Here is a 52835-nt window from a genome sequence, read left to right on the forward strand (position 1 = left end):
GCCGCCGCCCTTGACATGCATTCCGTTCCCGCTTATACTGCAAGAAAGGGAGGCCGGAATAATCCGCCCTCCCGCAATATATTATTTTTGCTCTGTTTTACACCATGCTTCGGACTTTACACAAATTTTGGGACAGACCCTACCGGTACGCAGTTATTCAAAAAAGTCCGAGCTTAACCGCGAGAGCAACCGAATACTTTCCTTGACGGCACGCCGCTTTTTCGGTCGTGTCTGTTGTGCTTTGATATTTTTACTGCGTTTTCAACAGAATACACGTTCTTCTCAAACTACCTTACATATTTTGAGGGGCTGTAGCGATTTTTTATTTCGCTACAGCCCCTTTCGCTAGGTCTATGTTTTCTGCGTATCAGCATTTTGCAGTATATTGTTCAAACTGTCCGAAAGCAAGTTGCTCTTTTTTTCTTGAATCGTTTCTATCACTCCATGTCACAAATAGGAACTTATCAAATTCATAAAAATCCGTTTCTCTGTAAGGATATTGTCGTGCATAATTCCCGATATTCGTTATAAGTCCTGTATTTACAGATCTTAATTCATAATCTTTATATTTCAAAGATGGATTTAAGCGTTTATAAACCGCAAAGTTAAATGCATCATCCATTTTAATATGATTTAAAATGGATGGCTTTTTGTTCGCGTAATCTACAAATAACGCAAGATTGATGGCACAAAGTGCAAACGCTTCATCATGGACTCTTTTTGAATAATAAGCGACGCCGTCATATCCCAATTTTTTGCATGCCATCATAATTGATTGAGAAATAACATATTCAGATTTAAATGTTCTTTCTGCTTCTGTTACTCTGTAAGAAGTTGCAATTGACAGCATGATTAGCTTTAGCCAACAATGAACCCTATTTTCTTCAAATTCATTGAGCCTCGTAAAATCTCGTATCATAACAGCTAAATTAAGTATTTTCTGTTGGCCTTCAAGAACAACGGGAGACACATTGAAACTTGTTTCTGCCGGAAATCCAGTTTCGATCCAACATCCATAAGATGAATTTGCCAAATAAAAACTTGGATTACCTGGGATGCTGAACCTGTAATTTCCAGTCTTTGCGCGCATCTCTTCCGGAAGGAATAGCATTTCTTTTGCAGAATATGTTTGGGACGGATTCCCCAATCTACATCTAAATAGTTGAAGTTCTTTATTATGAGGTCCGTAAAATGCAAAACTTTGGTTAAGCTTACTGACCGCGAATGGATTTTCACCTACATCTTTTATCAAGTTTTTTATAATAATATTGCATTTTGCTATGTCTGCTCTGTAATAGCAATTAATCGCTTCAATTATTTTATCTTTGTATTTTTTTATTATTCTAATGCTTTCTTCATCTGCTCCGGCTTTAATGGCCTGGTTCAATACAATAGAATACTTTTTAGATAACTCTTCTTTGTACTCAATATCTTTTGCAATTACAAATGGGCCATATAATTCTTTGCAGATAAAACCGTTGTTTAGCCAAAAAAGGCTCATTACCTACATCCCTTTTCCTAAAATATGTTCTTTGCATTTATTGCTCTTTTTCAGTCCATCGGCTTTTCCAAGAGATCCTCCACCGTACAGCCGACCACACGCGAGAGCTTATATATCGTCTGCGCTTGGGCTTTATCGATGTCGTTTACGCGCTGCTCGTACATTTGGATAGATCGGAGGCTGACGCCGGATATCTTCGCAAGCTCTGACTGTGACAGTCCTCGACTTTCCCGCAGCTTTTTCAATCTGCATTCCGGCAATGCCATCGCACACTTCTCATCCATCGTCTCGATGAACTTGGAGATGTCCATCTCGTGATACACCGAGTACATAGAGATAATATCGGACAGTTTCACATGCTCAAAGATATCCTTGAAGCGCTTCCCACTGTGCCACTGATACTCCGCCAGCGCCCAGCCTGACCAATACTCAGGAGAAAGCCCTTCGGCATATTTCGGCTCCGGCAGCTTTTTCTTTTTGTAGGTTGCCTCCACGACTACCCTCGCAAGTTCAATGCCGGACATTCCTGCAAGGATTGCTGGGTTACCCCGCTCGAACTGTTCAGCATACCCGGAGGAGAGAAAGATGGATGCGACCCAATCCGCTTTCAAGCCACAGTCGTTGATCAGATAATCGAAGAACTGAGACAGACGATCCTTGGCGTCACTCAAATAAGATTCTCTGTATGCGCGGGTCATCATTTGCCATCTCCTCTCTCAAAATATCCAGCACAAATATGTCGTTCCGATAGGATCTGCTTTTAGCGATCTCGGTTACATATGTCTGTCTTGCATTCGCGTCCCGTTCAAAGAACTTTGGGTAATAAACTGTTTTAGCTACCGGCTCTGCGTCAATGAAATGGATCTGCCCGAATGCCTTTTCAGACACAATAACGGTTTGCAGACTCAGTTTGCCCAGCGTCAAGGCACGGTTCAGGCTGCGCAGCGGCAAGGTGTTTTCCACGAAGGATTCTGCATACTGGAAATAGGAATCGTTTGCACGGTAACCTACGATGACGTCGTAAGCCGCGGTGTCGATTGCGAAATGCTCGATCAAATACTCTCTGGCGTCAATGGCAATCGGAGAGCGAAGGCGGAAGGTTCTGTTTTTCAGCAGAATGGCGATCCAGTTCAGAACAGTATGGTTACCGTCGGACAGATTCAAGACACGGAGCCCATCCATATCTAACTCATAACGATTTACAAAACCGTCCTTTTGATTCTTACATGCCCATTCCTTTGCCATATCCTCGATCCGGGTGCAATAGAAACCCAGCCCGTAGTCATTATGAGTATTCCCCTGTGACAGTTCCGGAGTTTCAACGATTTGATTACTTCCATGAAACAACATGATCTTCTCCAAAGCAGACCACTCCTATCATTGGGATGATACGTCTGAATTATATCATTCCAATGATAGTTTGTCAACTGCCGCCGGAAAAACGTAATTGTTTTTCTTCGCTGCTATGGCGCAGGCTTTGAGGCTACAACATTTCGATGTCGTTCCCTCGCCTTTTTTCAGACGGTTTCGGATAAGGAGCAAATCTGCTTGTTTTCATCGTTTCTTTCTGAACTGATCGCTTGATTTGAAATTATAAATCGGTTTGATTTGCTTTTCAATTTTCACAGTTTCACCGATCGCGTTGATAATACTGTCAGGATCCTTATACGCCATAGGGCATTCGTCCAGAGTGTCGGAATCAACAGATGTTGTGAATATACCTTCCATCTCCTTTTTGAAGGCAGACACGGTGAAACGTTCCTCGGCTTCTTTTCTGCTGAAAAGGCGACCTGCTCCGTGCGGCGCGCTTTGATTCCATTCGTCATTTCCAAGCCCGGTGCAGATAAGCGACCCGTCGCGCATATTGAGCGGGATCAGGAGCCTTTCGCCCGCCTTTGCAGATACGGCCCCCTTACGCAAGATCATATTGTCCATATCGATATAATTGTGTACTGTCGTAAAGAAATCCTCTTCATGCAGCTTCATTTTGTCAATGATCTCTTCGCGGATGATCCGTCTGTTCAAAGCGGCGAAACGCTGCATAAATTCCATATCGTGCAGATAATCATCCCGCTCCTTATCCGCAAGGTATGCTAATTCATAAGGTACTTCCGTCTGACTTTTTCCGCCGAGTGAACAGTACGCCCTTTTCTGATAGTGTTGGGCAACTTGGAGTCCGGGATTCCGGCTGCCGGTGTGGATCACAAGATACAAGTTTTCTTCCGTGTCACGGTCAATTTCAATGAAATGATTGCCTCCTCCAAGCGTGCCTAGACTTTCTTTTATGCGACGTTTGTCCAGTTTCGGAAGACACAACAATTCTTCAAGATCTATCCGCCCGTGTCCTCGATGCGGCCTTGCCCGAACGTCTCTGCCGTGAGGAATGTTTTGCCGGATAAATGAATCAAGTTTTGGAAGATCGATGCGCTTTTCTTCCAGCTTTACAACATCCATCCCGCAGCCAATATCAACGCCGACGATATTCGGCACTACGTATTCTCCTACAGTCATCGTCGTGCCGATGGTGCACCCTGCCCCGGCATGAACATCTGGCATGACCCGTATCTTTGCGCCTTTGACGAACGGCTGATCGCACATGGCCTTTATCTGACCTTCCGCTGAGGATTCAATTTCTTCTGTAAATACTTTTGCAGTTGCATACGCTCCCTGTATTTCAAACATAGTATTCCTCCGTGATCTGAAACATTGGCTCAGTTTATATAGTTTTACGCTCTCGGTTATCGTGTAAAATCAAATATCTGCGTCCCTACTTATCGCTTCATTTATAATTGTGACAGTTTTTTCATCATCCCGATCATTTCCGTATATCGAAAGGTACGTTTTATAGTATTCTTTCGGGTAATGAAGCTTGTACCAAGCGAGTCGTATGTCGTTGATCATATATGCAGCTGCGTGAGCTTTCGGAAACATATATCGGATCATTCTCAAACTCTCGATATACCATTCGTGCACTCCATGCTCGAGCATATCGTTTATAATCTCCTCTGTTAAGATTTGATTTGCTCTGCCCTTGCGGGTAGCCTCCATTATTTTGAACGAAGTTTCTTTATCAAGTCCTTTCTTCATCAGATAATTCATAATGTCGTCCCGTACGGCGGCGACGTCCGATAGCGAGCAGATTCCGTTGCTTATCAATTCCTGCGCATTGTCAAGCCATACGCCCGTTCCGTGAGAGAGACCGGAAATTTTGGTAAGATCGGAAAAGTTTCTTGGTTCGCATAATTTTAACATCTGTCGAACAAACGGATCATCCGTTTCCGGAAGAGACAGCGTTCCCGTGTTGCATTCGAATTCTGCAGATGTTGCACCAAGCGCATCAAAAGAAGTATACAGGCTGTAGACGATCGGATCGTTCATTGGAATATCGCTGACTTTTACACCGGTGGTCTCCTCTAAATGATGGATCATATCAAAAACGGAATGCCCTAATATATCCATCGTAAGACAGCTGTCAAAAAGCCCATAAGCATGAAAATGTGTGGAAACTTTTTCATGTTCACTATCGCTGGCGGGATACTGAAGCGGGGTAAAATCCTCGGCGTCGAACCCGTCCGGGATTATTATTAGTGCTCCCGGGTGGCGTCCGGTGTTGCGTTTTATACCGATCAGACCTTGTGCCAACAAAGCGACTTCTTCTTCATTTATTGTTAAGTTGTGGTCTTTTATATAGAGATCGACATATTGTGTAGCGGTTTTTTCTGACATAGTAGAAATCGTACCCGCAAAAAAGACGTGGTCTCTTCCAAACATAGTGCGCAGACAGTTTTGCGCAAACGATTGATATTCTCCCGCAAAATTCAAATCGATATCCGGGACCTTATCTCCATTTAATCCTGCAAAAGTTTCAAAAGGAACGTTATGCCCGTCGCCGTTCATTTTTGAAGAGCAAATCGGGCAGGCTTTATCAGACAGATCAAAGCCCGATCCTATTGTACCGTCTGCAAAAAACTCAGTATGCTTACAGGAAGGACAAACGTAATGCGGCGCCAGAGGATTGACCTCGGTTATCCCGGCAAGAAAAGCGACAAGTGAAGAGCCGACAGAACCGCGAAATCCGACATGCCAGCCGTGCGCTTCGGAATCTTCAACCAGGCGTTTGGCAATAACATAGATAACCGAGAATCCGTTTTCAATGATTGTTTTAAGCTCATATCCAAGACGGTCGCTCACAACACCAGGTAACGGATCTCCGTAGATCCTTTTTGCACGAGAACGAACGCACGCTTGCAGTTCATCATCCGAACCGTCAATATGAGGGAGAAACATACTATTTGGAATCGGCTGTAAAACTTCTATACTATCGGCGATGCGGCTCGGATTGATCACGACTACTTCGTGTGCTTTTTTCTCCCCCAGATAAGAAAACTCGTCAAGCATCTCATCAGTTGTCCTCAAATACAACGGTGCCTGATCATCGGCGTTCTTCGCACCGCGTCCATGCATAAGAATGCGGCGATAGACTTCGTCTTCGGGGTCGCAGAAGTACACGTTTCCAGCGGCGCAAACAGGAATGTTTAATTCCTCTCCCAAGCCAACTGCAACTCGGTTGTATTCCATAAGTTGCTCTTGCGTTATCGTTCTGTCGTTTTCAAACACAGAACGGTATGTATCGATCGGTTGTATCTCTAAATAGTCGTAGTATTCTGCAATTCTGCGAAGTTCTTCCCGCGGTTTCTCATCAATCACGGCTCGAAACAGTTCTCCAGACGTGCAACACCCGATAAACAAACCGTCACGCAATTCGTTCAATTTTTCCTTTGTAACGCAGGGCGTGTTCTTGTAAAGGTTTTTAATATGCGACCACGACACCAGTTTATACAGATTCTTCAGTCCTTTTTGACTCTTAGCCAAAAGAACTGCGCAAGACTGAAAACCCGTTTCGGCGTCACGTATAATCGCTTCCATGCCGTAAATCACTTTGATTGGCGTTCCCTTATTCGCAAGCTGTTCGGCAATTCGAAATGCCTCGGGAAACGCCTGTACCACATAATTATCTGTGATGGCGACCGCTTTATGTCCAAACTCAACTGCACGACAGATCAACGCTTCGGGAGAGGATACTCCATCCATGGCTGACATTTTGGTGTGCAGATGCAGCTCGACTCTTTTTGTGTCAGCATTATCTTTTCGTTCAGTTCGGGCTTTGTAAAGACTATATTTCATTGAGGTTTCCTCCCATATCATTTTCTTGTTCCAAAATTCATAAAAACGGTCCCGGTATTACCATGACGATCCCGGCAATTATGGTTTAGCTGCTTTTTTATAACATTTCCCAATAGAAGATCCGATAAATACAAACATACCTTATTTTCGCAGCTTTTTATGATCCGGCATCACGTATTCCATCGCTTTTATGCTCCTGATTTGCGGCTAAATATATAATACCATATAAAATGCACCATTTTTGGTTCCTGATATAAGCTTTAATATTGATAAAGCTCATATTGTCATGTTAAAATGAAAGCAGCGCCGCAGTGGAGGTTATTATGCTTAATTTTTCCAAATCCAAATATTGCGGTCTTTGGCAATGCCCGAAGATCGCATGGCTCCAAAAGTATAAGCCGGAAGAAATGCACATAGAAAGTGACGTTACGGCACGTCTTGCGGCAGGCAACGAAGTCGGCGATCTTGCTATGGGGATTTTCGGTGATTATGTTGATGTCACATCATATGAGGGAGAAAAGATCGATCTTTCCAAGATGATCGATAACACACGCATTGAAATGTTGAAAGAAACGCCTGTAATATGCGAAGCATCGTTTGCTTATGAGGGATTATACTGCGCCGTTGATATATTACGGCGGGAAAACGGCGGCTGGGCTATCTATGAAGTAAAAAGCTCTACTCATGATGACAAAGAAGTCTATTACGCCGACGTATCTTATCAAAAATATGTGTTGGAGCACTGCGGCGTAAAGGTGACCGGAACATATTTAGTATATTTGAACGGAGCGTATGTTTTTGACGGAGAACTTAGGCTTGACGAGTTGTTTCGTATAACTGACATATCTGATAATATTAAGAGCGAATGGGCTCAGATAGAAGCGAATATCAAAACCGCTCAGGTAATGTTGGAAAGTGCCGAAGAGCCTGCTCTCGATTTGTCTGTTCGCTGTAAGTCGCCTTACATGTGCAATTTCTGGGGATATTGCACACGCGATTTGCCTAAACCGTCTGTTTTCGATCTGTATAACTTATTCTTTGCAAAAAAACTTGCCTGCTACAAAGCAGGGCTCATTTCCTTTGAATCGCTGGAACGCTCCGGACGGATCAGTAATGACAAGCAAATGAGGCAAATTGATTTTGCGCTTCATAAAAGGGAAACTCATATAGACAAGCAAAACATCAAACGCTTCTTGAACGGTCTGTCATATCCCCTGTACTTTCTCGATTTTGAGACGATGCAGCCGGTCATTCCCAAATATATAGGAACGAAGCCGTATGCTCAAATTCCTTTTCAGTATTCTCTGCATTACATTGAACATGACGGCGGCGAGCTTCTGCACAAAGAGTTCCTCGCCGAGCCTGGGACCGATCCAAGGCGAGCTCTTGCAGAAAGGCTATGCGAAGATATCCCGATGAACGTATGTATCACGGCGTATAACAAAACTTTTGAATGCACACGCATCAAAGAACTTGCCGAGATCTTCCCGGATCTTTCCGAGCACTTGCTGAATATATGTGATCATATAGTCGATCTGCTTGTTCCGTTCCGGTCCGGCTGGTATTATAACCGTGCAATGGGCGGAAGTTTTTCGATCAAGAGTGTGCTTCCGGCGATTTTTCCCGATGATCCGTCGCTTGATTATCATAACCTTGAAGGCATTCATAACGGCGGTGAAGCGATGAACGCTTTCCCGGCGATGGAAGAAATGACGGCCAAAGAGCAAAAAATAACGCGCCGAAATCTGCTCAAATACTGTGAACTCGACACCTATGCAATGGTCAAGGTGTGGAAGGAATTGAGACGGGCAGCAGAATAATAAAAGTCATTACTGCTTTGATTTTGCATATCTTTGCCGCATATCCCACCTAACGATCCATTCCGCGATCCCGATCCTTCGCGATATGTAAGGACAGAGAAGAAGAGCATTTTCCTCCTTATATTTTTCAACGAGGCTATTAACGGCGGCGTTGATCCCTTTACATGAAACGCCGCCGTTTTCCTGCAATACGGATTCAAATTCATAAATCATAGTTTTCATTTAGCAATCCTTATTTGATGCATGATCAACAACTTTTGCCGATCGATTTTATGATAGTATTTTTTGATCAAGTTGACATTATCCGGCGACGGATCTTTCACTAACAACGGCTTCCCCTCATAATGCAGATCACGCATTTTCCCGAAATCATCCCAAAAGCAAACCGTATCGATAAAACGTATTGCACAGTTATCCTCGTCTGCTGCTGCGGCGGATCTTCGATTCAAATGATCCTTTAGGCACCTTTTAAACGAGCTTGTAGCTCCCATTCCATCGGTAGCACGAGCAAGCTCACTTGTGCGGTTGCATTCCTCTTTTGCTTCATACCGCTCCAAACCGTAATTCGCCCCGCTTTTTGATCCATCAAAAAAGGATATCTTATTTTCCTCCTCGCAGCGTCTCATAACTGAAGAGTAGTCGTAAGCCGCTTCTTCTACTGTCCCGTCTTTATTGACTCGAACTGCTGATATCTTTGTCGAAACGACGTTCGATTTGACCTGATATTTCAAATTATCAACGATCACTTCGGCATACAGTTTTGTACATTGACCCGCCGCGACCGGCGGGTCAATGTCATCTGTTGAGGCGTACAGCAAAAGGATCCTAACAGCTGAAGCTAACGCGTGTGAGTCACATGTTTCGATCAGCGCAACTGTTTTAGGAAGCTGCATATCAAAATGCGTGATCGATCCGAAATTATCGATCGTGAGCCGTTTGATATACATGGTCCCGGATCAGATTACGACTGGGATGACCCGGCAGCTGTGCTTGATGCGGCCGATATCTGCCGCGGTGAGGATCCCTTTTTCAGACAGTTCGGACGCAATGGATTCAAACAAATCATGGTTGACAGACAGGATCTCTTTTGTTTTTCTGTACCATCGTTCCAATTCGGACGATACCGCCTGTTCCTGTTTCGATCTGAGTTCCGAAGAATCGTCGAAACCGTTGCTGTGTAAACTGAAGCCGCATACACAGTTCTCTGTAACAAGATCCCAAACAGAACCGAATGCATGATCAAGATCGTTCGAAGACCCGACGTCAACGATCCCGTATTTCTGCTCCAATGCCGCTATGCCTCCAAGCGATCCGCAAATATGTGCATATCTGGTTTCTGTAGAATGCCTTGCATTGCTTCGATAGTATGAAGTAAATCCGCTGGACTGCCCTTCGCTGCTGTAAGCCGAGATAAGCGTCACGGTACCGGGATCCAATACTTCTGCAACGGTTGCATGGCCCGCTTCATGATACACGATACGCGCTCTTTTATCTTTTCCATTTGAAAGATCTGTTTTAGGTGCGGCAACGTTCATCACTTCATTAGGCACATCATAAACAGTATGCAGGCACGCTTTCATAAAATGCTCCATCGTTATTGCATCTGAGCGTTCAAAGCCTGCGTAAAGCCCGGCTTCATTGATGACAGTCTCCAGTTCTGCACAGGAACGGTCGTCCATGATTTTTGCAACTACGGCGGCGTCAATGTCGCCGACAAATTTCTTATTTTTTATGTAATGGTTGATGATCTTCACCGCATCTTCACCGCGAGGATTATTAACTTCGATCACACGATCAAACCGTCCGGCGCGAAGAAGCGAACGCGGCAGAGCGCGAAGACTGTTTGCAGTAGCGAGGACAAATACTTCCTTTCCCTTGATATCGTCAATACACGACTGAACGGTAACGTATTCTTCCGCATCGGGGTGACGATCGTCTCCGTTTGTGAACTTATCCATATCGTCAAGAAACACAATGGAAGGCGCTGCGGCTTTTGCATCCGTAAACGTCTTTTTAATTGCCTTGATGAAATCACCGTTGGGCTTATCTTTACGGCAGATGAAAGCCTTACGTCCGCTTTCGGCGATCACAGCGCTTGACATCAGCGTTTTTCCGACTCCGGGATCTCCGTGAAGCAGAAGTCCGCGCGGAGAAGTTACGCCCAGCTTTTTATACACTTCGTTATTTGCAAGAACGTCGCTTATCTGTATAAGTTCCCGTTTGATCGCTTCGTAGCCGATGATCTTTTCAAACTCTTTCACTTTCAAAACCTCTCTTATCATTCTTATTTCGTAGATATATTATCGTTTGTAGCGCACCTGATTTGGTGCTTAAGAAGCAAATCCTATAGTACGTTTCTTTAACTCGCTTTTTACAGCCGGGATCTCTATATCTTCATCTTTAAGGGACATAAGCGTTTTTGCGTCTACGAGATCCGGATCCATTGCGAGAATTCGGTTTGCCTGATTCATTTTAGATATTTCAAGCAGATTTCTGACGAATCTTCCGTTGCCGAAATCCGTCCTTGTTCTTGCGCTTTCAAACACGACCGACAACTTTTCAATCGCCTTGTCTGTTAAAGTAATTCCTTTTGATCTTCCTATCATCTTTGCTATCTCGCACAGTTCTTCTGTAGTGTAATCCGCGAAGGGCACATGGAAGGCAATGCGTGAACGCAAACCGGGATTCTTATTCAGAAACGACTCCATTTCATCGGGATAACCTGCAAAGATCACAACAAGATCCTCCCTGCGGTTTTCCATTTCCTGAACGATGGTATTGATCGCTTCATCACCGAACAATCCGGCGCGGCCATCCACAAGCGAATACGCCTCGTCAATAAACAGTACGCCGCCCATCGCCGCTTTGAATTTGTCTTTTACGATCTGTGCCGTCCAGCCGACGTATTTTCCGACGAGATCGCTTCTGCCCACCTCAACGAGCTGACCTTTGGAAAGCAATCCGTTTTCCTTCATGATACGGGCAAAAAGCCGCGCGACAGTCGTTTTGGCAGTCCCGGGATTCCCGGTGAACACCATATGCATTGACGGACGATCCTGCTTGACGCCTTTATCCTTATATATCCGTTGAAGCTTGTAATAATTCAACGCTTTGCCTATGACGGCTTTTGCGTCTGCAAGGCCGATCATCTCGTTAAGGTCGTCATACGCTGTACCGCGAGCGACTTCCTTTATCGTTTCTTTACGGCAAACCTGAATATCTTTATACTGCGGGAAAACGGACGTCTTCATTTTATCGTTGTACCATTCGTTGAACATGGCGCGAAGTTCATCAGGCAAATACTGTTTTTCGGGTTCCAAATCTTTATACAGCTTCTTGTCAGGTCTTATGTGGTTATCCCCGCAAAGCATTTTCAAATATTCTGTTGATTTTTCAATGTCGGCAAGATCCTCTTTGATCTCCACGATTCCAATGGAACCGAGGTTTTCACAGAATAGTTTTTTTACCTTTTCGCAGGTGCGCGGCAAGCAGAATATTGTCAACACCTGATTGCGGTATTTCATCATTGTTTCGCAAAGAGCCAAGATTGTTTCCATCTCGCTGTTTGCGTAATCGTCGTCATCGGAATCATCTTTTGCCATATAACGAACCAGGATCGCACCTCCAATACAGCTCTTATACAGAGCATCATATACGATGTGCGAAAAATTCCGCCCCGGAAAAAAATCAATGAAGCAATAACGGCGACTCTTGATACGATCATTGTCATACAGTGCCTGAAGAAGTGTGTGCGATAACTCTTTGCGAGTATCCCGGTCGTCGGTTTCAATCATATAATGCACAGGATGACCAAAAGCTTTAGTATTTGTCTTTTTGGAGTAGATCCTGTCAAGCTCCGGGCGCAATGTTTCTTCCGCAAGGAGCTTTCTTGAAGATTCATACAACGAGGATCTATCCGTTACCTCGCCGAGCAGGTTTTCACCATATTCGATTCCATAATTATATCCGCTGATCTTATCAAGATCAAAACGCTCAAGAACATCATCATCGTCCTCGATATAATTGCAGCGGTCTGCGCTACTGAGAAGATTCTTCATGGAAGAAAAGGTGATCTCATATACATCCAGGTCCTTGGCGATAATACCGAGATATTTGAAATAAGAACGCGCCAACTTTTTGGCATCGATCGACGAAGGGGAAATGATCCCACATGTGATCTCATTGAGACCGAGATTGGAAATAAAGCAGTATGTCCCTTTTTTGTATCGCTCATTGTAATCTTCGCTTTTTCCCGCAATTTGTCTTGTTCGTTCTTCTTTTACTCTTCGATCATTGTTTCCTTCCACCCATTTTTCATCGCCAAGCATTGCGGTGGCTTTATAAAACAACATATTATTACCTCCCTGTCTCATCGTGTATTTCATCTTACGGTATAATGATACCGTAAGTAATGCACCAAAATCGGGAGGTAATGATTTTAAGAAAAAGCAATTTGTCAGACGGTGATTCTTGCTATTTTTCCCCAAGGCGGATTGACTTCTTCATTGTTTAACAGCCACAACACTGGGATCCCCATAGACAGTTTTTCCTTCGGAAACGGCGCAAAACCGTCTGTCAGAATTATGATACTTGCCGGGAGCTTATCCTGCATATGTTTGTGGACGTACTCAAAAATTATTTGAAAGTCCGTTCCTCCGCCGCCTGCAGGCTTTATGATTTTAAACTCTTCAAGTGATGTAAAAGGTTTTGGTTCAATAATTGCCGCATCAAAGAACCCAAGCCACCCTTTCAGTTTACCGTCAAACTGATCGATAGCTCCTTTAACTTCTGAATACGCAGCAGTAATCATATCGTCAGACATACTTCCGGATGTATCAATCATAAACAGAATATCTTCAACCAGATCGTCTTTGTCATTAAAGTCGGGCAAGAAAAATGGGCTCTCGTCGAAACGTCTGTCGGGCGGAGTAAAAGAGTAGTCCACAATTTCTTCCTGAACAAAATCGTTCAATATCATACGCCAATCTGTTTGAGGTTTGCGTAATTCTTTGAATAATCGTTCCGCGAACAACGGGAGAAGGCCTCTTTGATTAGACGGATCGCGAATAGATATCGCTTCACAAGCATCTTCAAAACGTTTGACCCAAACGTCTCTGAGGGTATCGTCTTCTTTCTCCATTCCCCAACGAGTGTGATCATCCCAAACTGCCGGAGCATCTGTTTTCTTGTCTTGTTTTTGTTTTGCTCGCCCCAAAGCACTGGGGGGTGCGTCTCCTTCTTCGGCTCCTTTTGCGTCTCCTTCTTCATCTCCTTCTTCGGCATAGCCTCCCGACTCGCCCAAGGTTCCAATCAAAGCAGGTTTTGGTTTCCTGTTTTTGGGAGGCGGCGGAAGCATTCCGTAGATCTGTTCTGCAGTGTACTCATATCCTTCTTTCCCATCTGGAGCTACGTGCATGGATTCCCCATATTTTTTCAGAGTGATCGCCTTTCGATTCATATTATTTGACAACAGAATATTTGAGTTGACAACGATATCACAGGCAATGTTAAATTGTTCGTTATCACGATTTCCTTGACGCATACAGTGTTGCAAAACGACGTGAAGTATCTCATGCATCATAATGAAATCAAGTTCCGAATCACTGAGTTCGTCCAGAAACTTCGGTCCGAAGAATATCCGGCGTCCGTCTGTGGCGGCTGTTTCACAGTTTTCATCAATCGAATAAATCATGTGCATTAACAGCAAGCCGTAGAAGCCATTGTTTATGAGCAGGCGCATGCGCGACATCAGGAGTCGCTTCATATATTCTTTTTTCTTTTCATCTGACAGAACCATTCATCAAACTCCCTTTTGTCTGCAGCCATTTACTGAACTCCGGAATAGTCATCAATGTCTGCTTGAAGTCTTTTTCGATGTACATATAGTCTTTAAGCAGAACCGCGCTGAAATCCGGGGGCATTTTGTCTGCGTAACGAATTGAATTGGCGATCCGCCCAATATTATCTTTATGAGCACGCGCATAACAAGTCATTGAAGCGGTCAGGGCGTACATAGCGTCTGTATTTTGAGGCATCTTTGGCATTTTCCCGTCGAATATATCTTCAATTGACGGCAAATCATCACTGCCTGGATCAAATCCCATAAGATAATTCTGCCTGAATGATAGAAATCCGATCACTTTATCATTGATACTGGAAGTAATTGCCCACTCTTTCCACGATTTGAAGCTTCCTTCAACTTCAATATGCATAAGACGGTTTGCCAGAGCTTTCGGCATTTTGAATGCAACCGATTTGTCTGTTGTACGGTTACCGGCTGCGATAACGATGCAATTGTCCGGGAGCTTATGTTCTCCGACAATTCGATCCAGCGTTATCTGATATGCGGCGGCTTGAACAGACTGAGGCGCAGCAGAGATTTCATCAAGGAACAAGATATTTACCAAATTGTCCGATGGATCCATCTGAAAGATCTGCGGTTTCAGCCAAACTGCAAGTGTTTTATCCGCATTTGAAGTGGGGATACCTCTAAGATCTATCGGGTTAAACAGAAGAAGTCTTACGTCGGTTACGTGAACGTCTTTCTTTGTGGCGTTTTTAATCTCTTTGGCTATCTGTCTGACAGCCTGAGATTTACCTACGCCCGGAGGGCCCCAAAGCATAACGGAGGGCATGGTTTTGATGGGTAATCCGTTGTTGATGACGGTGCTGTAGGCGTGACTTAGTTTATTGACCATTTTTCCAACTGTCATTGAGGGTATATTCGTTAGTTTAACGTCGCTCATTTTTTGTTCACTCCCAACTTCTTATCAAGTTCTTCAACTTTTTTCTTATAGGTTTCAATCTTGTCTGCGTAGCTCTCGTCTTTAGCCAACTCAAACCGTATATCGCGTTCTTTTTCTTTCAACTTTTCAAGATTCATCTTCAGTTTGATCAGGTGCTCTTCGAGAGAATCCAGATAATTGTCAATACGTATCAGATTACCTATATCCGTATCTCCGAGTTCAACGTAGTATTTTCCGCTCCTTTTAAGCCAAACATATGGCTTTTCACTTGTCATGTTTGCGGGAAGGACAATATCAAATCCCCAATATGACATAAGTGTTTTTTCTTTTGTCTCCAGCATGTTATCCTTAATCGCAGTACCGATAAACTCACGAAGAAGCTTTCGTTTTTCCGCCTCCTCTTTTTTCAACTTGTTGTCTTCAACAGGAGGATTGAACTTCTTCCATTCCGCGTAATATGCAATATCCAAACCGCAGTTTTCTATAAGCTTGATTTGGTTTTCTATTTGACCGGGGATCCCAAGCAACTCTTTTTCAAGCCGGATCCTCGACTCGACAAGTTTGCGTTGAAGAGTCAAGTATCGGGTCAATTCGTTAGCGGCTTCAACACGTTGTTTTACAAGCGGATCACCTACGGCAAGCGCCTTTACTTCTGCATAATCAAGGACTGTATCTTCAATTTCAGCACCGCTTCGCTCGGTAAGCGATCCGGAAAGCAATCCGGAAATAAAGCGCTGCTTCGTTTCAAGAAGCTGCCATGAATATGCGTCAAAGCTTCCTACCGTGATATAACGGTAGATATAAACCTTTCCGCATGTATTTCCCTGACGAAGGATCCTTCCTTCACGCTGCGTCATATCTGCCGGTCTCCACGGAACATCAATGTGATGCAGCGCAATAAGGCGCTCCTGAATGTTGACGCCGAGCCCCAGTTTGAACGTTGAACCGATCAAGACTCTGATATCGCCGCTTCTGACCTTTGCAAAAAGCAGAGATCTTTTTACTTCGGTTTCTGCATCGTGGACAAAGGCAATCTTGTCAGCCGGTACGCCAAGCAGAACAAGCCTGTCTCTCAACTCAGAATAGATATTAAATCCGGTCTTTGGTGTTGAAGTATCGCAGAAAATGATTTGAGCGCTCTTATTTGCATAGGTCTTGAAATATATGTCCGCTACGTTTTCGGAGCAACGAGCGACCTTTGACAGATAGGTAAACGTCGCCGAAGAATCGACAAGTCTTAAGTCCAATGCCGCCTTTCTGCCGTCGGTAGTGATCTTCAGCATATTGTCTTCTTTCCTGCTCACTCGCCCTCGCCTTACGTCATCCGCCCTTGTAGATATATCTGCCAGATAAGCAGCAAATGCCGGAGTCTTCGAGACAAGTGCATCGTTGTATCCGTCAAATGCAGGAATACCTGCTGATTCATCAACCTGATGAAAATCGGCAATTGATGAAAGCAGAGATGCAAGTTCGGGAAGGTTATGAAACTTTACAAATCGTGTTGCAAGACGATAAGTACTTGTGTCCACGTCAATTTCAAATTCTGTAACTCTCTCAGCGAACATTCCGATCCAGCTGTCAAAGCTTTGCAAATCAAGCATTCCAAGCTCACCGCTCTGAAGATACTGCTGCATGATATATGCGTCGGTGATGGAGTTGCTAATAGGTGTTCCGGTGGCAAGCACAACGCCCTTGCCATCATTCTTTTTCTGCACCATATGAACTTTGTCCATCATATCCCGGCATCGTTTAGAACCGGTGCTGTTTATGCCGAGAACATTATTCGCTTTCGTTTCAAGCGGAACATTTTTGAAATTGTGCGCTTCGTCAATGAACAGTCGTGTAATTCCAAGTTCGTCAAAATAGACGGCGTCGTACATATCATCAATGGCAATAGCAATTTCCGAAAGCGCTTTATTGATAGCTTCTTGCTTTTTCTTCAGCTTTGACGTAGCTTTGCCTTTTTGGTTTAACACATTTGCCACGTTCTCTTTTTTTGCTTCTAACTCTTCATGATAATAGTCCTTTGAGAGAGGTATCTTTTCAAAGCAACTGTAAGCCATGATTATACCGTCATAATCAAGATCTCTTATTTGTTTAAGTACGTTTTCACGCTTTTGCGGTGTAAAAGTTTTAGGATCAACACAGAGCAGTTTTGCATTCGGGTACATCAGCGTAAAAGTATTCCGCCACTGACCGACGATATTGTTGGGTACTACATACAGGTTTTTCTTTGATAGCCCCATTCTGCGCATTTCCTGTCCTGCCGCTATCATGACATAAGTCTTTCCGGCGCCCACATCGTGAGCCAGAAGGGTGTTAGGTGTAATATGATGCGTGCGACCGCGTCTTTCTGATAAGGATACAACTGCACAGCAGGCGACATGCCCGGAAACTCAAGGAATGAACCATCAAATAGTCTTCTTCGGACACAACTGAAATTGTTTTCAAAAATGATTTCAAGTCTTTCTTTTCTTGCGTCGTCTTCCCAAACCCATTTTTGAAACTCTTTTATGAGTTTCTGTTGCTTTTCAATTGCCGCCACCGTCTCTGCTTTGTTGATAACTCGCTTTTTACCGGAGTTGTTGGTAGGGCAACTTATTTCGTCGGTAACAGCGACGCTTTTCATGTTAAGAGTTTTTTCGAGGATATGAAGAGCTTCCATTTTGTCGGTTCCATATGTTTTTCTGACGCCGACACTGTGATTGTATCTTGATTTGCACGGTATTTCCCAAGTTCCGGTGATCTCATCATGTATTGTTTTCCACGATCCTGTTATTTCATCTTTATTGTAACAACTCCAACCGTGCTTGAATGGATCTCCGAACAAATGAAGTATAAAATCATCAATAATATCAGCCGGAACCCAAGGAGATCCGAGCGTGATATAAATATCCTTCGTTGCAACTGTAGGGGGAAGGAGCTTCTCAATTGCTTTTATATTGTCGGAAAAATATCCGTTATACTCTTTATTTGCCTCTTTTGCGGATTTCCACTTCCGCATAAGATTTCCGGACAGGTATTCTTCCGCAGTTTCCCATCCCTTATAGAAATACTCACCCCACGTATCCGGATTTTGATAGATTGCCCCTTTGAGAGTGCTGATAACAGTCTTATAGTCTGAACCTGTAATCGAAGAAATGTATTCAATATCTACTTTTCCGAGTGTGGTCAGACTGATTATCAAAGCATCAGGAATACTGTCCGTGTGTACGCCTTGCGCACGGACATCCGAATTAAACACGTTATTCCAGTCCAAAGGAAGGTCCATGCAGGTTACTTCCTGTATATGGGCTTCTTTGAGTTCTTTTTCTTCGCGTGCTTTACGTTCAGCTTCCTCGCGTTCACGCTTTTCTTTTTCCTTCTTCTCTCGACATTTGGCACGAGACTGCCATTCTTGAAGCTTTCCGATTGCGGCTTCGAGTTCATCACTCGAAAAATCAGCCCCAGCTGCACTAGACATTTTCAAAATATCAAATATACTGAGTTGTTCAAACTTGTTATCCGACTTATTGTCACTCATATATAGCCTCCCTGCCCGTACTGATAATAATTTAACTTATGGCATGTACCAAATATGGGAGGTTGCCTTTGAGCATTAAAAAAGGACCGTGAAATCACGATCCTTTTTTGGGTTGTCGGAGTTTTAGTATGAGACGGTTCTGATATTACGTCAGGTTTAAACAAAATAACAAATTGAAGTGAGTTCTTTTTCAACATCCGCATATGCTATTTTGTTCTTCTTGGTGCCATCCGAGAATACAAACCTAAAACAATTGTCATCTTCGCACATTACCTTAATGCGCTCTTTATCATCCTTTATTCTCTGTACACTCCTTGTTAGAGTTGTTATTTATCTGTTCTGCTTTTCCCCAATGTCGGTATCAGACCTCTTCTTATACTTCTCCGAACCGTTCTCCAAAGCCTCTCTCATTCGGTCGCGCAGAGATTCCGGCGAAACGATCTCAACATGATCGATATACTGCATAGCCCAGTGTTCCATTGCCATTGGGCTGACTTTTACCGAAACCTTAAGCTGCTTTTCTCCATGTTTACTAATACGGATATCCTTGCCAAACCAGTCGATGATCTGATCGATGATGTAGTCTTGTGCGATAAATTCGACCCGTTCCGGTTTGTCGGTGTACATATAAGGGAGTGCTGTTGCCAATTCTTTATAATTGATACCGTTTTCATGTCCTTCAACCGAAGTGATCGGAACGAGTTTATCCTCGGTTATGGTCATATTGGTGATCCGATCGAGGCGGTAATAGGCCATGTTTTTCCAATATTCATTGCGTGCCATAAGATAGTAGCGCTGATTATGCAAAATAAGCTGATAGGGGCTTGCGTGGTGCGTCCTAGTCTTATGCAGTTTTTTATCTGTGCCGTATTTGTTGTAGTCAAAGCGTATTTGCCGTTTTTGTTCTATGGCTTCATCGATGATCTCAATATTATAGAAAAGCGCCTGATTCTCGGTTTTATCCCAATCGTTTACCTTATGAATGTGCTTTACATGCGATCTGAAATACATGCTTGAAAGAGAACAAAGCTTATCGATAAGATCTTTGGAATACTTCGGTGCAATATGTTTGCTTGAAAGCACACCGTCAATAAGGATGCGAAGCTCGGCGTCGGTAAAATCTCGTTCATCAAGATAACTGCCGGCGCGTCTTGACTCAATTTCAAACCCGGCTTCCCTAAGCAATGAGATATTCCTGCTTATTGCTTTCCTTTCGATAACAATGCCGTAGTCGCTGTTAAGATAATGTGCAATATCCGCTTGCTTCAGCGGATGATCGTAATCGCTGTATGTCTTAAATATCTGCAGCATGCGTATCAACGCAAGTTTTTTCGGCTCTAAACTCTCCATGTTGAACCTCCAAATTTATTTTATGCTTGTTATTGTACTATATTTGGTGCATAAAATCAAGATATGGTTATTAAATTATGTTCCGTTTTTGTCGCAAAAGCTAAGATGAATAATATTTATTCCATCAAAATGACAGTATAAACTGTCACTATAGGCTGCAGCGAAACAGTCCCTAAAAAGCAAGAGACCGAGGCGGCTGAAGACAGTCGCCTCGGTTTCTCGTTTGTGGTAAAATATTAGTGTGAAACAAAAATCACCGCAAAAAGAAAACAAAAAAGCCGCAGCGATTTTCATTTCGCTGCAGCTTTGTTGATATTTTCATAAGTCCATTTTCACGATCTTCATGAACAGCTCGCGTATGCGTTCGTGCTTGCCCGTGATATAGAGATACCCGAACACCGCCTCGAAGCCCGTCGCCTTCTTATATACTATAACTTCAGTATTCTTCGGCACGGTCGCAGGCTTTGCGTTTCGTCCCCTGCGGAATACGTCGGCCTCGTCCTCGGTAAGCTCGTCCGCCATCGCGTCGTATATGGCGCTCTGCGCCGCCGCCGAAACGAATCTTTTCGCGCGGCGGCTCAATATATGCGAAGGCAGGCTTTTTTCGTGTATGAGGTGCTCGCGCACCATCGTTTCATACACGGCGTCGCCTATATACGCAAGCGTCACCGGTGCGTAATTGCGCGCCTCGGCGTCCGTTTTCGGCGCGTAGAGGGATATGCCTGTTACGCGTTCTCGTATTTCCACTTAACGCCCTCCTTCGTATCGAGAAGGATTATGCCGCGCGATTTCAGCTCGTCTCTTATCTCGTCGGCGCGGGCGAAATTCTTCGCCTTTCTCGCCGCCTGGCGCTCGTCTATAAGCGCCTGTACTTCATCGTCTATTGAAGCCGTTTTTTGGGTCACGCCGAGCCCCAAAACGCCGCAAAGCTCGTCGTACATGCTCTTTGCCGCTTCTATGGCAGTTTTGTTTTTCGTGTCGAGATTCATATAAGTGTTTATCTCGCGCACAAGGTCGAATATCACGCTTATAGCGTCGGCGGTATTAAGATCGTCGTCCATCGCCTCTATAAAGCGTTCTCTGAATTTTTCAAGGCCGTCTATGAATTCGCGGTCGCGTTCGTCGGGATCTGCGTCCACAGGCGCTTTTAATACGTATTCCATGTTCTCGCGGCAGTTGTAGAGTCGCTCAAGCGACGCTTTCGCCATCTCTATGGTGTCCGCCGTATAATTTATCGGGCTCTTGTAATGCGCCGAAAGCATAAAGAAGCGTATCGGCTCGTAGCCGTATTTTTCGGCCACGTCGCGCACGGTGAAGAAGTTCCCTAAAGACTTTGACATCTTCGTATTGTCCACGTTTATATAGCCGTTGTGCATCCAGTAATGCGCAAATTCCACGCCGTTTGCAGCTTCCGACTGCGCTATCTCGTTTTCATGGTGCGGGAACACTAGGTCCTTGCCGCCGCAGTGTATGTCTATCGTCTTGCCCAAAAATCTGTTTGCCATTGCCGAGCATTCTATGTGCCAGCCGGGACGACCTTTGCCCCACGGGCTGTCCCAGTAGGGCTCTCCGGGCTTTGCCGCCTTCCAAAGCGCAAAGTCGGCCGGATCGCGCTTTACGTCGGTCACTTCGATCCTTGCGCCCATGTCGAGGTCTTCAAGCGGCTGATGAGACAGCTTTCCGTATTCTCTGAACTTTCTCGTGCTGTAATATACGTCGCCGCCGCTTGCGTATGCGTAGCCGCGCTCGATAAGCGTACTGACGAGCTCTATTATCGCGTCTATATTCTCCGTCGCCTTCGGATGCACCGTTGCCGGACGGATGCCGAGTCCCTTCGCATCAATATAATACTCGTCGATATACTTCTTCGCCACCTCGGCCGAGGAAATGCCCTCTTCGTTGGCCTTTTTTATTATCTTGTCGTCAACGTCCGTGAAATTCTGCACGAATTTAACGCCGTAGCCGCGATATTCAAGATATCTGCGCAAAGTGTCGAATATGATGAACGGGCGCGCGTTGCCTATATGGAAAAAGTTATATACCGTAGGACCGCAAGCGTAGATCTTTACTTCGTTTTTGTCCATCGGCACGAATTCTTCTTTTTGGTTTGTAAGCGTGTTGAATACTTTCATTTATATACCTCCCTGTGTTTTAATAAAAAAACCGCCTCCGTATACACAGAGGCGGCATAAATATACCGCGGTTCCACCCTGATTTATAACTTAAACTTAGGCTAAGACCTGTAACGCGGTCAAACGTGGCGGGCTACTTAAGTTTCACCCGTCCGGCTCCCGAATGCACTTCACGGACCGCCGAGCCTTTCGCGCCTTTCACCACGCGGGCGCGCTCTCTTTGCAGGCGGCATTGTCCGCTACTCTTTCGTTCATCGCCTTTTGTCATTATTATGTATTAAAGTATATACGGTTTTTTAAAAAAATGCAAGCGTCACTTTACCATTTTTAAAAGCGCCCTGTTCTTATAAAGATAATCCACGCCCGACGCCACGGTTATCACAAGCACTATGACGTTCAATACGAGATTTACGCTCACGGGGCCTATACAGAGATGGCGCCAGCCGAAAATAAGCAGATAAATTATAACTACCATCTGCACGGTAGTCTTTACCTTGCCGAAATAGCTCGCCGCAATAACGCGACCCGAGGCCGCCGCAACGGTGCGCAGCGCCGTAACGATAAGCTCGCGCGCAATTATCACAGTCACCATCCACGCAGGCGTAAGCGACGCGTCCACGAAGCCTATAAAGGCCGCCGCAACGAGCAGCTTATCCGCAAGCGGGTCGGCGAACTTGCCGAAGTCGGTCACCTGGTCGTACTTTCTTGCAATATATCCGTCGAGAAAATCCGTCACGGAGGCAACAATGAATACGACGCAGGCCGTATAATATGACCATTCCTTCTGCACGAAGAAAAACAGCATAAAAACAGGGATCAGTATTATCCTGAAAAAGGTAATCTTATTTGCAGTTGTAATGGTGATCACCTCACATTCTGATGCGTCCGGCTTGCGGGACGTTTTACTTCCCGCTTTCGTCGGGGGCGTTGTCGGCGTCGCGGCCGTACAAGTCGTGTTCGTCTGCGTCAAGTATGAGAACGTTCACTATGTCTCCGGGCTTAAGCTCCGAAAGCGAACCGAAATATACGCAGCCGTCAATATCGGGCGATTCGGCGTAAGTTCGGCCGTAGTAAAGGTTCATCTCGTCGTCAAAGCCGTCCGTCATGACCTCCTCGGTCGTGCCGATGCGTTTACTTAGCTTCTCTTTCGATATGGCGGCCTGCGCCTCCATCAAGGCTTCGGTGCGCGCCGTCTTTACTTCGTCGGGTATCTGCGCGCGCATATGATAGGCGTCCGTTCCCTCCATAGGCGAGAACGGGAACGCGCCCAAACGGTCGAATTTTATCTTCTTTACGAACTGCATAAGCGCCTCGAACTCCTCGTCTGTCTCACTCGGAAAGCCCGTTATGACAGTCGTGCGTATCACCGCGTCGGGAAGAATTCTTCTTATATTGTCGAAAAGAATCTCCAGACGATATGGATTTCCCAGGCGGCTCATCTTTTTAAGTATGCGCGTCTCCGAATGCTGTATCGGTATGTCGAAGTAATGAACTACCTTGTCGCAGCCGCGTATTATCTTAAGAAGGTCGCCGTGTACCCTTTCGGGATACATATACTGAAGGCGTATGCGTTTTATGCCGTCTATCTCATTCAAAAGCGGCAGAAGGTCGCGTATTTTATATTCGTTGTAAAGGTCAATGCCGTATTTCGTCACGTCCTGCGCTACAAGGATTATCTCTTTCACGCCGCGCTCTGCAAGCATCTTCGCTTCCTCGACTATCTCCTCAACGGGGCGGCTTCTGTATATGCCTCGTATCTCCGGTATAAGGCAGTAGGAGCAGGTGTTGTCGCATCCGTCGGCTATCTTTATATAGGCGTAATGTCCCGGATTCGTAAGCACGCGTTCCTTCGAGACGGCGACTTTGTCGTTCTTGTCCTCAAAGCTGTCGTACTGCTCGCCAGCAAAGGCCGCCTTTACGGCGTTTACTATCATGTCGCCGCTTCCCACGCCCAAGAACGCGTCCACCTCAGGGAACTGCTCTCGTATCTCCGTTTCAAAAAGTTCACAAAGGCAGCCCGACACTACGAGGCCGCGCGCGCTGCCGCTCTTTTTATATTCCGCCATTTCAAGTATCGTGTCAATGGCTTCTTTCTGCGCTTCCTCTATGAAAGCACACGTATTTATAACTATAACGTCCGCGTCGGCGGCGTCTCCCACGATCTCAAATCCCGCGCCCTTGATAAGCGCAAGCATGCTTTCAGAATCGCACAGGTTCTTCGGGCATCCGAGCGATACGAGCCCCACTCTTATCTTTTCCATGACTACCCCCACATCATATTTTTTAAAATATTTCCCCCAGCGCTTCGCGTATATCTTTGTATTCGTGGCCCGAACGCAGAAGATAAGCAAAGAATTTATCGTAATCCATATCCTTTTCGTTTCTGACGGTCTTTAGCTTCTTTTTCGCAAGCTCAAGCGCTAAGGCCGTCATATCCTCGGGAGCTTCATTGTCGGCGGCGTCGAGAGCCGCTTCCCGGTCTACGCCCTTTTTCATAAGCTCCATCACTACGCGCCGCCTGCCGTACAGTTTTTTATTATATAAATAATACGCAAGCTTTTCGGCATATGCCTTGTCGCTGATAACGCCCTCGTCGGCAAGCTCCTCTACGGCCGCCTCGGCCGCCGCATCGTCAAAGCCTGCCCGCATAAGGCGTTCGGTGAGCGCCTGCTTTGATTTGTCGGCATGATCGAGAAGATTCAGCGCCTTTTTCTTTGCGGCGCGTATATTCTCGGCCTGTGTGACGCGCGCAAGCGTGTCCTCGTCAAGCTCGTCTCCCAAAGAAAGTCCGAACGTATCCCACACCTCGCGGCTCACGCCTATTACGAATCTGCCGTCGGCAAATATGTTTCTTCTGTTCGGATCTCCCTTTTGCGGTTCTATCGCTGTGATCATCATAGCCTAAATCTTATTCGTCATCGTCTGCGGAAATATCTACCGATACCTCTGCGCCTTTTTTGGATCCCGCCTTCTTTGCGCCCTTTTTGGGCGAAGAAATATTTTTAAGCGCCTCCGGGTCGGCCATTACCTTCTTTTCTATTTCGGCATAAAGCTCGGGATTGCTCTTTATGTATTCTTTTGCGTTGTCGCGTCCCTGTCCCAGTCTCAGCTCCCCGTAGGAATACCATGAGCCGCCTTTTATAACTATGCCCAGTTTCTCCGCAATATCGAGAAGCTCGCCCTCGCGCGAGATGCCCTTGCCGTATATCATATCGAACTCCGCCTCGCGGTACGGAGCCGAGATCTTGCTCTTTACTACCTTTACCCTGGTGCGGTTTCCTATTACCTCGCTGCCGCTCTTTATCGGCTCTCCGCGGCGCACGTCAAGACGTACCGACGAGTAAAATTTAAGCGCCATGCCGCCCGTCGTTACCTCGGGATTGCCGTATACAACGCCGATCTTCTGACGAAGCTGATTTATGAATATCACGGCCACGTTCGCCTTATTTATGTATCCTGCAAGCTTTTTAAGCGCCTGCGACATCATACGCGCATGTCTGCCCACATGAGTGTCGCCCATGTCGCCGTCAAGCTCTGCATTCGATACGAGCGCCGCTACAGAGTCTATCACAATGGCGTCGATGGCGTTCGAGCGCACAAGCGCCTCTACTATCTCAAATGCCTGCTCGCCGCTGTCTGGCTGGGAAACGAGCAGCGAGTCCATATCAACGCCTATCGCCGACGCATATTCGGGGTCGAGCGCGTGTTCCGCATCGATAAATGCAACTATACCGCCCTGCTTCTGAGCGGAAGCAAGTATATGCAGCGCAACGGTCGTCTTGCCCGACGATTCGGGACCGTATATCTCGGTTATTCGTCCGCGCGGTATACCGCCTCGCCCCAAAGCAAGGTCTATGGTAAGCGAGCCCGTGGGTATCACCTCAACGTCCTCCACTCTGTCCTCGCTCATTTTTATTACCGTACCTTTGCCGTATGTCTTGTCAAGCTGGCTTATTACAGTATCAAGCACCTTCTGTTTATTGGGATCCATGCTCTTTTCTCCGTTTCATATTATTTTTGTCATTCATTGCGCGCGCTGATTATCCGCATATTGCCTGACAGATCGGCGTACATGCGCGCATCCTTATATCCGTTTTCGTTAAATATTTTTACTATGCTTTCGCATATCTTTTTTCCGCCGCATTCGTCGCCGCTCTCAAAAAGCATAACGCCTCCGTGCGAGAGCGCATCCTTAAAGCGGCGCGTGATCATATTATAGAACATAAGCCCGTCTTCTCCGCCGAAAAGCGCGAGCGGCGGCTCATGATCCCTGACCTTACGTTCAAGCATATCGCGGTATCCGTCTTTAATATACGGCGGATTCGACACTATAACATCGAAGCTTTCGGGCGAAAGCTCGAGCGTTCTTACGTCGCCCAGGATAAAATCGGCATTAAGCCCAAGCGCCTGCGAATTTCTTTTTGCAACATTCAGCGCGCCTTCGGACACGTCGCAAAGCGCGACGCTTGCAAGCGGTCTTTCGTGCGCTATCGAAAGGCCGACGCATCCGCTTCCCGTACAAAGGTCAAGCACGCGGCAGGGCGCGTCATAAGGTATATGTTCAAGCGCTCGCTCCACAAGCTGCTCCGTTTCCTGACGCGGGATAAGCACATCGGGCGTTACGATAAAATCAAGACCGTAAAAACCCCGCCTCCCCGTTATATACGCCGAAGGCTCGCCGTCGGCGCAGCGCCGCACCGCCGAAAAAAAGTCGTCCCTTTTCTTATCCGAAAGCTCGTCGCGGTATTTACTTATGAGACCCGCCGCATCCGTATTTAAAACATGCATCATAAGCAGGCGCGCGTCCGGCCTTTCCGTAATGCGCTCCGAAAGCGCAAGCGCCTCTCTTACCGTCACCGTCCGCCGTCCTCCGGCGCGTCCGGCGTCGCTTCGTCGGCTTCGGCTGCATTGGCTTCGGCTGTGTCTGCATCGGCTTCGTCGGCTTCGGCGGTTTCGGATGCTGCTTCGCCCGCGTCTGCCGCCGCTTCGTCAGCTTCGCCGTCGGGCGGTCTCTCTGCGCCTTCCTTTTTCTTCGGCTCCGGCATTATAAGAAGCTCTTCTTTTTCATCATCGGTAAGGTCTTCTCTTACAAGATTTATGGCGCGTATCGCCACTTCTATCATATCCGGGTCGGGCTCCTTCGTCGTAAGCCTTTGAAGCCAAAGCCCCGGCGCGGATATTATGCGCGTAGCCAAATTATCATACTTGCCGGCAAGACGTATCACCTCATAGCTTAACGCCATAACGACCGGCATCAAAAGTATTCGGCAAAGGCTCCTTTGAAGAAGGTTGTCCCACCTTAAGAACGAGAACACGATTATGCTGATTATCATTACTATAAGCAGAAAGCTTGTGCCGCATCTCGGGTGAAAACGCGGATATTTCTTTACGTTTTCCACCGTCGGTTTTTCTTTATGCTCATAACAGAATATTGTTTTATGCTCCGCGCCGTGATACATGAAAACGCGCTTGATATCAGGCGTTTTCGACACTGCCCAAATGTAGAGGATGAATATCACCAGCCGCACCATGCCCTCAAGCAGGTTCTTGCCCACCACAGGAAAGCTCTCCCCCACCGTACCGACAAGGAACGTGGGCAAAACGACAAAAAGCCCCAGCGCAACTGCAAGTCCCAAAACGAGCGACACCGCCATAAGTATGCCGCCAATCTTATCGCCCAGCTTTTCCTCCATGAACGTCTCAAACTTTGACGGCTTATAATCCGGGTCGTCGAGCTCCTCAAAAAACGAAGCCGAATAATTTATAGCGCCTATACCGCTCACGAGCGAATCTATAAAAGCATAGACGCCGCGTATGAACGGCAGCTTGAATACGGGCATACGTTCCTTCAGGCCGCCCTTTAAAGACTCTACCTTCTGCGCAAACGTATTGTCCGGCTTTCTTATGACATACGCCATGCGCTCGGGACCGCGCATCATTATGCCCTCAATGAGCGCCTGTCCCCCGATACTTGTATATTTTATTTTTTCCTTTTTTTCTTTCAATTTTGCCACCTGTACGATTTAAAATTATCCGTCATTATATTATATCAAATGTGGTTTCGCTTTTCAATACAAAAGGTCGGCTGTATAATAATTTTAAAATTCGTTAATATCCTAGGCTTTCTTTGATCAATACCACTTCATAATTGCCGCCTATGGGCTTTTGCCACATGACGCACAGCGCCTTGCATATCCTGTCGGGGCTTTTGCAGTCATAGCAGCGGTCGGCCTTTGCTGCGCACGGCGTTTTTAAACTCATGCGCGCCGCGTTCTTCGGCGCGGCCACGTTTCTTGCCCGCGCTATCGCGTCCTCAAGGCCTTTTTCGACTTTGTTTTCACCAAGCACGAAATATACCTTTTCGTGACCGTAGAGCATGGCGGCAACGCGGTTGCACGTGCCGTCTATGTTTACTATCTCGCCCGCCTCGGACACGGCGTTCACCGAAGAGATATAGATATCGGCCGCATTTGCTTTCATGCGCATATTTTTAACGCTTTCGCCCTCGGGCACGCGCCAGTGCCAAAGCACCTCGTTATTCTCTTTAAGCTTTTCATAAAGTCCCATTTCTTCAAGCGTAACAGAGCCTCCGAAGCCCACACATTTATTTTGTATCTTACTTCTAAGATAGCCGGCCGCCATCTCCTTTGTATCAAAAAGCGATACATCGTATCCCAAAGCTTCCAGATTTTCTTTTAAAACGGTCACATCCATCTTTTAAACTCCTTAATATTACCTTTTTTGTATCTTTTATGGCCTATAATTATTTTACACTTAAAGATGTGCTCTTGCAAGGGGCTTCACGCCGTGATACCATAAGCATATAGAAAAGGAGGCGCAGGATATGGAACTTAAGGATTTTTTGTCTGCAATGAACGAGGGGCGCGAAGTTGATGCGGGAAGCGAGCTCCACCTTTTTATGCACCAGCTTTCCGAAGAGGCGCAGAGGATAACGGCAGAGCTTAACTCCTCGTTCCACACAGCCGTGGAGATACGCGGCCTTATGCGCCGTCTTACGCTCACCGAGATAGACGACACCTTTACGATGTTTCCGCCGTTTTATACTGACTGCGGTAAAAATATACATATAGGAAAGAACGTATTTATAAATTCAGGATGCAGTTTTCAGGATCAGGGCGGCATAACCATAGGCGACGGCTCGCTTATCGGGCACAATGTGGTGCTTGCCACGCTAAACCACGCCGAAGACCCAAAAAAGCGCGCAAATCTTCTTCCCTCTCCAATAACGATAGGGCGCGACGTTTGGATAGGCTCAAATTCAACCGTTCTTTCAGGCGTTACGATAGGCGACGGCAGCATCGTTGCTGCAGGAGCCGTAGTTACGCGCGATGTGCCGCCCATGACAATTGTCGGCGGCGTACCCGCGAGGGTCATAAGAAAAGTTAAAAAAGATTAAAAAATATTTCTAAAAAGAATTTGACAATCAATAAGCGTTATGGTAGAATGATATAGCCGTTATGCGGAGAGGTGTCCGAGCGGTTTAAGGAGCCGGTCTTGAAAACCGGTGACGCGCAAGCGCCGCGAGTTCGAATCTCGCCCTCTCCGCCAACACCTAAAAAAAAGAATTATGCGGCTATTTAAGTTATGAAGGGATGATGCCTCGGTGGATATAGCTAAACAGATAATCGCAGTAGTCATCCTCGGTTGGAGCATATGGTACATAGCAAAGCCGATAAACGTAATAAAGGGCGGCCAGTTTGAGAAGCATCTCTACAAGCGTCCCAACCGCACTCGCATAATCTGGGCAATCAGGATAACGGGCATTTTAGGCGTAGGAGTTGCGATATTCCTGTTTTTCAGCGATTATTTCCTTGGTTTGATGAATTAGTTTAAATATATAGAAAACACATATTCGGAGAAGTACTCAAGTAGGCCGAAGAGGCGCCCCTGCTAAGGGTGTAGGTCGGGAAACCGGCGCGGGGGTTCAAATCCCCCCTTCTCCGCCATCAAAAGGGTACGAAAAAGATGTGCCCGGCAGAAAGCCCGATTTTATCGGGCTTTTCTGCTGCCCAAATGCCGTTTTTCGTAGTTTCAAATTCGTAGATGAAAAAGCGGCTTTTCCCTTTAAAGATAGATACGGATTCAAGTAACAACTGAATACAGTTGTTGCCCTCGCAGCCAATCGTTTTGAAAAGAAACGATTGGCTCTTTTTTTATTTCACAGACAAGGATGAAGACCATGATCTTTTCAGATTCACCCCATCAAAAAGCATTGGAACGGATGATGACAGCCATTCCGAGATTTCGGCCCAAAGAAGGCGGCATAATGGTGCTTCACCATTTTGAGTACATGACAGAAATGTGCAACTGTCGACACTGACCATATTACAATGGAAAAAGAAAATGCACAGCCAGCCAGTATCCATGCTTTGAGGAACGGATCGCTGCCGGATACTGATAAACCCCATATCCCGCATCAATTCGGATACCATCTCTCTTGAAGCACGGATCCCGCTTTCCTTCATGACGGCACAGAGCTTTGCAGCGCCAAATATCTGGCGGCTGTCGTCGTAGTAGCGAGATGTAATGATGGACTTCTCGCTTTCAGTGTATTTGTTCATGCTATCAACTCCTTCAAAAATAGAGTGTAGCACAACCAGTTTGATATTTTATCCTGATGTCAGATTTTCTCATGTTTGTCGCAATCATAGCGGCATTTTCAAGATAATTTCTTTCGGCCTCTTGAAAAACAGAGAGAAACGCGGTATTATTATGGTAAAGAAATTTACCGTAAAGGAATTGACCTAAAGATGAGTGTCGTGGCGAAAGAGAATAAGAAGAACGCATATCTATACTGCAAGTTTCGTGATGAGCAGTTTGCCTTGTATGATGAATACGCCAAACGTCACGGCATGCTGATGAAGACGCTGCTGGTAGTCAACGCGCTTTACTATGCGCAGGAGGGGTTGACGCAGACGAACATCTGCGGGCGCACCTTCCAATCAAAGCAGACGGTCAATCTGATCATCAAGAACCTGCTTGCGGAGGGTTATGTAACGGTAACGGAGGTGCCGGAAAACAAGCGAAACAAGATCGTTTGTATGACAGAAGCAGGGCGCGGATATTGCGAAAAGGTCGTGCGTCATATCACGTGGGCAGAGGATACGGCAATGTCCATGTTTACGCCGGAGGAACAAAAGACGCTCATTGATCTGTCCCGTACGTTTACAAAGAATCTGACCATGCTGATGAACCAGGAAACGGAGGAAAACTGAAATGGATTTCTATGATGTGATCGATCAAAGAAGGACTGTAAGAGAATTCCTTGACAAAGAGGTCGATTTTGAGGCGATCCGGCGCATTCTGGAAGCAGGCAACAAAGCGCCGACGTGGAACCACAACCGCAACTGGAGCTATATCGTACTGCGAACCGACGAGGAAAAAGAATGCGCTTTTGAGTATGCTAAGAAGATCGCGAACAAATTCGATGCTGATGCGTATTTGAACAGGCCAAAGCCCTATCCGACCACGCTTGCGCAGAAAATGTACGCCTACGCGATGCCAAGGCAGTTCACCATGCTCAAGAACGCACCGTACGTGATCGTTCCCGTGTTCAAATGCAAGGATCCAAACGGCGCATACGTGTCCAAGCTGAATCCGTTTTCTACGATCTGGTGCGTGATCGAGAACATCTTCCTCGCAGCAACTGCCGAAGGACTCGCCTGCTCCATGCGGATTCCGCTCAATGAAGAGCATGATATTGTAAAAAAGAAGCTCAAGGTGCCTCCGACGTATATGATACCTGTGTTTATCGGTATCGGATACGCCGATCCGGATGAAACGGTGCTGGAGCAGAACGTAGCAGACCTTGACAAGCAGATCCATTACGGCAGGTGGAAGTAATATGGAACCGATCATCAGAGAAATCAAAGTCAAAAGCGTACTCACCAAGTCCAATCTTCCGGTAAGCGACTATTCGGTCAATCCCTATGTGGGCTGTACACATGCCTGCAAGTATTGCTATGCCAGCTTTATGAAGCGCTTTACCAATCACGTTGAGCCGTGGGGCAAATTTCTGGACGTGAAATACTGGCCGGAGATCAAGCGCCCTGAGAAGTATGACGGGAAAGAACTGTTCTTCGGCTCGGTGACCGATCCGTACAATCCGCAGGAGGAAATCTATCAGCGTACACGCACGCTGCTGGAGCAGCTTCAGGACAGCGGGATCAAGCTCAGCATTCAAACGAAATCCGATCTGGTGCTGCGAGATCTTGATCTCATCAAAACCTTTCCCGGCGCAAGAGTCGGCTTCTCCATCAATACGCTGGATGAAGCTTTCAAGGACGATATGGACAGCGCCGTTAGCATTGAGCGCCGCATTGCGGCCATGAAGACGCTGCACGACGCAGGCATCCGTACCACCTGCTTCATCTCGCCGATCTTTCCCGGCATCACGGACTGCGAGGCAATCATAGACCGAGTAAAAGATCAATGCAATCTCGTTTGGCTGGAAAATTTGAATCTGCGCGGCAGCTACAAGGCTGTGATTCTCGATTATATAAGAGAGAAACGCCCTGATCTCGTACCGCTGTACGATGAGATCTACAATCACGGCAGCCGCCTGTATTGGGAAGCGCTTGACGCGAGCGTACGCGAATATGCTGCTGCAAACGAACTTGATTACGTGCGCAACGACGACAGTATGAAAAATCCCTTCGAAGCGCCGCCTGTGATCGTCAATTTCTTCTATCACGAAGAAATCAAAAAATCCGCGAAGAAAGGGAAATGAGCTATGCCGGAGCTGCCGGAAGTTGAAACCGTAAAAAGGATTATAGAACCGCAAATTAAGGGACAGAGAGTTCTGGCGGTCGATCTCCGCAATCCGCAGGTGATAGCTCACCCCGAGAGCGAGACGTTCACCGCGCTTCTCACGGAAAGAACGATCGCGGGAATGAGCCGCAGAGGGAAGTTTCTGTCTGTGGATATGGACAATGGAGATCGGCTGTTTCTTCACCTGCGCATGACGGGTCAACTCCTTGTGACGCCGCCGGATTATCCCGAAGAAAAGCATACGCATTTGATTATCAACCTTTTAGACGGAAAACAGATCCGTTATATCGACGTGCGGCGTTTCGGACGGCTTTGGTATATAAAAAACGGCGAAGACGTCTCCGTTACAGGGATCGATAAGCTTGGTCTTGAGCCGGATGACGAACGACTGACCGCAGACTTTTTGAAGGCAAAACTCAATAAAAAGAAAAAGCCGATCAAGGATATGCTGCACGATCAGACGATCATTGCCGGGATCGGCAACATCTATTCGGATGAAATCCTTTTTGCTTCCCGCATCTACCCGAAAAAGAAGTGCTATGACCTTACCGACGCGGAATGGGAAATACTTGCCGAAACTATTCCCAAGACGGTCGTCTATTACACAGAGAAAAACGCAATTACCCCGGAAGAGTATCTTAACGGCAAAGGTAAGGAGTATCGCAATACGCCGTTTCTGAAAGCTTACGGTCACGCCGGGGAGTCATGTCCACAATGCGGAACTCTTTTTGCAAAAATCACAGTTGGAGGACGAAGCAGCACGTATTGCCCGCTCTGCCAAATCAGTGCACAATGAAAACGCAGTAAGATCGAGTAATATCCATATTTCCAAGGATTTGAATCTATCTGTCAAAAACGCGGATCCATCTTTTACTTACCCCATAGCCAGAATCACATGATCCGAACCTTATCCTTATAGGAGACGGGTTCGGATTTGTGTTTTCTCAAAATGTCCGCGCTTCCGGGGGCCGGAGAGAAAGAAGCGCTGCTGTTCATATCAATAAGCTTAAACCTCCGACCGGCAGCGCCCACATTTTTTTCAGGCTTCACAAAAAAGACGAGCGACGATACCCAAAAACGGATACCGCCGCTCTTTTTTCTTCTTTTATCTTCTCAGGCGTATTGCTCTATGGCGAAACGCTCAAATGTAAAAAGCATCCGCCTGCCGCCGTAGCGGCAAGCTCGCGAGCAAGGACCAAACGGTCGAAGGGTCATTCGGAGCATTTAAGCGCTCCTTTGATCGGCGCGGAATTCTTGTCAAGCGCAAACAGCCTGTAATGATCCGCTCCGTTATTCACCTCGATCGTCCCCTTAACTTGGGCGCCCCGCGGCGCCTCGGTCATAGCCGTCCCCAAAAGCTTCCCCTCCGCGTCATACCAGGCCGCGATCAGCTTTGCCGTGCCGCTGCCCGGGAGGTTGAGTTGATATGTTAATATAGTGCCGCTGACAGATGCGTGATCGCAGCCGATCTCCACCAGGGCGGCGGCAGTCTCTCCGTCTGTAACGGCGCCGCTCGAAAACTTACCGCCCGCCGGTAAAATGAGCTCACAGTCGTAAAGCTCGACGCCGCCGGCGGCAAATCCGCAGATCGCCCCGCTTTTTCCGGAGGCGGTCACGTTGGAGGCCCAAAGCGCCAGACGGTTGTTTTCGCCTGTTTGGGCGCTGATAGCGTACTTGCTGCCTTCGACGGTCAGATCCATATTCGACACGGTGAGGGTGCTGTCCGAATCAACTAAAATTCCCCGTCCGGAGAATTTGCCGGTGGAGATGACCGTCAGCGGCCCGCCGCTGAGCGTTGTGTCGCCGCCCAGATCCAGGCAGATAAATTTACTTGTTTTCAGAACCGTTCCCGGCGCTGCAAGTATCCTGAGTTCGTCGATATCGCTTGCAACAATGGTTTCATTTGACTCCAGGCTGCCGCTTATATTCAGCACATTGCTCTCCTCGTCATAGGAGAATTTCCCGTCGCCCAGAATGTCCGTCTGATTTTGATCCGTCACCTGTATGCCGTTGACCGACAGATCATATTTTGTATGCCAGGCTGTAATGGTCGCATGGGTCAGCAGATTGCGGTTCTCGTCCACAAGGCACAGATTCGAGTCGGACTCCACAGGCAGCGGTTCCTTTACCTGCCCGTAAACGGGGTCGGTGATCGCAGCGTGATCAAGCCCGATGCTCCAAAAGCCGTACATCGCTCCAGTCCCGCTGTCGATATCCACGTTGGAGCGGATGATCCTGGCGTGGGGCGTGCCGGAGCCGTCGGAGACAATACCCTTTTTGTCGGCTGTGATCTTCAGATCCAGATTAAGAAGCTCTATCAGCGTCCCTTCGCTCACGATGCCGTTCTCCTGGGTCTTAAGTGTCAGCTTTCCGGTCCCCCGGATAGTCATGGGCGCGCAGGTACGGATACAGTCCGTGCGGCTTCCCAGTATGCTGTCCGTATCCACCTGAACGACAAGATTCGGCATCCCGTTCGAAATCACAGGAGAATTCGAGGCGATGGAATAATAGTCCCCGTGGACGGAAAGGGTGACGCCGCCGTCGAAGGAGAAGACGCCGTCGCCCAGGATATCCCGCATGTTACCGGTGGTGACCCGGGTCCCGTCCACATACAGATCAAAGGAGTCGGCCAGGCGGAAGACGAGCTTTTCCGCGTAATTGCCGAAGCTCTGAGCCTGCGTTATGGCCGTGGGGTTCAGAGTCAACGTAAATGCGTTGGCAGTGATCGAGCAGCCGGATACCTTCCGGAAGAGCACAAAGCTCCCTTCGGGTAAGGTCGCTATCACATCGAAGTTTCCGTCGTTGTCCAGATCCAGATACATTTCGCTGCCGTCCTTGGAGATGTTCCACTTGATCTGATGTGCGTTCACAGCTCCCATCAACGTGTGAAGGATCACGTTGTCAAAATCCTTCTTGGGTACCAGAGCCTGTCCGCCGCCCACGTATACAGTGTAGGAGGATAGAGGGCGTCCCGGCACGAAGGTCGAGACGTTTACCGTATGGTACTGAACGGTACCGTCACTGCAGAGGAAGCGAAAGCGGGCGGAGTAACTGCCCACCTCGGAGGGCCGGCCCAGGATACAGGGGGGCTCGCTTATGCTGCAGCGCCAGCTCATCCCGGGCGGGAGAGCCCCGCTCAGCAGGTCCATCTGCACCACGGCGGAGGGATCCTGCGCCGCCAGATCATAGTGATATTCATTATAGGTGCTTGCCAGAAAGCTCTCGCTTGTCTCCAACTCCTTGCCGGGGACATGGACCCTGACGTTATGGTATATCTCCTTGCCGTTTTTCAGCACGATGCGCCATAGGGACGCATACCACCCGGGAATGATTGGCTTGCCCTGAAAGCTCAGGCCGGTTTCCTTGTCGTAAACGATCTCCATCCCCGGCGGGATCTCTCCGTCTATCTTCCGGTAACCAAAGTTATCTGCCGTATCCCAGTAGTCAAACGTAAGCGTCTGCTCCGTTCCGGCCTCGGCGAGCAGGGTTTCTTCAGTTGTTTGATCGTTCGTCCTGTCTATAACCAGGATCTCCGCCCGGCGGTTCCCCTTGGCGCCGCCTTTGAAGGTCACGTTGAAGAAAGCTTCATAGTATCCGGGGACGTCGCCCACATTGCCGCACAGGGCGGGGATATCTTCTCCGCCATATGTCTTCGTTTTGATCTCGAGCGTACCCGGAAGGCTGCCGCCGATAAGCTCAGTTTTCACAGCGTTAGGGAAGAACTGTTCGATCTCTTGGCCGGTCTCGCAGGATATGTGGATATTTCCGCTGTCTGTCCCTCCGCCGGCCAGAGACAGCCGCCAGGTGGATCTGACGGTTTGGGGCTGATCCCGATGCCCCTCCGCCGGATAGGGATCCTCCGGAGAACAGAACAGCAGGAAGGCGTCCATGTTTTCGCGCGCCCTCTCTTCCGAAAGGTTGTAGTGGTATGGATCCCAACAAATCGAGCCAAGGGAAGTGAGGTTTTCCCGGGTGTAATCGTTCAGATTTAAGTTTTCAAGCACATATTGGCACGTCTGTTCCTTCATGTATCGGGCGATCCCGGCTCCGTCCATTCCCCGGGTCAGGGCCTCGGCCAGAAATCTCAGGTGCAAATTGTTGGTTGTAAATGTGACAGGCTGGGAATAGCCGTAGACTACCTCCACCCCGGCCTCCCGGAGGGGGCGGCACAGGCCGTCGTTCTTCATGCCCATACAGCAGTTCAGGCCGAACAGTCCGGTGACCACCTCGCCCTTCACATGGTTGACGATGACGGCGCCGTCGATGCAGCATTTCTCCCATCCGAAGATGAAGACGTGATAGTACTCGTCCCCGTTAGGAGCGGTGACCTTTGCCCCGTCTTTTTCCCAGTCGATGCCTGTCCTGTTCGTCAGAGTGAGATACGCGGTGTTGCCCGGCGCGGCGACTAGTTCAAAAAGAGTGTTGTCCGTGCTTCCGTGTGTGTCGAAGAAGATCACGCCGTTTTCGGTCAAAGCCTTGGCTATCTTATCGATGGTGACGTCTGTGCCATAATAAAAGGTACACTTTCCGCCGGTGGCCTGTGCGATCTGCAGACCCCGGTAATAGACCGATTTTGTAAATCTTTCGTCATAGTTGGGATAGTAGGGGCTGAACACCGCCACGTCGGGGTCGGTGGTGGTCCCGCCCATGAGAACGACCTCCTCCGAAGCGCTCTTTGTGCGGGCGGCCTGGGCCTCTTCTAGGGCGGCGATCTTTGCATCCAAGGCTGACGCATCCTCCAACGCCTCCGTGTCCTCCTGCTCCCGGCCTCCATTGAGCTGGGCCCGCAGATCCGGGGAGTAGCCGTAGACCACGCCGGAGGTGTCCTTCCAGAAGAAAAACGCCCCGCGGCGTATGACGCTGCCCGGCTCATAATCGGCTCTCGCGGTGACCAGGGCCTCCACCTGTTCGGACAGGGAGGCGTAGTATTCCGGGTTTTTGGCCGGATCCGTCCCGTCTTCCATGAGGTGTGCGGCCTCTTCTATGCCGGCCTGCTCCAGTTCCCCAATGGCGGTCCACACGTCGCCGTCGTCTATCTTTCGATCATCATCCGCCAAAGCCCACGTAGGCAGAAGCACTATAAGCATAAGAAGCGCCGTCAATCCTGCAATGATTCGTTTCCGGATCCATGTCATGGGAAATGCCTCCTTTTTGTCTTTTTGTCCGTTCTGCGCAATGTGCCCACAGGGGACGCATCGATCCAACCGTTTAAAAACAGCGGCTTTACCCGCCGCCAAATACGATACGAGCGCATCGGTTTATGGATATGTCAAGAATAGTATACCTGTTATTTTCACATTTTTCAATTATCATATCATGATGTGAACCAATCAAAGCGGCGGCGTAAAGATCATCTTTGAAAAACCTTTCACAAGACGGCACGGGCGACCTGCCGAAAAGCCTCTCGGATGGCTGCGCCTAGTTTTATTCGCCTCTTTTTTCTCTGCGATTTCTTTCATGGCGAAAAAATCTATTTTTCTTCATTTTGTGGTTATAACCACATACTTCTTTCGTTCGTTATTCTATAATTCAATCAGAAGGCAAGAGATGACCGAAAAACGAGTCATAAGGTAAAGGAGGCATAACAATGAGCTATACAAAATGGAAGGATAAAACGGAAGGCTTTAAAAAAATCGATGTAAGAGGCATTCAGGGGAATTTCTTTGCGGGACTAAAAAAACAGGCCGCTTCTGTGCCCGCAGGCTCCGGAATTGAAGTTATCCAGAGCTTCGATCCGATACCGCTGTATGAAGTAATGGAAGGGCTCGGATTTGAGCATTATACCGAGCAAAAGGGCGACGCCGAATATCACGCTTACTTCTATCGCACGGCAGTGAAAACGGAAGAAAATGATATACCCATGCGCCCGGCGGCTCTTACAAATATGCCGCTTATCGATGAAAGGCTCGGCAATATCTCCGTCGGCTTTTGGGACCTTACATGGAACGACGAAAAGCGTCATCTGCCGTATGAGATACGCCTGCTTTTATCGCTTACAAACGCCGTAGGTGCAGGCAGAATGCGCCAGGCAACGCGCGAGCTTGTCAAGGCATACATACATGGGCTTGACAGCGCGGCGCTTGACGATGTGTTTGAGCTTATTGCATGGAATCAGGGCATAGGCTATTTCAGCTCGGAGATAGGTCCCTCAACCTTATTCGCGGCATATAAGACGATAAAGAACATGGAAAAACGAGGCGCCGAGCGCAAGGATATATGCGAGGCTCTGAAAGAAAAGTTCGGCGAGAAGAATCCCGACGTTAAGGTGATGTGAGCATGAAGGAAAAAATCGGAGAGGTATTCTCCATAGCAAAGGACAATCAGCCCGTATCCGGCTGCACGATATCCAAAACCATATACAGCGGGGCAAACGATATTACTTACTTTTCTCTGGCAAAAAACACCGATATAAGCGCGGAGATATATCCCTATCACAAACTGCTTATAGTGGCGGACGGCAGCATGGAGGCGTATGGAAGCGATCTAAAGAAGTCTCTGACAACAGGCGACTGCTTGATCACCCACATCAATACGCCGGTGGGCATAAGAACATCCAAAGGCGCTGTTTATACGGAAATATCGGTAAGGAGGGATGATGCGATGAACGAAGCGATCAAAGCAGGAGAAGTTTTTAAGCTGGCGGATCTTGTTCCCTATGTAGACGGAAAGATCGTCAACATGGACGTACTGCATAATGACAAGATGAAATTCGTGGTCATGGCGTTTGACGAGGGCACGGGGCTTCCCGAGCATGCGGCTCCCAAAGAGGCTGTGATCTTCGCGCTCGACGGCGAGGGTATAATAGGCTACGAAGGCAGGGAACATTTCATAAAGGCGGGCGAAAACTTCTCTTTTGCCAAGGGCGGAATGCACTATGTAAAGGCGGCAAAGAAGTTTAAAATGGCGCTTTTATTGACATTGGAATAACAAAACAGGCATAAGGAGGTCAAGATCATGAAATACATAGTAAACGAAGCATGCATAGGATGCGGACTCTGCACGGCGTGCTGCCCCGAGGTATTCGCCATGGGCGCGGGCGGCCTTGCCGTCGCCATTGATACGGATGTGCCCGAGGAAAATCTTGCCGCCGCAGCCGAAGCGAAAGACGGCTGCCCCGCCTTGGCCATCGAAGAAGCGTAAAAGCAGACGTCTTTCAAGCGCACATTTTAGAAAGATCCCCTGTCGGCTCTCCGACAGGGGATCAAATTATTCTGTATTGTCTATTTTCGCAAAAGCTCAATGAACTGATAAAGAAGCTCCGCCGTCAGTCCCCATATTGCGCCGCAGGGACTGTCGTAGAAGTAGAATATGCGGGTGGCATAGGCGAAGGGATAATTTTTTCCGCCGGGTATCTCGTCATACGGGAAGTCGTCGCCCGGCTGCACCTGAAGCCTCCCCTTATATATCTTCGGCGGCGTGTTGATAAGATGCGAAAGCGGCAGCGAAAATACGCGCTCCACCTCCGTGGGCTCCGCGCCGCCCTTGTAGTCGTGCAGAAAGCCCAAAAAGGAGTGGACTTCCTTTATGCCGCGCCCCGGAAGGATATGGAGCGGCGCGATAAGCTCGATATTCTCCTTCGGCAGAAGAAGCTCCTCCGACGTTTCGCGCACGGCCGCCTCTGCGGGCGTTTCCCCCGCCTCCGCGTGTCCCCCGGGGAAGCATATCTCGCCGCCCTGCGGAATATGGCTCTCCCGCTTTTCAAATACAACGTGAAGCCCTCCGTCCTTCTCTATTATCGGCACAAGCACCGAGGCTACGGACGTTTTTTTCGGCCTTATAAGCTCCGCCTCGTGTCCCGTAAGCCTTTGCCGTATATCTTTAAGTTCCATATATGCCACCTCGATCGAGTTGATAATAATATATTATCACTTCCCGCGCGTAAAATCCACATTCACGGATCATAAATATGCGAAAAAGGGCCGCCCATCGTTGAAAGTCTCCCCTTCGTGTTTTGCATCATAATATATATTTCCGGGATCGGTTGTAATTTTCACGATTCCGTGATATAATATAAACAGCCGCAAATCAAGGGGGTATTTTTATGCCGGTATTGTCCCGATTTTACGGGATCATTATTCGAATGTATTTTCAGCAGGCGGAGCATGATCCGCCGCATATCCACGCCATTTACGGTGAGGATATGGCCGCGGTTGATATAAAGACGGGCGAGGTGCTGGAAGGCCATCTGCCGCCGAAGGCGCTTGCCATGGTACGGGAATGAGCGGATATCCATAAAAACGAGCTTCTGCATATGTGGGAGACGCAGGAGTTTCGGCCCCTTTCTCCCCTCGAATAAGGAGTTGATACTATGTTCCATAAGGTGAAAACGGTCAACGCTCTGCCGGACTATCGTCTGAGCGTTCAGTTCGTGGAAGGCGTGACCAAAATATATGACGTAAAGCCCCTGTTTGATAAATGGGCGCCGTTTAAAGCTTTGAAGGATTCGCCGGAGCTGTTTTTCTGTGTAGAGGTCGACGCGGGCGGCTACGGCGTCATCTGGAATGATGATATTGACCTGTCCTGCGACGAACTGTTTGAAAACGGCGAGGCTGTCAAAACGCCGTTTGACGGGCTCATGGCCTTTACCGACGCTACCCGGCTTTGGGGTCTCAATGAAAGCACTCTTCGCAAGGCCATCGCCTACGGCAAGCTTGTAAACGGCGTGGACGCCTGCAAATACGGTAAGCAGTGGGTGATTTCCACCGAGGCCATGAAGCGGGAATACGGCCAGCCGAAACTGTGAACGGATACTATACCGAAATCAAAGCGGACAAAACCGGCGCGGCCGTCACGGCCGCGCCGGTTTCATATCTTTGTTAAGCCGTAATCTTCCGCGTCAAAGCATCTTCACCGTGAGTCGGCTTTTTCCGCCTTGACTCACGCAAGCAGCCAGTCAACGATATCGTCGGCCGCCTTAACGTAGTCGGGGTTCTCCATAACGCTGCCGGGCACGCCTACTCCGCCCGCAACGTATGCCTTATAATCAACGAATCCCGCCATCGCAAAGCATCTGAGATCCTCGTCGAGAGCCTTTACATAAACGTCCGCAGGGCCCACGCCGCAGCAGAGATAGCCCGCTATCTTCTTGTCCTTGCGGCTTGCCATGGAGAAATCGGAGCGCTTGAAATTCATAAACGAATACGTTCTGTCAAGAAACGCCCGAAGCTGCGCGGGGAAGCGGCCGTAATGCACGGGGCCTAATATCACCATCGCGTCGCACTTGTCTATCTCGGGGATAAGCGCGGTAAAGTCGTCCTTCTGAATGCAGAAGGGCTCCTCCTTCTTCTTGCAGGCGTCGCACGCCATGCACACGCGCACATCCTTTTCGCCCACGTTGAACTCTACGACCTCGGCTTTGCCCGCAAGCTTCCCTGCCATATACGCTTCAAGCGCATACGAATTTCCCTTTTTCCTCTTACTTCCGTTCACGATAAGTATTTTTTTCATATTTCATCTCCCTTTCGCTTTATAAGTCGTCCGAAACGCCGCAGGAGCGTCTGCGGCGCGTGTATATTTGTAATATATCATAATTCAGGATTTTTTGTCAATTTTCTTTTGTAAAATATTTGCAAAAATAAGCAAAAACGCCTCTTTTGCCCGCAAAACGGATCGTGAGGCGTTTTTTCACTTTGTCTTACTGTTCGCCAATGGGGATTATATCGGTTATTTCCGATCTTTCGCCGAGGTCCGTATAAATGTATACGAACGCGTTCGCGGGGTCGCCGTTTTCATTCTCGGTCTGACAGAAGAAGCAGTAATTCATGCCGCCTACTACCTGCTGGGACACGAGCGCAAGCGGTATGAACGGCGCGCCCTCGTGATCCTCAAACGCGCGGTCGAATATCGCGTGAAGCTCGTCCGTCACTACGGGCGACTCGGGGTCTCCCCATCCGCCCGACTCGTTTCCGGAGGAAACATGCGTTAGCACTCCCGTATCGGCCATTCTCGACAAAAGCGGCACGCCGGAGTCGTCCTCGGTAAGGTACACTAGCATAAACGTCTCCGGCTGTTCGCCCAAAAACTCTACGCGCGCAAGGAAAGCCGTGCCCGACGATGTTTCGCCGAAATATGCCACGGGCGTCAAATGAACGCCAGCCGCGCCCTCAAACGCCTTTTCAAAGTCTGCGCGAAGCTGTGCCGATATTTCGGGCGGAGCCGTCTCGGTCGAGCCGTTTTCCGTATCGGTCGTCTCGGATGTATCGCTTGCGGGCGTCTCGTCGCCGTTGTTTGAGCAGGCCGCAAAAGCGAATACCATTGCAAGCGCCAATATAAGCGCAATAAGTTTTTTCATAGATTTATGCCTTCTTTCAAAAAAATTGTTTATTATGAACTCCATGCCGTCTCTACGAGATACTACGGGCAGATTTCATATTCCTTATCAGACATAGGCTTCTTAAGCATCTATGTTTATAACGTCATGCGTATTTTGTTTATGAGATCGACGCGCCCAACGCTTTTGCCGCCGCCTCTTTCCCGACGCCAAGCACTTCTCCGAGATTTGTCCAGCCAAGATTGCGCTCGTATGTCTCATACCATCTTGTTGCCTGGCTGTAATCAGAACCGCCCGCAGTCATGAGCAGCACGCTCTTTCGAGGAAAGGCGCCGTAGCCAAGATTCTTCAATTCGGCATAGAGCCTGTCAGCTGCCGTTTTAAGCGTACCCGTGATCGTCCAAAAATAGACCGGTGAAGCAAACACTATAACGTCTGCCGTGCGAAACGCCTTGTTGATCTCAGCCATATCATCTTTTTGAACGCACGGATTTTCGCTGCCTTTAGGAGCTCTTGCACAACCGTTACATCCGAGGCATCCGTGGATCTCCATGTCTTGAAGATAAAACTCTGTCACCTCATTGCCCGCGCTTTCAGCGCCGTATGTGAAAGCCTTCACCAGCGCGTATGTATTTCCGTTCTTTCTTGCCGCTCCGTTTAATATCATAATTTTTGCCATACTTACGCTCCTTCAAAAAAATTCACCTACATTGTACCATAAAGACGTATGCGCGCGTAAAAAAATGCATTTATTTAAGAAAAAACTATTTTGCTCTTCGTGCAAGCTCGGCGTACATGCGCATAAGCGCGGATACGCAGTCCGTCTCGGTAAAGCCCTTTACGGGGAAGCCGTAGGCCGCCATGACTGCGCGGTCGTTGTCCTGATGCGCGCGGCGCAGCGCCGCCGTCATCGACGCCTCGTCGTACAAGTCGGCAAGGCTCGATTCGGGATTAAGCTCTCGCGCGTCAAGTATCGCCTGCGCCGTTTTCTCGATTTTCGCCTTCTGTTCCTCTGTCGGCGACGGCCACGGGAAGTTGTTGTAGACGATCGTATTGGAATAGCGGTAATCGCTTTTTAGCCTGCCGCACACGGCGCGCATCCACGCCATGTGGACGTTGGAGGTGAGAACGCCGAAATGATAAAGCTTTGCGTCGGGGATAATTAAAACAAGATTGCTTGCTACTGTCTCCGGAGATAAAAATCCTATCGGAACATACTTTCTCTGCTCCGAAGACACACTCGGAACAATAATATACGTATGTTCAGTATGTCTGTTTTCCGTAAACAGTGTCGGTTTATCTGCCCATTGTCTTGTTGAGGCTTTTGTGCTGGCAAGGCGTGTATTTCTTACGTTTTCAACTCTCTCACGAACAGGCCTGCACTTTTTTATAAATGCAGGGGATGCGCCTACAAGCCAAAGACAATAACGTCTCTTATTGTTAATGTATTCATCGGCCCCTATAAAAGCCCGTATATATTGCTTGGCTTCGGGTGCTTCTGAAAGTAAAGCATCCTTTTCTTCCGGAGAAAGTATTAAATTACCTCCATCTGTCGGTTGGCTGCCTTTACACATTGCGGGGACATCGCAAAGAGGCTTGGAACGCTTTTCTATAAATACTGTCGGGGCATTCAGCAAATATGCATTTATATTGTCAACGAGCTGTATTCTATCGGAGCTTTGCAACCGTTTTTTATTTGAATTAGGCAATGTACTAAAACCTACAATCACACAATGCACATGCGCCTTGATACTTGCCTCACTGTCCCAACGAAACGTTCGGTGTGCAAAGTCAATATGTATATTAAACCTGTCGTAAAGCGGCTTCCATACGCCCGCGACCTGCTCGCCCTGCGTTATGGAATTGGTAGACACAAACGCCGCTCTCACATCAGTGCCTTCCATGTAATCAGCTGCTTTATAATACCACCCTGCAACATAGTCTATATTTTTTCCCATGCCTGAATTAAGTGATTTTAAATCCTCTTTCTGAAAAGACGTTTGGTATGCATACCCCACGAACGGCGGATTGCCCATGATATACTTAACCTTCTCTTTCGGCACGACCTTTTCCCAATCCATGCGCAGGGCGTTGCCCTCCGTTATGTTGGCGTAGCTTCTAAGCGGCAGAAACTCAAGGCTCATATGTACTACGTCCTCGGTCTCCTTCATCATTTGGCTCTCAGCTATCCACAGCGCCGTTTTTGCCACCGTTACGGCAAAGTCGTTTATCTCAATGCCGTAAAACTGACCTATCGACACCTTTATCGGGTTTATCGTCTCGTTTCCGAAGGAAAGCTGACCGTAATTGAGCAGGGATATGACCTCGTTTTCAAGCCGCCGCAGAGAAATATACGTCTCCGTAAGGAAATTGCCGCTTCCGCAGGCGGGGTCGAAAAAGCACGGGTGCGACAGCTTCTCCTGAAATTCTCTGAGGCGCTTTTCGCGCGTTTTCGTTACGGTTATAGTCTTTATTTCCGAAAGCTCCGCCTTTAGATCGTTTAAAAAAAGCGGATCTATGACTTTATGTATATTTTCTATTGACGTATAATGCATTCCGCCCTTCCGGCGTGTTTCGCGGTTTAAGGTGCTTTCAAACAGCGCGCCGAATATCGTGGGGCTTATCTGTGACCAGTCGAAGTCGGCGCTTGCTTTTTTCAGAAGCACGTTTTTTATTTCTTCCGTAAACTGCGGTATTTCTATTTCTTTTTCGGCAAAAAGTCCCCCATTTACGTACGGAAAAGCCGCAAGCGACGGTTTTAAATACGGGTCCCTCTTCTCAACAGGTGTATCGAGCACGTAAAAAAGCTGTTTTACGTGCTCGCGCATATCCTCCGGATCGTATTTTACAAGATAATCGTGAAACATCGTATGCCCGCCGAAAACGCCGGCATCTTCGGCGTATAGGCAAAAAACGAACCTCACGCACAGCATATTAAGGCTTCTTTGCGCTTCGGCGCTGTCGGGGTCCTTGTACTGCTTTAAAAGCGCATCGTATAAAACGCCCACAAGCTCGCCCGCCTTAATGGAGACCTCCATCTCCTTTTTTATATACTCTTTTCCTATGTCCGTAAGGAAGTAAAGGCGCTGATACTCCTTTTCGAGATCAGAAAGCTCTACTATCTCGGGCGGGTCGTTGGGTCGGTTCATATCGTGTATCTGAAACTCCTTGAAGTTCGATACGACTATCCAGCGCGGCTGCCTGTTAAACGGCATATAGCCGGCGTAACGGCGCGCCTGCCCGAACGGCGTAAGTATGCTGCCGTCCGACTGCTTATAGCCCTTGCTTAGGTCGATGTTTATGCCCTTTTGTTCTATGAGCACGCGCGTTTCTTCGATATATGCGTCAATAAAGCTGGTGTGATCCAATTTTACGGGCATCTCGAACGATATAAATTGAGCGGGATTATCCACGCCGTATACCTTTTGTAAAAGCTCTATCCAAAATACCGCCGTGTCCTGTTTTTCGTCTCCGCGATCCTTCCAATGCTCCGAAAAGCTTTTGGCGGCGGCGCGGCGTTCTGCGTCCGTCATTTCGTCTTCTCCTTGTTATGCGTTATATCCTTCGGGCGTTTCCACGATATTCGTAAGTCTGCCTATGCCCTCGATCTCGCAGACGACCTCGTCGCCGGGATGAAGCGTTTTAGGCGGATCGAAGCCCGCGCCCACACCTGCAGGCGTGCCCGTCGAGATTATCGTGCCTTTTTGCAGCGTTATCATCTGCGAAAGCTCCGATATTACGTAAGGTATATCGAATATCTGCTTCGAGGTGTTGGAGGACTGGCGAAGTTCTCCGTTTACATAAGAACGGATATTTAGATTATTGTAGTCCAAATCGTTCTTTGTCACGACGCACGGCCCCATCGGGCAGTATCCGTCAAGGCTCTTGCCGGCATACCACTGAAGGTGGCGCTGCTGAATGGTGCGCGCCGTCACGTCGTTGAGTATAGTATAGCCGAACACATAGTCGAGCGCGTTATCACGCGATACGCGCTTCGCCGTTTTGCCGATGATGAGCGCAAGCTCCACCTCGTAATCGAGACGGTCGTCAACGTCGCCGTGCCACGGAATGATCCCCCTATCGCCCGTCGCACGGTCTACGCGCTTTCCGAAATATGCGGGATATTCGCGCGGGCCGTTGAAATCAGCCGCCTTGAAGCGCGCCGACTCCTCGGCATGGTCGAGATAATTCACGCCCAAGCAGATTATATCGCGCACGGGCTCGGGTATGGGCGCAAGAATGCGCGCCTTATCGTAAGCGATATTCTCGCCCGTGTAGAACGAGCGTATCTTCTTCTCCTCCATGCCCATTATCTCCGTAAGCGACGTAAGTCCCTCAAGCACGCCTATCGTATTCCCCTCGGGGGCGGCGTTCAAAATGCCTATGCCCGTTTTTTTCATGTATTCATACGTTACAAGCTTCATATTTCCTCCCAACCGTGCAAAGATCCTGCACTGACACGCGGCGTATTTCTTTTTCTTTTATTTTACCAACTCGGCCGCTAAAAGTAAATATATACCGCCCGCCTTGTTTTTTATAACTAAAACGGGTATACTTTTTAAAGAGGTGACGACATGGAGTTTAAATATGAGAACGAACGAATTTACTCGCTTGATGAAAACGGCCGCCTTGCGGCTGAGATAACGTTTCCGGCTCACGGCGATACGGCGGTGATAGATCACACGTTCACCGACCCTTCCCTGCGCGGGCAGGGCGTTGCCGACAGACTTGTAAGAGAGGCGCTCCGCGTCATAAGAGCGCGCGGTCTCAAGCCTGCCGCGACCTGCCCTTACGCCGTTAAATGGTTTGAAAAGCACCCCGAGGAAATAGGGAAATAAAAGGCGTGGCGCCTTTTTGTATTACATCGGGGGCGTATACGCGCCTCACACTATAAGCGCGCGAACTCCGACAAAAAAGGCGCGGGCGAATTAAATCGTCCGCGCCTTTTATTTAATATTTTATCCACTCAACTTCCGGCGTCGAACCTGTTTCTTCAACATAGCAGGTATATCCCACGACGCCCGAGAACATCACGCGCCGCGCGTATTCATATACGCCGTAGTCATAATCGTCAACGAATACGCCGTTTTGGAGCACCTTTCCGTCAAAGTATGACACGGTATAAGCGTAGACGTCGCCGTTCTGACAGCTCATCACTGCGTATACGTCCATATCCGACGACGTATCGTCCGCCGCATGCGAAAGCTTAACGATGCATTCGTCAGTTCCGTCGTTGTTTACGTCAGCCCATGCATAATACGAGGGCGTAAGCGGTTTTTTTGAGTAGTTGTCGGCAGGTCCGCCCGCATCCAACGCCTCATCGAAGCGCATATATCCTCCCTCGTCTCCGTATGCGTCGGAGCATAGGAAGAAAAGCTCGCCGTTATTATTTATCGTATCCATTATCTGTGCGCGCGCCGTGCCGTCGTCGGCCCACTTCGGGCATTCGTATCCCTGCGCGCTTTGGAGCACATCGCGGTACTGAAGTATCGGAAGCTCTATATCTATGCGCCAGTCGTCCAATATTTTGGATCCAGCCACCAGATCCTTAAGCGGCGTATAATCGCCTTCGCCTATATCCTCTTCAAATAAGCCATATGCTACTTTTATCTCGCCGTTCTCCAAAGAGATCTTCGACAAAGACGCGTATCCCATATGTCCCCAATAGAGAGCGCATGCATTTTCGCCCGGCCATGAATAAAGCGACGTATGACCGCACTCTATCTCGCCTGCAAGCTTCATCTCGTCGTTCTTATACGTATATATCTTCATATAGCGTCCCGCTTCGGCAAAGCCGTAATGCATGAACAGTTCGGGCACGCCGTCCTTGTCGATATCGTAAAGCTGATACGATACGGCGTCGTTCTCATCGTAAGTCAAAAACGAGCCGCCGATATTATCATAACGCGCCGAAGATACAGCCTCGCGGTACGAGCTCATCCAGCCCGCGTCGCCGAGCGCGTCGGGCGTCGATATGCGGACTTTTGCAGCCGCCGCGTCGTAATCAACGTAGAAACCGAGCGTCATGCCGAGGTCGCGCAGCTTGAAGTAGTTGTTGCCCCCTATATTATAGGCCGTCATATCCACTTCCCTGCCGTTTATCGTCACACGCTGACTGCTCTTTACGCACGTTGACGACATACCTTCTCCCGCTTTGTTCTCATTGCCCTGCGCCTCGTAGCTTTGGCCCTTCGTAACGGTCACAACATGGTTTGCCTCGTCGTATCCCACGTCGAACTGCGACGACGTGCCGCCTACCATCGCCGCAACGTCTCTCAATTTAAAATAATTGTTGCCGTTGATATTGTAAGCCTGAGTCTGCACTGTTTGGCCGTTCACCGTAAGGCCCTGCTTTGTCAGCGTTACGGCGTCGGCCGCCTCGGCCCCGTATCCCAAAGCGGCCGGAGCTATCACCATAAGCGCGGACAATATAACTGAAATTATCGTTTTTTTCATACTTTGCACCTCGCTCTTTTGTATGAACGCCAAAGGGAGCCGCAAAACGGGCTCCCTTATCAGCTTTATGATATAATAATTATCTTCTGATGCCGCCCGAGTCAACGATAACTGCGTTGCCCGTGATCTCGCTTGCAGCGTCGGAAGCGAGGAACAGTACCGCGTAAGCGATATCCTCAGGCTTCTGCGGACGACCGAGCGAGGTGTTGGCTGCCAGTCTCTTAACTACGTCTTCTTCAGTCTTGCAGTCGCCGAAGATCATCGGATATCTGTCGATAAGCTCCTGACCTGCGCCCACGTACATATTGGTGAAGATAAAGCCGGGGCATACTGCGTTTACGTTTACGTTCGACTTGCCGAGCTCAACGGAGCAGGACTGCGTGTAGCTGATTATAGCAAGCTTCGACGCGTTGTAATGCGGCATTGCCGCTGCCGGAGCGTATGCTGCCTGCGACGAGATGTTTACTATCTTGCCGCTCTTCTTCTCCTTGAAGATCGGAACGAAAGCCTTAGTTACGGTAACGGTACCGATAAGGTTAGTTCCTACAAGGCGTCTCCAATCGGCCAGGTCGATGTTTGCCATCGGCGGACCCATTTTGCCGGGACCCGTCGTAACGCCTGCGTTGTTTACGAGGATATCAACAGTGCCGAAATCCTTAACGATAGCTTCCTTCGTAGCTGCTACCATTTCTTCGTTGGTGATATCGAGCTTGTAGAACTTAGCCTTTACGCCTTCGTCCTGACACATTTTTTCGGTTTCCTTGGCAAGCTCTTCCTTGAGATCGCAAATAGCCACGTTAGCGCCGGCCTTTGCGAACTGAACTGCCATAGCGCGGCCCAAGCCTGCAGCGGCGCCGGTTATAACGGCCACTTTGCCCGGAAAACTGAATTTCACGTTCTGCATATTAATTAACCTCCTGTCTTATATATAACCTCTCGTTCGAGATGCGGTTACTTTAATTTAAGTATATCACGTTCTTTTCGGATTTAAAAGAGTTTGGGCGATATTTCCGAATTATCTTCTTACGCCGCCCGAATCGACGATGATCGCGTTGCCCGTTATCTCGCTTGCGGCGTCGGAAGCAAGGAACAGTACGCAGTAAGCGATGTCCTCCGGCTTTTCGGGACGTCCCAAAGACGTGCTTACGCGCGCAAGCTTCGTTACTACCCCTTCCTCGCTCTTGCAGTCGCCCAAAAGTCCCGGGAACTTCTCTATAAGCTCGTTGCCCGCGCCGTAGTAGATGGGCGTATATATGTATCCGGGGCATACGGCGTTTACGTTTACGTTGAACTTGCCGAGCTCAACGGAGCACGACTGCGTATAGCTTACTATCGCAAGCTTTGACGCGCAGTAATGCGGCATGGATACGGTCACGTTGTAAGCCGTCTGCGACGATATGTTTACTATCTTACCGCGCTTCTTCTCCTTTAAGATGGGGGCGAACGCCTTAGTCACTGTGACTGTGCCGATAAGGTTCGTGCCAATTAAACGCTTCCAGTCGTCAAGGTCGATGTTTGCCATCGGCGGGCCCATCTTGCCGGGAGCCGTCGTAACTCCGGCGTTGTTTACTAGTATGTCTACCGTGCCGAAATCCTTTAAAATCGCCTCCTTGACCTGTGCCGCCATCTCCTCGTCGGTGATGTTCAGCTTGTAAAACTTCGCCTTAACGCCCTCTGCTTCGCAAAGCTTCGCAGTCTCTGTCGCAAGCTCCTCTTTAAGGTCGCATATTGCCACATTCGCGCCCGCTTTTGCAAACTGCAGCGCCATAGCGCGTCCCAAGCCCGCAGCCGCGCCCGTGATCACTGCGACCTGGTCCTTAAAATCAAATTTGATGTTTTCCATTGAATGACCCCCTGCTCTGTTAAAGAGTTTGATTTGTATTGCTATTGTATCATACCTTATTGTAAAAGTGAATGATTTTATACGAATTCCATAAAAATTACTCCCGCCGGAGCAAAAAAACGCGGGGCGCTTTTGCGCCCCGCGTCACAGCGTAAAACTGTATTTTGTTATCTTGTTACGATACCGGAGTCAACGCATACATACTGACCCGTTATCTCCTTTGCAGCGTCGGAGCAAAGGAACAAAGCTGCGTTTGCCAGGTCCTCCGGAGTCTGTGCTCTGTGGAGAGACGACATATTTACGGCAAGCTTCATCATTATCGACTTCGGATCGTTCGTATCAGCGAAGAACTGCGGTCTTAAGTCTTTAAATCCCTGTGCGCCGTGCTCATACATGGGAGTATATACGAAGCCGGGGCAGATAGCGTTTACGTTTACGTTGTAGGGGCCCATATCTGTCGATACGGACTGAACAAGATTGATAACGCCTGCCTTGGATGCGTTATACTGCGGCTGCAGCGAAGTGGACTCGAAAGCGGCGATAGATGCGGTGCATACTATCTTGCCTTCCTTCTTTTCGGCAAATACGTCGTAGAACGCCTGTATAACTCTTACCATGCCGAAAAGGTTGATGTCGAACATGCGCTCCCAGTCGGAAACGAGTACGTTGGTAAACGGAGGGCCTAAGCACGGAGTCTTGTCAGGCTTGTAGCCGTAGCTTACGCCTGCGTTGCTGAGTAAGAAGTCGATCGTGCCGAACTCCTTCATAACGCCTTCCTTCATAGCGGCAACGTCCTCGTCCTTCGATACGTCGCACTTGAAGAATGCGGCCTTTCTGCCTAGAGCCTTTATTTCTTCAACGGTAGCCTTACCTTTTTCCTCGTTATAGTCGCATACGGCTATGTCTGCGCCCGCCTTTGCGAATTCCATTGCGATCGCATGACCTATACCGGTTGCGGAACCGGTAACAACGGCTACTTTTCCGCTGTAATCATATGATACCTTCATCAGTGTACCTCCTTTTTATTATGAGATTTTCAAATCTGCAAACTTATCTGCGGATTATACCGGAGTCTACGTTGAGCTCCTGTCCCGTGATCTCCTTCGAGCCGTCGCTGCACAGCCACATTACCGCATTCGCCATGTCCTGCGGAGTCTGCGGACGCTTGAATACCGACTGGCTGGCAAGCTTCTTCATTATGGATTCGGGATCGTTTTCA

47 protein-coding genes, 2 tRNA genes and 1 pseudogene are annotated in these 52835 nt (G+C 48.1%); 15 read left to right on the forward strand and 35 right to left on the reverse strand.

Annotation, left to right across the window (positions count from 1 at the left end; genetic code table 11):
• Positions 1 to 367: 367 nt before the first annotated feature.
• From IJG50_02180 to IJG50_02200, 5 genes are all read right to left on the reverse strand, one after another.
• Positions 368 to 1501, reverse strand: a complete 1134-nt coding sequence (locus IJG50_02180; protein ID MBQ3378655.1) for an RES domain-containing protein — start codon at positions 1499 to 1501, stop codon at positions 368 to 370.
• Positions 1502 to 1551: 50 nt separating this feature from the next.
• Complete coding sequence (locus IJG50_02185; protein ID MBQ3378656.1) at positions 1552 to 2199, reverse strand: helix-turn-helix transcriptional regulator; 648 nt, start codon at positions 2197 to 2199, stop codon at positions 1552 to 1554.
• Complete coding sequence (locus IJG50_02190; protein ID MBQ3378657.1) at positions 2165 to 2863, reverse strand: DUF3990 domain-containing protein; 699 nt, start codon at positions 2861 to 2863, stop codon at positions 2165 to 2167. Before IJG50_02190 ends, IJG50_02185 begins: the two co-directional genes overlap by 35 nt.
• A 192-nt stretch (positions 2864 to 3055) precedes the next feature.
• Positions 3056 to 4183: an RtcB family protein gene (locus IJG50_02195; protein MBQ3378658.1), complete on the reverse strand. Its 1128-nt coding sequence runs from the start codon at positions 4181 to 4183 to the stop codon at positions 3056 to 3058.
• 69 nt (positions 4184 to 4252) lie between these two features.
• Positions 4253 to 6685, reverse strand: a complete 2433-nt coding sequence (locus IJG50_02200) for a PolC-type DNA polymerase III (GenBank protein ID MBQ3378659.1) — start codon at positions 6683 to 6685, stop codon at positions 4253 to 4255.
• A gap of 323 nt (positions 6686 to 7008) precedes the next feature.
• Between IJG50_02200 and IJG50_02205 the strand changes: the two genes are divergently transcribed.
• Complete coding sequence (locus IJG50_02205; GenBank protein ID MBQ3378660.1) at positions 7009 to 8505, forward strand: DUF2779 domain-containing protein; 1497 nt, start codon at positions 7009 to 7011, stop codon at positions 8503 to 8505.
• Positions 8506 to 8514: 9 nt separating this feature from the next.
• On the opposite strand, the gene IJG50_02210 is transcribed toward IJG50_02205, so the two are convergent.
• The 17 genes and pseudogenes from IJG50_02210 to IJG50_02290 all read right to left on the reverse strand — a co-directional run bounded on the left by IJG50_02210 (position 8515) and on the right by IJG50_02290 (position 28970).
• On the reverse strand, positions 8515 to 8727 hold the full coding sequence (locus tag IJG50_02210) for a hypothetical protein (protein MBQ3378661.1): 213 nt from the start codon (positions 8725 to 8727) through the stop codon (positions 8515 to 8517).
• On the reverse strand, positions 8724 to 9452 hold the full coding sequence (locus tag IJG50_02215; protein ID MBQ3378662.1) for a hypothetical protein: 729 nt from the start codon (positions 9450 to 9452) through the stop codon (positions 8724 to 8726). The genes IJG50_02210 and IJG50_02215 overlap by 4 nt, the downstream gene beginning before the upstream one ends.
• Positions 9453 to 9461: 9 nt before the next feature.
• A complete protein-coding gene (locus IJG50_02220) occupies positions 9462 to 10766 on the reverse strand; it encodes an AAA family ATPase (GenBank protein MBQ3378663.1) in 1305 nt (434 codons plus the stop codon).
• Positions 10767 to 10835: 69 nt separating this feature from the next.
• Positions 10836 to 12992, reverse strand: coding sequence for an AAA family ATPase (locus IJG50_02225; protein MBQ3378664.1), 2157 nt, complete (start codon positions 12990 to 12992; stop codon positions 10836 to 10838).
• Positions 12962 to 14302 carry a hypothetical protein gene (locus IJG50_02230; GenBank protein MBQ3378665.1) on the reverse strand — a complete coding sequence of 447 codons (1341 nt, stop codon included), beginning with the start codon at positions 14300 to 14302 and terminating at the stop codon, positions 12962 to 12964. The genes IJG50_02225 and IJG50_02230 overlap by 31 nt, the downstream gene beginning before the upstream one ends.
• Complete coding sequence (locus tag IJG50_02235) at positions 14286 to 15251, reverse strand: AAA family ATPase (protein MBQ3378666.1); 966 nt, start codon at positions 15249 to 15251, stop codon at positions 14286 to 14288. Before IJG50_02235 ends, IJG50_02230 begins: the two co-directional genes overlap by 17 nt.
• Positions 15248 to 18774: pseudogene (locus IJG50_02240) on the reverse strand (DEAD/DEAH box helicase family protein). The gene IJG50_02235 and the pseudogene IJG50_02240 overlap by 4 nt, the downstream one beginning before the upstream one ends.
• A 330-nt stretch (positions 18775 to 19104) precedes the next feature.
• Positions 19105 to 20124: a WYL domain-containing protein gene (locus tag IJG50_02245; GenBank protein MBQ3378667.1), complete on the reverse strand. Its 1020-nt coding sequence runs from the start codon at positions 20122 to 20124 to the stop codon at positions 19105 to 19107.
• A 318-nt stretch (positions 20125 to 20442) separates the two neighbouring features.
• Positions 20443 to 20754, reverse strand: coding sequence for a Mini-ribonuclease 3 (locus tag IJG50_02250; GenBank protein ID MBQ3378668.1), 312 nt, complete (start codon positions 20752 to 20754; stop codon positions 20443 to 20445).
• A gap of 95 nt (positions 20755 to 20849) precedes the next feature.
• Positions 20850 to 22256: a cysteine--tRNA ligase gene (gene cysS / locus IJG50_02255; GenBank protein ID MBQ3378669.1), complete on the reverse strand. Its 1407-nt coding sequence runs from the start codon at positions 22254 to 22256 to the stop codon at positions 20850 to 20852.
• 313 nt (positions 22257 to 22569) lie between these two features.
• Positions 22570 to 23115, reverse strand: coding sequence for a CDP-diacylglycerol--glycerol-3-phosphate 3-phosphatidyltransferase (gene pgsA, locus IJG50_02260; GenBank protein MBQ3378670.1), 546 nt, complete (start codon positions 23113 to 23115; stop codon positions 22570 to 22572).
• A gap of 43 nt (positions 23116 to 23158) precedes the next feature.
• The gene (gene rimO, locus IJG50_02265) at positions 23159 to 24517 is read right to left on the reverse strand and encodes a 30S ribosomal protein S12 methylthiotransferase RimO (GenBank protein ID MBQ3378671.1); all 1359 of its coding nucleotides are present in this window, start codon (positions 24515 to 24517) and stop codon (positions 23159 to 23161) included.
• A gap of 22 nt (positions 24518 to 24539) precedes the next feature.
• On the reverse strand, positions 24540 to 25154 hold the full coding sequence (locus IJG50_02270; protein ID MBQ3378672.1) for a regulatory protein RecX: 615 nt from the start codon (positions 25152 to 25154) through the stop codon (positions 24540 to 24542).
• 10 nt (positions 25155 to 25164) lie between these two features.
• Positions 25165 to 26247, reverse strand: coding sequence for a recombinase RecA (gene recA / locus IJG50_02275; GenBank protein ID MBQ3378673.1), 1083 nt, complete (start codon positions 26245 to 26247; stop codon positions 25165 to 25167).
• Positions 26248 to 26276: 29 nt separating this feature from the next.
• Positions 26277 to 27113 (reverse strand): peptide chain release factor N(5)-glutamine methyltransferase, encoded by an 837-nt coding sequence (gene prmC, locus IJG50_02280; protein MBQ3378674.1) that lies wholly within the window; start codon positions 27111 to 27113, stop codon positions 26277 to 26279.
• Positions 27110 to 28195: a DUF1385 domain-containing protein gene (locus IJG50_02285; protein MBQ3378675.1), complete on the reverse strand. Its 1086-nt coding sequence runs from the start codon at positions 28193 to 28195 to the stop codon at positions 27110 to 27112. The genes prmC and IJG50_02285 overlap by 4 nt, the downstream gene beginning before the upstream one ends.
• 169 nt (positions 28196 to 28364) lie before the next feature.
• A complete protein-coding gene (locus IJG50_02290; protein ID MBQ3378676.1) occupies positions 28365 to 28970 on the reverse strand; it encodes a lactate utilization protein in 606 nt (201 codons plus the stop codon).
• 130 nt (positions 28971 to 29100) lie between these two features.
• On the opposite strand from IJG50_02290, the gene IJG50_02295 reads away from it, so the two are divergent.
• The 4 genes from IJG50_02295 (at position 29101) to IJG50_02310 (ending at position 30223) form a co-directional block, all read left to right on the forward strand.
• Entirely contained in the window at positions 29101 to 29673 is a 573-nt protein-coding gene (locus IJG50_02295; GenBank protein ID MBQ3378677.1) for a sugar O-acetyltransferase, read from the forward strand.
• A gap of 65 nt (positions 29674 to 29738) precedes the next feature.
• Positions 29739 to 29825 (forward strand) — tRNA-Ser (locus tag IJG50_02300).
• A gap of 55 nt (positions 29826 to 29880) precedes the next feature.
• The gene (locus IJG50_02305) at positions 29881 to 30105 is read left to right on the forward strand and encodes a hypothetical protein (protein ID MBQ3378678.1); all 225 of its coding nucleotides are present in this window, start codon (positions 29881 to 29883) and stop codon (positions 30103 to 30105) included.
• A 26-nt stretch (positions 30106 to 30131) separates the two neighbouring features.
• Positions 30132 to 30223: transfer RNA gene (locus tag IJG50_02310), tRNA-Ser, on the forward strand.
• Between the two features lie 207 nt (positions 30224 to 30430).
• On the opposite strand, the gene IJG50_02315 is transcribed toward IJG50_02310, so the two are convergent.
• Positions 30431 to 30838 carry a transposase gene (locus IJG50_02315; protein MBQ3378679.1) on the reverse strand — a complete coding sequence of 136 codons (408 nt, stop codon included), beginning with the start codon at positions 30836 to 30838 and terminating at the stop codon, positions 30431 to 30433.
• Between the two features lie 189 nt (positions 30839 to 31027).
• Here IJG50_02315 and IJG50_02320 point away from each other — a divergent pair, with 189 nt between their 5' ends.
• The 4 genes from IJG50_02320 to mutM are packed head-to-tail and all read left to right on the forward strand — an operon-like array spanning position 31028 to position 33843.
• The gene (locus IJG50_02320) at positions 31028 to 31492 is read left to right on the forward strand and encodes a winged helix DNA-binding protein (GenBank protein ID MBQ3378680.1); all 465 of its coding nucleotides are present in this window, start codon (positions 31028 to 31030) and stop codon (positions 31490 to 31492) included.
• A 1-nt stretch (position 31493) separates the two neighbouring features.
• The gene (locus tag IJG50_02325) at positions 31494 to 32120 is read left to right on the forward strand and encodes a nitroreductase family protein (GenBank protein ID MBQ3378681.1); all 627 of its coding nucleotides are present in this window, start codon (positions 31494 to 31496) and stop codon (positions 32118 to 32120) included.
• Between the two features lies 1 nt (position 32121).
• Positions 32122 to 33006, forward strand: a complete 885-nt coding sequence (locus IJG50_02330) for a radical SAM mobile pair protein B (protein MBQ3378682.1) — start codon at positions 32122 to 32124, stop codon at positions 33004 to 33006.
• 3 nt (positions 33007 to 33009) lie between these two features.
• Entirely contained in the window at positions 33010 to 33843 is an 834-nt protein-coding gene (gene mutM / locus IJG50_02335; protein MBQ3378683.1) for a bifunctional DNA-formamidopyrimidine glycosylase/DNA-(apurinic or apyrimidinic site) lyase, read from the forward strand.
• Positions 33844 to 34258: 415 nt separating this feature from the next.
• Here mutM and IJG50_02340 read toward each other — a convergent pair whose 3' ends face one another.
• Complete coding sequence (locus tag IJG50_02340; GenBank protein ID MBQ3378684.1) at positions 34259 to 38182, reverse strand: hypothetical protein; 3924 nt, start codon at positions 38180 to 38182, stop codon at positions 34259 to 34261.
• Positions 38183 to 38634: 452 nt separating this feature from the next.
• On the opposite strand from IJG50_02340, the gene IJG50_02345 reads away from it, so the two are divergent.
• The 3 genes from IJG50_02345 to IJG50_02355 are packed head-to-tail and all read left to right on the forward strand — an operon-like array spanning position 38635 to position 40187.
• Positions 38635 to 39321 carry a DUF2249 domain-containing protein gene (locus tag IJG50_02345; protein MBQ3378685.1) on the forward strand — a complete coding sequence of 229 codons (687 nt, stop codon included), beginning with the start codon at positions 38635 to 38637 and terminating at the stop codon, positions 39319 to 39321.
• A gap of 2 nt (positions 39322 to 39323) precedes the next feature.
• Positions 39324 to 39974, forward strand: a complete 651-nt coding sequence (locus IJG50_02350; protein MBQ3378686.1) for a cupin domain-containing protein — start codon at positions 39324 to 39326, stop codon at positions 39972 to 39974.
• 27 nt (positions 39975 to 40001) lie between these two features.
• Positions 40002 to 40187: a ferredoxin gene (locus tag IJG50_02355; protein ID MBQ3378687.1), complete on the forward strand. Its 186-nt coding sequence runs from the start codon at positions 40002 to 40004 to the stop codon at positions 40185 to 40187.
• An 80-nt stretch (positions 40188 to 40267) separates the two neighbouring features.
• Here IJG50_02355 and IJG50_02360 read toward each other — a convergent pair whose 3' ends face one another.
• On the reverse strand, positions 40268 to 40876 hold the full coding sequence (locus tag IJG50_02360; GenBank protein ID MBQ3378688.1) for a CoA pyrophosphatase: 609 nt from the start codon (positions 40874 to 40876) through the stop codon (positions 40268 to 40270).
• A 212-nt stretch (positions 40877 to 41088) separates the two neighbouring features.
• Between IJG50_02360 and IJG50_02365 the strand changes: the two genes are divergently transcribed.
• Positions 41089 to 41268, forward strand: a complete 180-nt coding sequence (locus IJG50_02365) for a DUF4160 domain-containing protein (protein MBQ3378689.1) — start codon at positions 41089 to 41091, stop codon at positions 41266 to 41268.
• Between the two features lie 87 nt (positions 41269 to 41355).
• Positions 41356 to 41790, forward strand: coding sequence for a DUF2442 domain-containing protein (locus IJG50_02370; GenBank protein MBQ3378690.1), 435 nt, complete (start codon positions 41356 to 41358; stop codon positions 41788 to 41790).
• Positions 41791 to 41924: 134 nt separating this feature from the next.
• On the opposite strand, the gene IJG50_02375 is transcribed toward IJG50_02370, so the two are convergent.
• The 5 genes from IJG50_02375 to IJG50_02395 all read right to left on the reverse strand — a co-directional run bounded on the left by IJG50_02375 (position 41925) and on the right by IJG50_02395 (position 47741).
• Complete coding sequence (locus IJG50_02375; protein ID MBQ3378691.1) at positions 41925 to 42494, reverse strand: flavodoxin family protein; 570 nt, start codon at positions 42492 to 42494, stop codon at positions 41925 to 41927.
• Positions 42495 to 42681: 187 nt separating this feature from the next.
• On the reverse strand, positions 42682 to 43338 hold the full coding sequence (locus IJG50_02380) for a hypothetical protein (GenBank protein ID MBQ3378692.1): 657 nt from the start codon (positions 43336 to 43338) through the stop codon (positions 42682 to 42684).
• Between the two features lie 139 nt (positions 43339 to 43477).
• Positions 43478 to 43996 (reverse strand): flavodoxin family protein, encoded by a 519-nt coding sequence (locus IJG50_02385; protein ID MBQ3378693.1) that lies wholly within the window; start codon positions 43994 to 43996, stop codon positions 43478 to 43480.
• An 85-nt stretch (positions 43997 to 44081) separates the two neighbouring features.
• Positions 44082 to 46850 carry a class I SAM-dependent DNA methyltransferase gene (locus tag IJG50_02390; GenBank protein ID MBQ3378694.1) on the reverse strand — a complete coding sequence of 923 codons (2769 nt, stop codon included), beginning with the start codon at positions 46848 to 46850 and terminating at the stop codon, positions 44082 to 44084.
• A 15-nt stretch (positions 46851 to 46865) separates the two neighbouring features.
• Positions 46866 to 47741, reverse strand: a complete 876-nt coding sequence (locus tag IJG50_02395; GenBank protein MBQ3378695.1) for a fumarylacetoacetate hydrolase family protein — start codon at positions 47739 to 47741, stop codon at positions 46866 to 46868.
• Between the two features lie 150 nt (positions 47742 to 47891).
• Between IJG50_02395 and IJG50_02400 the strand changes: the two genes are divergently transcribed.
• A complete protein-coding gene (locus tag IJG50_02400) occupies positions 47892 to 48155 on the forward strand; it encodes an N-acetyltransferase (GenBank protein MBQ3378696.1) in 264 nt (87 codons plus the stop codon).
• 112 nt (positions 48156 to 48267) lie between these two features.
• Here IJG50_02400 and IJG50_02405 read toward each other — a convergent pair whose 3' ends face one another.
• The 5 genes from IJG50_02405 to IJG50_02425 all read right to left on the reverse strand — a co-directional run.
• A complete protein-coding gene (locus IJG50_02405) occupies positions 48268 to 49773 on the reverse strand; it encodes a hypothetical protein (protein ID MBQ3378697.1) in 1506 nt (501 codons plus the stop codon).
• Positions 49774 to 49852: 79 nt separating this feature from the next.
• Entirely contained in the window at positions 49853 to 50677 is an 825-nt protein-coding gene (locus tag IJG50_02410; GenBank protein MBQ3378698.1) for an SDR family oxidoreductase, read from the reverse strand.
• Between the two features lie 111 nt (positions 50678 to 50788).
• Entirely contained in the window at positions 50789 to 51616 is an 828-nt protein-coding gene (locus IJG50_02415; GenBank protein MBQ3378699.1) for an SDR family oxidoreductase, read from the reverse strand.
• Between the two features lie 167 nt (positions 51617 to 51783).
• Entirely contained in the window at positions 51784 to 52623 is an 840-nt protein-coding gene (locus tag IJG50_02420; GenBank protein MBQ3378700.1) for an SDR family oxidoreductase, read from the reverse strand.
• A 43-nt stretch (positions 52624 to 52666) separates the two neighbouring features.
• Positions 52667 to 52835, reverse strand: a 169-nt coding sequence (locus IJG50_02425) for an SDR family oxidoreductase (GenBank protein ID MBQ3378701.1), incomplete at its 5' end; no start/stop codon positions are given.

It is taken from the genome of Clostridia bacterium (genome assembly GCA_017405765.1).
Taxonomy (GTDB): Bacteria; Bacillota; Clostridia; order Oscillospirales; family RGIG577; genus RGIG577.

What these genes read in the sequence shown, in the direction of transcription:
- IJG50_02180 (MBQ3378655.1), bottom strand. Translation starts at nt 1,501, where the DNA reads ATGAGCCTTTTTTGGCTAAACAACGGTTTTATCTGCAAAGAATTATAT.
- IJG50_02185 (MBQ3378656.1), bottom strand. Translation starts at nt 2,199, where the DNA reads ATGACCCGCGCATACAGAGAATCTTATTTGAGTGACGCCAAGGATCGT.
- IJG50_02195 (MBQ3378658.1), bottom strand. Translation starts at nt 4,183, where the DNA reads ATGTTTGAAATACAGGGAGCGTATGCAACTGCAAAAGTATTTACAGAA.
- IJG50_02200 (MBQ3378659.1), bottom strand. Translation starts at nt 6,685, where the DNA reads ATGAAATATAGTCTTTACAAAGCCCGAACTGAACGAAAAGATAATGCT.
- IJG50_02205 (MBQ3378660.1), top strand. Translation starts at nt 7,009, where the DNA reads ATGCTTAATTTTTCCAAATCCAAATATTGCGGTCTTTGGCAATGCCCG.
- IJG50_02210 (MBQ3378661.1), bottom strand. Translation starts at nt 8,727, where the DNA reads ATGAAAACTATGATTTATGAATTTGAATCCGTATTGCAGGAAAACGGC.
- IJG50_02215 (MBQ3378662.1), bottom strand. Translation starts at nt 9,452, where the DNA reads ATGTATATCAAACGGCTCACGATCGATAATTTCGGATCGATCACGCAT.
- IJG50_02230 (MBQ3378665.1), bottom strand. Translation starts at nt 14,302, where the DNA reads ATGGTTCTGTCAGATGAAAAGAAAAAAGAATATATGAAGCGACTCCTG.
- IJG50_02235 (MBQ3378666.1), bottom strand. Translation starts at nt 15,251, where the DNA reads ATGAGCGACGTTAAACTAACGAATATACCCTCAATGACAGTTGGAAAA.
- IJG50_02245 (MBQ3378667.1), bottom strand. Translation starts at nt 20,124, where the DNA reads ATGGAGAGTTTAGAGCCGAAAAAACTTGCGTTGATACGCATGCTGCAG.
- IJG50_02250 (MBQ3378668.1), bottom strand. Translation starts at nt 20,754, where the DNA reads ATGGTGCGCGAGCACCTCATACACGAAAAAAGCCTGCCTTCGCATATA.
- cysS (MBQ3378669.1), bottom strand. Translation starts at nt 22,256, where the DNA reads ATGAAAGTATTCAACACGCTTACAAACCAAAAAGAAGAATTCGTGCCG.
- rimO (MBQ3378671.1), bottom strand. Translation starts at nt 24,517, where the DNA reads ATGGAAAAGATAAGAGTGGGGCTCGTATCGCTCGGATGCCCGAAGAAC.
- IJG50_02270 (MBQ3378672.1), bottom strand. Translation starts at nt 25,154, where the DNA reads ATGATGATCACAGCGATAGAACCGCAAAAGGGAGATCCGAACAGAAGA.
- recA (MBQ3378673.1), bottom strand. Translation starts at nt 26,247, where the DNA reads ATGGATCCCAATAAACAGAAGGTGCTTGATACTGTAATAAGCCAGCTT.
- IJG50_02285 (MBQ3378675.1), bottom strand. Translation starts at nt 28,195, where the DNA reads ATGATGCGCGGTCCCGAGCGCATGGCGTATGTCATAAGAAAGCCGGAC.
- IJG50_02290 (MBQ3378676.1), bottom strand. Translation starts at nt 28,970, where the DNA reads ATGGATGTGACCGTTTTAAAAGAAAATCTGGAAGCTTTGGGATACGAT.
- IJG50_02295 (MBQ3378677.1), top strand. Translation starts at nt 29,101, where the DNA reads ATGGAACTTAAGGATTTTTTGTCTGCAATGAACGAGGGGCGCGAAGTT.
- IJG50_02315 (MBQ3378679.1), bottom strand. Translation starts at nt 30,838, where the DNA reads ATGAACAAATACACTGAAAGCGAGAAGTCCATCATTACATCTCGCTAC.
- IJG50_02320 (MBQ3378680.1), top strand. Translation starts at nt 31,028, where the DNA reads ATGAGTGTCGTGGCGAAAGAGAATAAGAAGAACGCATATCTATACTGC.
- IJG50_02325 (MBQ3378681.1), top strand. Translation starts at nt 31,494, where the DNA reads ATGGATTTCTATGATGTGATCGATCAAAGAAGGACTGTAAGAGAATTC.
- IJG50_02330 (MBQ3378682.1), top strand. Translation starts at nt 32,122, where the DNA reads ATGGAACCGATCATCAGAGAAATCAAAGTCAAAAGCGTACTCACCAAG.
- mutM (MBQ3378683.1), top strand. Translation starts at nt 33,010, where the DNA reads ATGCCGGAGCTGCCGGAAGTTGAAACCGTAAAAAGGATTATAGAACCG.
- IJG50_02340 (MBQ3378684.1), bottom strand. Translation starts at nt 38,182, where the DNA reads ATGACATGGATCCGGAAACGAATCATTGCAGGATTGACGGCGCTTCTT.
- IJG50_02345 (MBQ3378685.1), top strand. Translation starts at nt 38,635, where the DNA reads ATGAGCTATACAAAATGGAAGGATAAAACGGAAGGCTTTAAAAAAATC.
- IJG50_02350 (MBQ3378686.1), top strand. Translation starts at nt 39,324, where the DNA reads ATGAAGGAAAAAATCGGAGAGGTATTCTCCATAGCAAAGGACAATCAG.
- IJG50_02355 (MBQ3378687.1), top strand. Translation starts at nt 40,002, where the DNA reads ATGAAATACATAGTAAACGAAGCATGCATAGGATGCGGACTCTGCACG.
- IJG50_02360 (MBQ3378688.1), bottom strand. Translation starts at nt 40,876, where the DNA reads ATGGAACTTAAAGATATACGGCAAAGGCTTACGGGACACGAGGCGGAG.
- IJG50_02365 (MBQ3378689.1), top strand. Translation starts at nt 41,089, where the DNA reads ATGCCGGTATTGTCCCGATTTTACGGGATCATTATTCGAATGTATTTT.
- IJG50_02370 (MBQ3378690.1), top strand. Translation starts at nt 41,356, where the DNA reads ATGTTCCATAAGGTGAAAACGGTCAACGCTCTGCCGGACTATCGTCTG.
- IJG50_02375 (MBQ3378691.1), bottom strand. Translation starts at nt 42,494, where the DNA reads ATGAAAAAAATACTTATCGTGAACGGAAGTAAGAGGAAAAAGGGAAAT.
- IJG50_02380 (MBQ3378692.1), bottom strand. Translation starts at nt 43,338, where the DNA reads ATGAAAAAACTTATTGCGCTTATATTGGCGCTTGCAATGGTATTCGCT.
- IJG50_02385 (MBQ3378693.1), bottom strand. Translation starts at nt 43,996, where the DNA reads ATGGCAAAAATTATGATATTAAACGGAGCGGCAAGAAAGAACGGAAAT.
- IJG50_02390 (MBQ3378694.1), bottom strand. Translation starts at nt 46,850, where the DNA reads ATGACGGACGCAGAACGCCGCGCCGCCGCCAAAAGCTTTTCGGAGCAT.
- IJG50_02395 (MBQ3378695.1), bottom strand. Translation starts at nt 47,741, where the DNA reads ATGAAGCTTGTAACGTATGAATACATGAAAAAAACGGGCATAGGCATT.
- IJG50_02400 (MBQ3378696.1), top strand. Translation starts at nt 47,892, where the DNA reads ATGGAGTTTAAATATGAGAACGAACGAATTTACTCGCTTGATGAAAAC.
- IJG50_02405 (MBQ3378697.1), bottom strand. Translation starts at nt 49,773, where the DNA reads ATGAAAAAAACGATAATTTCAGTTATATTGTCCGCGCTTATGGTGATA.
- IJG50_02410 (MBQ3378698.1), bottom strand. Translation starts at nt 50,677, where the DNA reads ATGCAGAACGTGAAATTCAGTTTTCCGGGCAAAGTGGCCGTTATAACC.
- IJG50_02415 (MBQ3378699.1), bottom strand. Translation starts at nt 51,616, where the DNA reads ATGGAAAACATCAAATTTGATTTTAAGGACCAGGTCGCAGTGATCACG.
- IJG50_02420 (MBQ3378700.1), bottom strand. Translation starts at nt 52,623, where the DNA reads ATGAAGGTATCATATGATTACAGCGGAAAAGTAGCCGTTGTTACCGGT.